Here is a 57,022-nt window from a genome sequence, read left to right as displayed (position 1 = left end):
TTGTTCCGTATAAAATAGGACGCCCTGGACCTTCTGCTCTTCCCATTTCTTTTATAAGTAAATGTGAAACCAACGTTTGTAACGCCTTATCGGTTTTAACTCCTCTAATCTCTTCCATTTCAGTCCTTGTGATTGGTTGACGATATGCAACAATCGCTAACGTTTCAAGGGCAGCTTGTGAGAGTGAAGCAGCTGTTGGTGTATCTATTAATTTTTGATAATATGAAGCATGTTCTTTCTTTGTAGCAAAACGATATACTTTTGCATACTGTACAATTTGCAAACCACGGTTTGCACCTTCACATTCTTGTTGCATTTCTTCTAAAATATTAATTACTTCATTCATTTCAATTTCAAGAACTTTCGCTATTTGTTCTGGATAAATCCCTTCATCACCAGAAACAAATAAAAGGCCTTCAATAATTGACTTTTGTTCTTTCCTATCCATTTCACGAGCTCCTTCCTTCTATTTTCCCATAAAAATACACATCAAAAAACCGAATCACAATCAATGCGTTCGGTTCAATATTTCTTCTCTTGTTCCAAACGATACATTAAAACATAGCATGAGATAAAGTGTTTCTATCCCAATTTCATATACTTGCTCTATGCAGATTTATTAGAGCTTGATACGAAAATTTCATCAAAATTATGTTCTTGCTCAATTATGATTTGTTGATTTTTCATAAGTTCCAGAACTGCTAAAAATGTTACAACCATTATTTCACGTTCATCATCAACAAACAAATCATGAAAACTTTGGCGACCACCCTTTATTTTTAACTGCTTTAAAATATCAGTCATTCGCTGTTCAATTGGTATTTCTTGACGAGTAATACGTGTTGTTACAGGTTTTTTTGCCTTTTTACGGCGCATTAATTTTTGAAATGCCGCTAGCATATCATATAACGTAACATCAAGAGGCAAGCTTGTCTCTTCTTCTTGTTGCAACGATGTAAAGTCAATTGGTGGACGTGTATATAGCTGTGCTCTTTCTTGTTCTCTTTCTTTTAACTCAGTAGCAACTTGCTTATATTTCTTATATTCAATTAACCTCTCCATCAATTCTTGACGAGGATCATCTATAAAATCATCACCGTTATCAAGTACATCTTCTTCATGTTTCGGCAACAACATTTTACTTTTAATTTGTAATAACGTTGCGGCCATTACTAAATACTCACTTGCAACATCTAATTGCAGTTCTTTCATCGTATGCACATAAGATAAATATTGCTCTGTAATATCTGCTACAGGAATATTATATATATCAATTTCATAACGATGTATTAAATGTAACAATAGATCTAAAGGCCCTTCAAAAGCCTCTACTTTAAAATTATATTGCACAAAGCATCCCACCACATTTTTTCTATAACAACATAAGTATAGAGCATACTCATGTTCTATCCAACCTTTTTAAGAAATTTAATTAAAAATAGACCGATGCCTATGTCATCATGCCCACCACTTCATATGATAACAGTGTAGTAAGAACAATGTAGGAGGTCAAAAAACTATGGGTCACGTTGATTGTGGTTTTAGCGGTGGGTTCGCATTACTTGTTGTACTGTTTATTTTGCTAATTATTGTAGGAGCAGCTTGCTTCTGCTAATATGAACAATAACGGCTAGGGGGAAATCTCCTAGTCGTTTATTGTTCATATTTCTATGATACACTTATATGTATAACCGTTAGATAGGGGCGAGAAAACATGTATCCTACCGAATACATACAATTTTTAATTCATTTCCAAGGAGATTACGACTATTTTGAATGCCACGAAATACTAGAAGAGTACTGGAAGACAAAACCAAGAGGAAATCGTGATCATTACTTAGTTGGTCTCATTCAAATTGCAGTTTCTTTATACCACCAAAGACGTGCTAACTGGAATGGTTCCACAAAAATGATGAAAAGCGCAATCACAATTTTAGAAAAAAGCGGTGTGTCTTTACAACGTTTAGGAATTAATCAAGTACAACTTCTTTCCTTGCTCAATGAAAGATTGCAATCTATCCATAAAAAAGAACGTTTTGTACCTTTATTTTTACCCTTATCAGATCCATTGTTAGAGAAGCAGTGCATAGAGTTATGCAAAAAACAAAACCTCTCTTGGAAAGACTTGAATGCTATTCCAAGTGAATATATTATACACAAGCACACTTTGCGTGATCGCACAGAGGTCATTACTGAACGAAACGAACAATTACAAAAAAGAAAGCAGAGATAATAAACTACTTATCCCTGCTTTCACGAATGTATATTTTGTTCTAGCCCTTTACATTTTTCACAAAAACTTGCTGTTTGCTCATTTCCGCAAATTGTAAACTCAAGAAATTTACTCTTTAACTCTTGAACCATCTTCGTTCCAATCCCCACATGACGGTGAGACGGATTTACACTTAAATGCTGAATTTCTAATACTTGATTCTCTTTTTTTATAATCCCCATTATTCCAACAAAATCTTCATTTTCTTTCCACAAGTACAATTGCCAATCATCTTTTGCTTCATATTCTTTCATTGTCAATTGTAATGTTTTCAAATCTTTTTCAGTTGGCATAAACGAAAGAAGCCCCATTGCGATTTTTTCATAACTTTTTTTAAAACGAATTAACATAACCCTTATCCCTTCTCACAAAAGTTACAAACTAGTAATCCCCTCAATCACTCTTTTCATATCACATTCATTTTACAATATTTTCAACAGAGTGAGAAGAGTCTAAAACAACTTGATAATCATACAAAGCGAAAAGAAGAAAGTCAAATCTATGTTTCAGCACTATTCCTTTAATAAATAGAGTAAAAAAAAGAAAATTTTATATAGAATGAAAAGAAACATATCATTCAACATCACTTCATTCATAGTTACCCTAAAGCAGCACAATTCTAGCAAAATTAATATAACAAAAAATATTTGTTGAAACATATAATGTAATGTATTCTATGTAATTTGTTAAAGGTTTGTTCTCACAAGCAATATATTTTAGCAACAATACTACTTGTATGATGCTGTAGAAGAAGTACTCAATCTCATTAAAAATAAAAAAGAGAGCAAAAGCTCTCTTTTCCCTTACCTTATTCTTCCCAAACTTTAACTTCTTTCATTACATCGCCTTGACGCATTTTTAATACTGTTTCAATACCGCTTGTTACTTTACCAAATACAGTATGAACGCCATCTAAATGTGGCTGTGGCTCATGAACAACAAAGAATTGGCTACCGCCTGTGTTACGGCCAGCGTGAGCCATAGAAAGTGATCCTACAAGGTGTCTATGAGGGTTTCCATCAGTTTCACATGGAATAGAGTAACCTGGACCACCAGCACCTGTACCTGTTGGGTCTCCACCTTGGCTTACGAAGCCAGGAATAACACGGTGGAATGTAACACCGTCATAAAATCCTTGCTCTGCTAATTTTTTAAAGTTTTCTACTGTTTTTGGCGCTTCTTCTGGGAAAAATTCCAATTCGATTTTTTCACCGTTTTCCATTAATATGTATCCTAAAGTTTTCATATGTATATGTCTCCTTTCAACTATCTCAGCACTATATTACCACATTCATGACTAGAAACAAAAAGAATCCGACAATCTAGATACTTCTTTTTTGAAATGCGGAAAAAGCTAGGTGACAAATAAGAAATATATACTATAATAACTTTGTTGCCCGAAAATTTTAGAAAGAGAAAGGGAGCGGTTTTTCGTGAAAACGAAATTATTAGCTCTGCTATTAGCTGTAACGGTATTTATGATGCCAACAGCTTCATTTGCAGACATCATCGAGGGAGAATCAATTGTTACACTAGGAGAGAACTTATCCGAACAACAAAAACAAGATCTGTTAAAAGAAATGAAAGCACCGAAAGATGCTACAATTATCACTGTATCTAATGCGGAAGAACATAAATTTCTAGAAGGCATTGTTCCAAAAGCACAAATTGGTACGAGAGCAATTTCTTCTTCTATGATTACATACACAAAACCAGGATCTGGTCTTATTGTACGATCAAAGAACATTAACTGGGTAACAGATGCAATGTACACTAACGCTTTGATTACAGCAGGTGTAAAAGATGCAGAAATTCAAATTACTGCACCTTTTAAAGTTTCAGGAACTGCAGCTTTAACTGGATTAATGAAAGCATATGAAACTGCGTCTAATAAACCAATTCCGGAAGAAGTTAAAAAAGTAGCGAATGAAGAAATGGTACAAACAGCCCAGCTTGGTGATAAAATTGGTGAAGAAAAAGCAGTTCAACTTGTTGCAAAAATTAAAGAAGAAATTGCAAAAGAACAGCCAAAAACAACAGAAGATTTACGTTCATTAATTAAAAAAATTGCTGATCAACTCGGCATTACATTAACAGATGAACAGTTAGATAACCTAGTAGCGTTATTTGATAAAATGAAGAATCTTAATATCGATTGGAATCAAGTTGGTAGTCAATTAAACAAAGCAAAAGAACACGTTTCTGCCTTTTTAGGATCTGAAGAAGGACAAAGTTTTCTAGATAAAGTGAAAGATTTCTTCTCAAGTATCATTGATTTTGTTAAATCTTTATTCAAGTAAAAAAGAAGCCCGCCAGTGACGGGCTTCTTTTTTATACAAGTAACGGTAATTTCATAACAGCCTCTTCAACCGAACGCACTATATGATTTGCTTTCTCCTTTACATATGGATGGGCATGATGAAGAGTAAATGAATGCGGGGTTACTTCAAACATAGAAATATCATTGAAGGAATCTCCAATACAAGCAACTTCATTTGCTTCAATTTGCAAATGGTCCATTAGTCGCTTTAGAGCACTCCCCTTACTCACGCCTCTTGGCATAATATCAACATAGCGTTTACCTGATATAAAAACTTCCGCTTCGCCTTGAAACATATCTCGTAGCTCTTGATCTAACGTCACAATTTTCTCTTCTTCTCCAAAAACAAACAATTTTGCAGGGTGTACAGTCTTACCAAACTCTTCTTCTAACGCTTCAATTTCAGCGATATGCACGCCCATATACGCTTCAAAATTATGGTGATGTTCATTTTTCCTTTTAGTATATCGTTGCTCATTTGCACAAACAATATCCGCTAGTCCTTTTTTATGTATATATCGATATATTTCCTGGGCAACCGTATTTTCAAAACTCGATTCATGAAATAAATTCCCATCTGGAAGTAACATTGTCGCTCCATTTAAGCCAGTTGTGTAATATGGGAATGAAAACCTTTTTACAACTTCATCAATTCTGTGTGTAAAGCGGCCAGAGGCAAAACAAATATTTGTCCCTTTCTCAGCTAACCAACACAGCGCACGTTCATCTTCTTTTTGCATATGATTCACATCGTAAACGAGCGTGTCATCTAAATCACTTACAAATAATTTAATCATGTCCTCTTCCCCTTCCATACACAATATCTACTCTAAGTGTACACAAAAAATGTTTGATTTTTGTTAAAAAACAATAAATTTTTACTAAAAAAAATAAACGGGTGTATAATCCCGTTTATTTTTGTCTTTTTACATTTTGAGGTCTTACAATACTTGGTCGTACTTTTAAACTAGACATCGTTGGACGGAGTAAAATTTTTGTTAACGCGCCCCAATCAAATGGTAAAAACGGCCATAAATAAGGTGTTTGTAAACTTTTTATAGACGTTAAAAATAAAATTAATATCGTCATACCAATTACAAATCCCATCTCATGGAAGAGACCTGTTAAAATAATAACAAACAATTTCCCAACCTTATTCCCTAATCCTAATTCATAACTCGGTGTTGCATATGCACCAATCATCGAAACCGCTACATACAAAATTACTTCTGGCACAAACAAACCTACATCAATTGCAATTTGACCAATTAATATGGCGGAAATCAACCCTGCTGCAGACGATAATGGGGTTGGAGTATGAATAGCAGCCATCCTTAAAAACTCAAGTCCGACCTCTGCCATTAACACCTGTAATAGGATTGGTAAATGCGTCATCTTAGTCGGTCCAATAAAAGCGAGATTTGCTGGTAAAAGAGTTGGATCAAATACAAACACTAACCAAAATGGTAATAAAAATAACGAGAATATAACACCTAAAAAGCGCACCCAGCGTAAAAATGTACCGACAGCTGGATTTTGTCTAAACTCTTCTGCGTGCTGTAAATGATGAAAATATGTTGTCGGTGTAATCATAGCACTTGGCGATGTGTCAACAAGTACTAACACATGTCCTTCTAGTAGATGATTTGCTGCTACATCTGGCCTTTCTGTATATCGAATAAGCGGGAATGGGTTATAGCTTTGCTTTACAACAAACTCTTCTACTGTTTTATCCGCCATCGTAATTCCATCTACATCAATGTTATTTAATTCTTGTTTTATAATCTTTACTAAATCTGGATTTGCAACATCTTGAACGTATGTAATACAAATATCCGTTTGTGATCTATCTCCTACTCGAACCATTTCATTTCGAAGTCGTGGATCTCGAATTCTCCTACGAATTAACGCTGTATTTACAACGATATTTTCAACAAATCCATCCCTCGCACCGCGTACTACCTTTTCGGTATCTGGTTCTGTCGGTGTTCGCCCTGGATAACTACGAACATCAATCGCGAACGCTTCCGTTTCACCTTCCACAAATATCACAATGAGCCCTGATAATACTTGGAGCATTACCTCATCCATCGTTTTCACTTTGCTTACTTGTTGATGGATTAAGCGATTCTCTAAAAGCTTCACTGTATCTTCTTCTACATCCCTTATCTCATTTGTATCCACCGCTTCTTCTAAAATAGGGATAATATAATTTGTATCACAAAGTCCGTTTACAAATAACACACCGATTTCTTTATTCAAAATTTGAAATTTACGAATGCCAACATCGTATGTAACGCCTAGTCCAACTGTCTGCTTTAAATAATTTTCATTATCACTTATGAAAGTTGATATAGGGATATCCACTTTTTTAGGCTTCGTCATAAAAACCACTCCTTTCCAAAATTAATTGAATCGCTTTTCTAGTAATAGGTGATCCCCTCTCCCATTCATCATTCCCGCACATCTTACCAATGTCACCGACTCCAACGATGACCGGAACATTCAAGTCATCTAAACAATAAATTGTATCTCCGCTAATTCTGCCAATTTCACCATCTGGAAGTCCAAATTTATCAACACCGTATTCGGTTAAATTTCCGTTCCGATCTACACTTACATCTACACGTGCCCATTCCCAATGATGCGTATTAGACGCTACCGCTAAAATACCGAGCACATCAATTTGTTTATGGGTAGCTACATATTTTAAAGCCTTTTCACCAGATCCTTCTCCAATAAATCCACTGTCATCAAACATGACAAATACAGGGTCATATGGCGTTTGCATAATAAGCTCAACAACTTTTTTCCCTGTCAATTTGGTTGGATTACTTTGTGATGCTGAAATACACCTTCCCCCAAATTCCTTTGTTAAAAGCTCAATTGTCCGCTTTGCATATTCATCTCCATCTGTGACCAAAACAACCCTTCGTCTCATTTGATTTATCCTTTCGGTTTACATATAAGTGCTATAAAAAACGAAAACAATATCGCTGCGGAAATGCCCGCAGACGTTAAACTAAACATGCCAATACCAATTCCTAAATATCCATGTTTTTCTGCTGCATGCATTGCTCCGTGCAATAGTGAATGTCCAAAACTTGTAATAGGGACTGTTGCTCCAGCACCTGCAAACTTTATTAGTTTATCGTACAATCCAAATCCATCTAAAATTGCTCCGATGACTACAAAAGTTGCCATTAAATGAGCTGGTGTTAACTTTGCGAAATCTAACAATAGTTGCCCAATTACACAAATAGCTCCACCTACAAGAAATGCATATATAAAATCCACAATTCACTCTCCTTTAACTCTCTCAAATACGACACCATGTGCAATTGTTGGAATCGTTTCTTTCTGTTGCATCATTATCGGGCTTAATAATGCGCCAGTGGCAACGACAAAAATTCGTTGTAAATTCCCTTTTTGCATCTCGTGTAATAAATGGCCATATGTGACAACTGCTGAACAAGCACAACCACTACCACCTGCAAACACTTCTTCTTGACTTGATTCATAAATCATTAATCCGCAATCATTGTATATATGTCCAAGATCGTAACCTTCCTCAAGTAAAAGTTGTTTTGCAATCGGTGTCCCAACAGCTGATAAATCACCCGTAACAATCAAATCATAGTCATCGGCACTTCTTCTTAAATCTTCAAAATGCTGTTGAATTGTATGAGCTGCTGCTGGAGCCATCGCTGCCCCCATATCCAAAGGATTTGTGATTCCTAAATCTTGCACTTTTCCGATTGTAGCCGCCGTAATTTTAATTGCACTTTTTTCATTGCTAATTAATATAGATCCTGCACCAGTCACAGTTGAATTTGCTGTCCCTGGTTTTTGCCCACCGTACTCTGTTGGATAGCGAAATTGTCTTTCAGCCGTTGCATTATGACTACTTACTGTAGCTAAGACACGATTTGCAAATCCACCGTCTATAAAAGCTGATCCAACTGCTAAAGTCTCCATAGACGTCGCACAGGCGCTAAACATTCCTAAAAAAGGAATGCCCCACTTACGCGCAACATAATTTGCTGTCACTGTTTGATTTAATAAATCTCCCGCTAAAAAGAAATCAATTTGCGATGTTTTTATATTCCCTTTTTGCACTGCTTGTTGAATTGAGTCTGACATTAATCTTCGTTCGGCGAGCTCCCAATTTTCCTCTCCACAATGCAAGTCATCATATGAAATATCAAAATCTTTTCCAAGAGGGCCCTCAGCTTCTTTCGGACCGACAGCAGTACCCGTTGCATTCACATATATATCGTTTTGAAATACCCACGTTTGTTTTCCGGTCAACCTCATACTAGCCCCTCCTTTAAGACATAAAAATTTTAAAGGTATACCTTATTAACCCAATGATATATGCACCAACAACCCCAAATACAATCACACTTCCTGCAAGTTTAAACATATTTGTCGCAATCCCTAGAACAATCCCTTCACTCTTATGTTCTAAGGCAGCGCTCGCCATAGAATTTGCAAATCCTGTTACCGGTACCGCTGATCCTGCTCCAGCAAATTGACCGATTTTATCATATACACCACATCCTGTTAAAATCGCGGATAATAAAACAAGCGTTGCAACAGTTGGGTTTCCTGCCTCTTGTTCACTGAAGTGAAAATAATGTATATAAAATTTCATCAATACTTCTCCAACTGTACAAATGAGTCCACCTACAAGAAATGCTTTGATACAATTTAGTAAATAGTTTGGCTTTGGATGATACTCCTTCACTTTATTTATGTAATCATCCTTCAACTTCTGACTTGTCATTTATATACTGCCTCCTACTTTACGAAATAAATCCAGTGAAACAACGATCCTATTACTTTCCCAAGCACAAGAGCAACGAGTAAAACAATAATCTTCCCCTCTACCCCTACTCGTTTAGCTAAAATAGGTAGAACATTTAACACCTCTGTTAATGCCGCAGCGAGCATTCCAATGAACGTACCACAAAATAGCCCTAATATAACGAGCCAATATTGCGACGTTTGAAGTGTAATGTTTTTCAAACTGCACCAAGCCCCTGTTAAAGTACCTGCAATGACTGCCCACTCAAAATATTGAATATGCTTTCCACTTCTCGTTAATTGAGCTAAACGAGGGATTATACCAAGTACAGCTAAAAATGCGACATATCCGCTACCTACCGCTATCCCTCCAGCTAAACCAATTAAAATAACAAACCCAGACTCAATCATCGGCAAGTTGTTTCATATTATCCTTGTTTTCATTAACGATTACATACTGATCAAGTGACTGTTGGTATTGAAACATCTCAACTTCTAACGGACTCGGCTCTTCATTAATTCGTTTTTGAAATACATGATTAAAGAATAGAACCATCCCTAAACCAAGACCTAAAGAATAAGGAATTTGAAATAAAAGTGGTTGTGCATTAAATTCTCCAGTAATCATGTAATATAACCGTTGATGTACTTGTTGCATACTTACATCCTCATGGAAATAAATGATTGCAAGAGCTGCTCCAATGAAAAGTAAAAGCCATACAAGCCCGAAAAAAATTGGGTGTGCCTTCTTTTTTTCGTATATAATTTCAACAAGAGTTTGTCCGGAACCGAGTAAATTAATTTGTACGTGAGATGCTTTCTGTTGAATAATCTCAATTACTTTCATAACATCAATTACAACATGCGTCTTATCATGCGCTGTTATTTTGTAAACTATCTCATTTTGTAACAACTCAACTACGGAAGAATCTCCGGCAAGTTGAGCAACATCGCCCAGCTTTACTTCATAAGTAGGAGAAACTTTTAAACGATTGCGCATTTTAATATAAATCGTTTGTTCCAACTTTCATTCACCCCTTCACTCTTCCTCGTAGTTGTAGTATGGTTATTGAATTTTTTTCTAATACAATTTTTTCATAAAAAAACATCTGCACCATTTTGGTACAGATGTTTTTTACTTATGCCTTTTTCTTAAATAAGTTTGCAATACTTAATGCAAGCCCTCCCCAAATGACTACTATTCCAATAACCATCATCATAATCGCTGATCCACTCATTATGAAACACCTCGATCTTTCCATTCTTTTTCAAGCTTGGCAGAATCCGAATGAATTTGTGCATCCCATTTTTTCAGGCCAATGATTATTGCAACTATGAGAAATGCTGCTGCTATCGACCAACCATACGTTACAACAAACTCAGTCGGATAATCTCCGTAGTTCTTTTTAATATTTTGGATTGTACCATCAATTAGCATATACCCTAACATAAGCGGAGTAATAACGAGTAAACTCACTCTCCAAAACGTTCCTAATTTAATATCAGATACAAAGTTTGCATGATTTTGATAAACTGGTAAACGGCGTAAAATGAGCCCTATCGTAACTACTTCCGCAAGTGCAATTGTAATTAATCCGAAATTATTAGCGAAATAGTCGACAACATCTAAGAACATAAGTCCACCACGTGTTGCAAAAACAAGAGAAACTAACACGAGAAGGGTTCCCATAATTCCAATAGTTTTTTCCCGACTTAAACTGAATTTTTCAGATACAGCGGCAAAGCATACTTCCGCGAGTGAAATAAGTGATGTAATTCCAGCAACCGTTAACGATAAGAAAAATAAAACACCAAACAACGGTGACATCGGCAATTCATTAATAATTTGGGGAAATACTACGAACGCAAGCCCAACGCCAGCACTTGCTACTTTATCAACCGGTACTCCCATATTATTTGCCATAAATCCAAGAGCTGCAAAGACCCCAATACCTGCTAATAATTCAAATCCTGAGTTTGCAAATCCAGTAATAAAGGCATTATTTGTTGTATCCGAGTTTTTCGGTAAATAACTAGAATACGTAATCATAATTCCAAATGCTAAAGATAAACTAAAGAATATTTGACCGTAAGCAGCAAGCCATACTTTCCCATCAAAAATACGACTCCAATCTGGTTTAAAGAATGCATCTAGTCCTTGCATAGCACCTTCCATCGTCACTGCACGAACAACGATAATAAGGAACATAACAACTAATAAAGGAATAAATATACGGTTAACAACTTCGATTCCTTTTTTAACTCCTTTAAATGCAACGCCAAGCACAATAATCCAAACGAGAGCTAACGGAATTAATACTTCTGGTACAAGTCCTCCAAATTGTCCTGGCTTATCTGCAACATGTAAGTACTCTTTAAATAAAAATGATTGCGTGTCTTTTCCCCATGCTCCAGTAATTGCAAAGTATGTATACGATATAGACCAAGCAATAATCACTGCATAATATGTTGAAACAATAAATGTTACGCACATTTGCCACCATCCAATAAATTCTGCACGCGGGCTAATACGGAAAAATGTAAGTGGTGCTGAGCCACGATGACGATGACCAAGGGCAAACTCAAACGCTAACAATGAAATACCAGTCGTTAATAATGCAAATAAATACGGTAAAAAGAATGCTCCTCCTCCATTTTCATACGCTGTATAAGGAAAACGCCATATGTTTCCTAATCCAACGGCAGATCCGACCGCTGCGAAAATAAATCCAGCTCTCGTTCCCCATTGTTGCCTCGTTTCCATGTTTCCTTCCCCCTTTATGACAAGTTCATACTTGGATTATATTTTAAATTGACTAAATTATCAATAAATTCTGTTAATTTTTGCGAAAATTAACATCTCTCTCCTATTAACGGCATAAAAAAATCGAATAGACAATTATTCGTCTATTCGATCTTTCATCTGTTTTAATATTTTCTTTTCAAGTCTTGAAACTTGTACTTGCGAAATGCCTATGCGCTCGGCTACTTCTGACTGTGTTTGATCTTTATAGTAACGCAAGTATACAATTAAGCGCTCTCGTTCATCTAGTTCTCTAATCGCTTCTTTTAAAGCAATTTTATCAAACCATTTCGTTTCAGATTGATCTGCAATTTGATCTAAAATAGTGATTGGATCTCCATCGTTTTCATATACAGTTTCATGTATAGATGAAGGCGCCCGGCTCGCTTCTTGTGCTAGAACAACTTCCTCTGGCGTTAGTTCTAGTGCCTCTGCCACTTCATTAATCGTTGGAGCCCTTCCGAATTCTTTCGAAAGCTCATCTCTCATCTTTCGAATTTTGTTTCCTGTTTCTTTTAAAGACCTACTAACTTTCACTGATCCATCATCGCGTAAGAAACGTTGTATTTCACCAATAATCATTGGAACTGCATATGTTGAAAATTTCACGTCGAAAGATAAATCAAATTTATCTACCGATTTCAAGAGCCCAATACATCCAATTTGAAATAGGTCGTCTGGTTCGTATCCTCGATTAAGAAACCGCTGTACAACCGACCAAACGAGGCGCATATTACTTTGAACGATTGTATCTCTCGCTTGTTGATCTCCATCTTGACTTTTTTGAATTAACGCTTTTAGCTCGTGGTCCTTTAACTGAGGTTTCTTCTTCTCATTTTTGACCTCTATGTCCATAGGCTATTCTCCTTAATTGCATAGAGCGTTACTATTTGATAAGTATTTTGTCAAATGGATTGTTGTCCCGAAAGATTCGTTTGAAATAACTTCTACTTCATCCATAAAATTTTCCATGATAGTAAATCCCATTCCGGAACGCTCTAATTCAGGTTTAGTTGTAAAAAGGGGTTGTCTCGCTTCATCTAAGTTAAAGATTCCAATCCCTTCATCTCGAATCGTGAGTTTCACCATTGCTTCTTCCAAAATTACAGAAATATAAACAATACCTTCTGCATTTCCTTCGTATCCATGAATAATTGCATTTGTAACCGCTTCTGACACAACTGTTTTAATCTCCGTTAATTCTTCCATCGTTGGATCTAGTTGTGCAATGAAAGCCGCCACTGTAACGCGAGCGAATGATTCATTTTGACTTAATGCTGAAAATTGAAGGTTCATTTCATTTCTCATCTATGCCACCCCCAACGTCGCGAGCGCGTGCGCTTCACTTTCTTCTAAGCGAACGATTTTGAATAAGCCCGACATTTCAAATAAACGCTTAACAGGCGGTGAAATTGCACAAACAACCATTTCTCCACCTAATCCCTTTACGTGTTTATATCGGCCTAATATAACACCTAGACCAGAACTATCCATAAACGATAAGTTCTCTAGGCTCAAAACAATATGATGAACACCATGTGTCTCAATCATATCTGTTACTTTCGTTCGCAACTCTTCAGCCGTATGATGATCTAATTCACCCTCTAGTCTCACACATAGGACGTCACGTTTTACTTCTAATTGCATGGAAAGACTCACACGATTTCCTCCTTATGCTCAAACTTTACTTATTCACATACATAAAGATTTTCGTGATATAAAATAAGAATCCTTCCTGCTGACAAAAGAAGAACTATTTCGTCATAAAGTGAAACCTTTCAGCATTATTCACTTACATACGAATAGAAAAGCGGCAAAATATTTGCCGCTATTTTGATGTTGAAAACATCCCAAAACTTCTTTTAAATAACTCCCACCAGCTCGCTGCAGCAACATCTTCTTTTGCTATAATTGTTTGTTTTAATAAAACATCTTTATCTTTTTTTATAACAAGGGTGCCAAGCGCGTCACCTTTTTTAATCGGTGCTTTTACTTTCTTTTCAGCAATTACTTCTTGTTTTACCTTGTCCATATTCTCGCCCTTCTTCATAAGAAGAGAAACATTATCTGACGCAACTAAATCTACTTTTTCTTTTTTCCCTTTTCCTACTTGAACTGTCTTAATTTTTTCGCCGCGCGTATACAATTTCTTTGTCATATATTGTCCAAATGCATAGTCAAGAAGCTTTGTCACTTGGTTGTTCCGTTCTTTTGATGTTGGTGCTCCCATGACAACTGAAATGACACGCATACCATTTTTTTCAGCCGATGCTGTTAAACAATATTTCGCTTCTGTCGTAAAACCTGTTTTTACTCCATCTACGCCAGGATAAAAACGTACTAGTTTATTCGTATTAACGAGCCAAAACTTTTTATCCGTATCTTCACGTAAATAATCTTCGTACTTACCTGTGTATTTACGAATAAGTGGATACTTCATCAATTCTCTCGCCATTATAGCCATATCATTTGCTGTCGAATAATGGTCTTTGGCCGGAAGACCTGTTGGATTTTGAAAATGTGTATTTTTCAGCCCTAAATCTTTCGCCTTTTTGTTCATCATATTTACAAATCCTTCTTCTGAACCTGCGATGTGCTCGGCTACTGCAACAGATGCGTCATTTCCAGATGCAATTGCAATACCCTTTAACATCTCATTTACAGTCATCTCTTCCCCAGGTTCTAAAAAGATTTGCGATCCACCCATTGAAGCTGCATGTTCGCTTGCTCTAACTTTATCGGTCAGTTTTAGTTTTCCTTTTTCAACTTGTTCCATAATTAAAAGCATTGTCATAATCTTTGTCATACTAGCAGGTGGTAATTTTTCATTTGGGTTTTTATCAAATAAAACTTTACCTGTATCTTGCTCAATTACGATTGCTGACGACGCTTGTTCCGCTAACTTCGGCGTTGTTTCTTCTGTTTTCTCCTGCTTCGTTTTTTCAGATTGCGCAAAACTCACTGAAGTTCCAGAAAGCAATAACATGAAACAAACAAGTATTCCAAAAACTCGCTTCATGACTAACCCTCCATTCTATATCAGACCTATTTTTTCCAATTCTCCTTTTTTTAATACCAATTTTTTCTATTATTTTCAGTTGACAAATACATTCGTCCCCTATATTGTATTAAGTGTATTACACGCAGTAGTACACTTAATACATATGAGGAAGGAGACATTGCTCTTGCATATTCAACTTGACCCAAGAAGCAACACTCCGATATGGGAACAAATTGTTCAAAATATAAAAGAACTCGTATTGAAAAACATGTTGGCTCCAAGTGATAAACTTCCTTCTGTACGCGAACTCGCTTCTTTACTCGTTATAAATCCAAATACAGTGAGTAAAGCGTATCAAGAGTTAGAGCGACAAGGAATTATTGAAACGTTACGAGGAAAAGGAACATTTGTATCCCAATCGATTACCCCAACATTAGACGAAAGGAAAATCGCTATGGTTGAAAAGCAATTTCATCAATTACTATTAGAAGCCTCTTATCTTGGTATTACGAAAGATAAAATTCATGATTGGATAGATTCATACTATAAAGAGATTGGAGGGAATACGGATGTTGAAAGTGACAAGCTTGAAGAAAACAATTGATAATCAAACAATTTTAGACGATGTTTCTTTCACATTACAAAGAGGTAGTATCATCGGATTACTTGGAAGAAATGGTGCGGGGAAAACAACTTTATTACGAACGATAGTCGGCATTTTAGACCCAGATGAGGGAACTGTTACATATGAGGATATCGACATTCATAAGAATCCTGAAACGAAACAAAAAATCGTATATGTCCCGGATTCTACTAACATACTGAACGGTTATACAGTAAAAGAAATCGTGAAGTTTTATAAAGCAGTTTATACAGCATTTGATGAACCATATTTCTACGAACTACTAGAACGTTTCAACTTACCAAACAAACGAATTCGAAGTTATTCAAAAGGAATGAAGGCACTGCTTGCCATCATTTTAGCTGTTGCTGCACAGGCAGAATATATTATTTTAGATGAACCAACAAACGGACTTGATCCTATCGTTAAAAGACAGATTTTACAGTTTCTCGTTGGAGAAGTTGCAGAAAAAGAGATTACCATTTTCATATCTACCCATCATTTAGATGAAGTTGAACAAATTGCAGATACAATCATCATATTAAAAGGACATACCGTATCTTCTATTACATCGCTAGACGATGCAAAATCACAATTTGCTAAAATCCAAGTAGCTTATGAACGTTCACTACCTCAAAAACTAGAAAACTTAAGCAATATTAAAATATTAAATCAAACGGGAAAAGTATATACGATTTTAATTGAAGGAAATGTAGCTGTAACGCTTGAGAAGTTTTATAAAGAGCAACCTATACTCATTGAAGAATTAACAATGTCACTTGAAGATGTCTTCGTTACGACACTGGAGGAGGATGGGTATGTTTCATAAGGCGTTGTGGATGTGGAATTGGAAGCGCGGGAAATATGCTGTGTTACTTTTTCTCTTCAGTTCACTTTATTTTTTATCTTTCGAATACTATCAAGCAGCAGAAACTCAACAGTCTCTCTTTCTCCATCCAGAAAAAATAGGTGAAGAAAAGTTCTACTATCATTATTCTTTTCATTCTTCTAATAGCTTTTGGTTAGGTATTATTACAATTATCCTATCCTGTATATTAATTGGCTGGGAGCGAAGTAATCAAAATGGAGATTCACTTATGACATTTCCATTTAAAAGACGTGATATGTTCTTATCGAAGTGGGTTTTTGGTGGATTTTTCATTGTACTATCATTTCTAATCAATTGGGGTCTTATGTATTTTATTTATAAATCTACGATTCACTTTGAATATCAATCTTTCGAACCGTTTCATCGATATTTCTTGTATGCAATTTTCACATATATCGCTATCTATACTGTCTCTTTATGTATAGGTACATTTACTGGCAGTATTATTTCACAAAGCATCTTCAGCATTACTTTTTGCATAATGGGAATGGGAATCTTTTCACTCTTACTCCTTTTCTTTACAGCTCATGCTGAAGCAATACACGAAAATAAAAGTTATACAAGTTTCGAAAACGTTTATAAATTCAATAAAAAAACCAACATTTCAAGCGCTATATTAGACTTTTCAATTAGTTATAATTACCACCCTACTGCCCAATCAGATGAAGATCATGGAAAAGTAATACAAAGGGGACCTACTTTTCATAGTTATTACTCTGCAAAAATAATACTTGTTCCTATCTTCTATACAATTTTCAGTTTGCTTATTGGGATGTTTCTCTATGCAAGGTCACCTAATGAACATAATAAGAAAATTTTCCTTTTTCCAAAATACAACTCACTCTGGATGTGGTGTACTACCTTTTATTTTGCATTAATAGGTGGGCAAATGTTAAAACGTTTTGATTTATTATTTAGTTACTATGTTGGATTCTTTTTATTTGGAATCGTCACTTATTTTATATTATCACGTCTTACAAACTATAAAGTTTTTTAAAGGAGAGATCCTATGTTTCAAAAAGCATTATGGGTGCATACCTACAAACAAAGTAAATATATTGTTTGGCTACTTTGGTTAGTAAGTTTTTATGTACTATCATATAAATACTATTTAGCAGCTGCCGAGCAATTAAAATATTTTCATGAACATAATGAATGGAAATATATATACCGATACTATTATCAACTTTCACTTCCCGATGCTATCATGGTTCAAGGAGGACTCCTTATTATATTAGCCTGCATTCTTATTGGATGGGAACGTCAAAATCAATCAAGTGACATTTTATGGTCTATGCCATTTAAACGAAAACATCTCTTCATAACGAAATGGCTTTTTGGTGTGTGTAATATTGTAGCTATCGTTATACTAAATTGGGGACTTTTTGCTATTATGAAAAAGACAACCTTTCATAATAAGTATCAAATATTTTCACCATTTCATACTTACTTCTTGTACATGGTTATCATCTTAATTGCTATCTATACACTTGCATTATGCATAGGAACAATTGCTGGTAATATGATTTCACAAGGATTCTTCAGTGTTGCTATACTTGGATTCCCTTTTATTTTGCCGACTCTAATTGCCGGAGCTATTTCTATTCATACGGTTGGACTTACTTCCAATCATACCGTCTATACGGAGGAAAATGTAGATCGTTACGGTTCAGTAATAGAAAAAATGAGTATTTTAGCGCCCGTTCGTGGATTCAATATTAATTTTAATTACGATCCTCAACGTGCTTATACTGATCAACAAGGCGTACGTCATGATGAACCTAATTTTACGTATATTCCTTCAGCAACAAAACTTACCGGTCCAATTGCAAATATACTTATTCTATTCCCTTTAGGAATGTACTTATATACAAGATCACCTAATGAACAAAACGGAAACTTTCTATTATATCCGAAGCTTAAAACACTATGTATGATATGTTGTGTAATCTTTATTGGAATGTTTGGAGGAATGGCAGCGGGCGGAAGTCGTTCTATCTTAAATTATTATATTGGTTTTATAGGGACCAGTACGATAGTCTACCTACTATTATCTCGCTTATTAAAATTTAAATTTTCTTGGCGTGTGAAATAACCTCCTCTTAAAGAGGAGGTTATTTTACATTCTCTCTCCTATCCCCATACACCATCTCTTCTTTCATCCCAAATCCATCACCATTTTGCACAATTTGCTCTGTCGGTGCAACTACACTTTCGGCAATTTTCCATTCCCCACGCTCTTTTACGAATACTTGTAGAAAATAGTTCATGCCATCTAATTGATATGCATTTTCTTTTTTCACATTATAGTGAATCGCAATGTAGTACACTTGAATGTTTTCTTTCCCTATTTTTGATACGTATTGCGATAGTCTCGGTATATAAAGTGCTGCTTTCTGAAAAGATAGTTGCTTCGCTTTAACAAGCGATGAACTTGTTACATTACGTAATGTGTCCCGATTACGAATATTATCGCTATGGTGGAATAATACTGCGTTTTGCATAGAACGAACCCATAATTTCGAATATAAGACTGTATTATCGTTTTCGATGTACTTCACTTCTTTTCGCACCACTTGGATAGGCGTATCTGCGTACGTGAATGTTTGAAAACAGAAAAAACTACCAAATAAAATGGTAAGTGCAGCAATATATTTCATAATCTTTCCTCCGATCTTTTAATTAAAGTATCGGAGTTTCAAAATATTTTTATTCAAAAGAAAAAGGATAGGAGTGCTTTCGCTTCCTATCCTCATTTATTATAATACGCGGCCAAATAGTTCTAAGACCATTTCTATTTCTTGGTCGCTCCAACCTTTAAATCTCTCTTTATAATATTCTTTACGCACAGCTTCAAGTTTTTCAGTTACTTCTCTTCCGTGCTCTGTAATTTCTAAGTACACGATTCGACGATCTGAATTAGAACGTTTTCTTTCTACTAATCCTTTTCGTACGAGACGATCTGTAACAGCTGTAATATGACTGGAGGTTACGTTTACTTCACTCGCAATTTGCGAAGCCATCTGTGGACTGTTTAAAAATAACGCACGTAATACAGAAAATTCATTATATGGCATATGTTCTGCAAAACGTGTATTAATATCATTTTGTAATAAACGTATCATTTTTCGAAATGATGCAGATAAATCTAAAATCAGCGTTTCTCTTTTTTCGTTCAATAGCCTCGTCCCTTTTTTATCATATTTACACATATTATAATCTATAAATACCTATGTTGTATATGCTTTCTTTCCTCAACATTCTCATTTATGTAACTTTTTTCATATAAATTTCTTTTTTGTTCACACATATACATATAAAAAGGATGGTGATGGAAAATGCAGGGTGGAATGAATCCTTATTTACACAACGTACGCACTGCTAATACTGGTAAAGAAGCTACTATTACTGTACAAGGAGAAGGTGTTGTAAAAGCAAAACCGAATGTTGTTATATTAACACTCGGCATTCGAACAGATGATAAAAATGTAAAACAGGCTCAAGAAGAAAATGCAGTGCAATCCAAACAATTGCTGGATGCACTTAAACAGCTTGGTATTGCCGATAAAGATATAGAGACGATTTCTTATACAATTACTCCTCAATACGAATATGTAAATGATAAAGCATTGCTACAAGGATACCGTGTAGAGCATTTGTATGAAATTACCGTTTTAAATGTACAAAAAGCTGGGGAAGTATATGATATAGCCGTTTCAAATGGCGTAAATGTAGCAAAAGGGTTACGTTTCCGAGTATCTCATCCAAATAAATATTATGAGCAAGCTCTCATTCAAGCTCTGCACCAGGCAGTAGAAAAAGCTCGTGCTATTGCGAGTACATATAATTTAAATATTAATCCCGTTCCCCTCTCATTCGTTGAAGAATCTGCCCAATTACCAAGGGAGGTTACGTCTTATGCTACTTTACATGCGCAAGCAGCTCCACCCATTCAATCGGGAGAGTTAGAAATTATTTCAACAATACGGGCAATTTTTACGTATTTATAAATAATTTCATTTATAAGTAAACGTTATCATTTTCCTTGTTGTAAAAACATGATGTTCTGATATAATAAAGGACGGTGAGCTCTTACGAAAGAGATATCACGGGTGGGAGAGGGATATGAAAAAGAAGGTTTAACATGAAAGGAATACTTGAAAGAACATTTAAATTAGGTTTACACGAAACATCACCAAAACAAGAAGTTTTAGCTGGAGTTACGTCATTTTTCACGATCGTATATATTATGATTGTAAATGCGTCAATTTTATCCGATGCTGGCATTCCTCTTGAAGCTGGAATTTTAGCAACTGTTTTCAGTTCATTTGTCGGATGTCTACTCATGGCATTTTGGGCAAATGCACCTGCTATTCTTGTCCCTGGTATGGGTGTAAATGCATTCTTCACGTACACAGCTGTGCATACGCTTGGACTAACTTGGCAAGAAGCATTGGCTGCTGTCTTTATCTCTGGTATTATTTTTGCAATTGCCGCTTTTACACCAATCGCTCGCGTGCTATCAGTATCAATTCCAAAGTCATTAAAGGAAGCAATTACTGTCGGCATCGGATTATTTTTAGCGTTTATCGGATTGCAAAAAGGTGGTTTAGTCGTTTCGAACCCAAATACTGCTGTTGCAATGGGTAAATTAAGTAACCCTGTCGTTCTTGCGACCGTGCTTACTCTTATCGTTGCACTTGTACTATTTATTCGTAACGTACGTGGAAACTTTTTATGGACGATTGCAATAGGAACTGGTATTGCATGGCTATTTGGCCTTGTTGATACAAGTCAAATCGGAAATAGTTCATTCTCATTCGCTAATTACGGCGATGTGTTTGGAGCTATGTCATTTGGCAAACTTTCTTCCTTACCGTTTTGGATTGCAACATTCTCCTTAAGCATGGTGCTTATTTTTGAGAACATGGGACTTCTGCACGGTTTATTAGAAGATGACCGTAAATTCCCACGTGCTTACCAAGCCAATGCAATTTCAGCAATGACATGTGGTCTATTTGGCACAAGCCCTACCGTATCAACAGTAGAGAGTGCCGCAGGTATTACTGCAGGTGGAAAGACAGGTCTGACGTCTATCGTTACGGGGTTGTTATTCTTTGCATCATTGTTTGCACTTCCGTTTGTCAAACTAATTCCTGATAGTGCCATTGCACCAATCTTAATTATTATTGGCGGCCTGATGATTACAAGCATTCAACAAATTCCTCTGAACGATTTTTCAGAAGGATTTCCAGCGTTCTTAATTATCGTCATGATTCCGCTCACATATAGTATCGCTGATGGCATTGCGTTCGGATTTATTGCTTACCCTATCTTAAAAGTTGCTCTTGGAAAGCGTAAAGAAGTCGCACCATCTATGTATATCATTACATGCTTATTCTTAGCTATGTTTGTATTACATGCTATTGGTTAAGAAAAAACACCGGGGAAATCCTCGGTGTTTTTTACTTAAACCATCCTTTTTTATAAAACCAGGCCATCATTCCGCCACCAATTAATGCCATTAGAAGAAGACAAATAAAATAACTATATTGTCCACCAAGCTCTGGCATATGCGTAAAGTTCATTCCATATACTCCCGCAATAAATGTTAATGGCATGAAAATAGTCGAGAATACAGTTAATGTTTTCATAATGTTATTCATATGATGTGAGTTTAATGAAAAATAACTATCCCGAATATCCGCCGTTAACTCTCGACTTGCCTCAATCATTTCCGTAAGTTTAAGTAAATGATCATGTATATCTTTAAAATAAATCTCATGATCACTTATACCGTAAAAACGAGTGGAATTCAAAATACGATACAATAAATCACGCATTGGAATAATTGTACGTCTTAACTTAGATAAATCTGCCCTAATATCAAATACTTCTTCTAGCACGGCTCCTGCTGTCTCACCTGTTAAATTATCATCAATCGCATTTAAATGATCTTCAATGTAATATACAGGTGCGAAATAATCATCTACAATTTGATCAGTGATCGTATGTGCTACATGTAAAGGCCCTTTCTTAATCCGCCTCTTCTCACCAAGTGTTTTCCATACTCTTTCAATTGCATTATTATGAGAAAAATGGAAAGAAACAATATAGCGATCACTAACAAACAAATCAATTTCATGTGGTTCTAGCCCATCTTCTCCAAACGCGTGAAGAACTAAAAAGTTATATCCATCATAAAAATCAACTTTTGGCCTCTGTACATATTCTAGACAGTCTTCAATTGCAAGGGGATGGAACTTAAAATGGTCTTGCAGAATATATGTATACTCTTCTTTCGTTGGCTTATATAAATCTAGCCAATACCATACAATATGGTCTTTCTTTGTTTCTTCTAGAGAAACATCATATAATACTTCATCTGTTTTTGTTACTGCACAAATTCTAATCATAATTTCACCCATTATTATTATAAACAAAAAATAGTAAAAAAAGCCAAGGAGAAATCTCCTCAGCTTTTTTTTATTACTTCGTTACGATACCGTGTACTAAAGTTGGTGCATCTACGTGTTCTTTAGAGATCTTCATGTTCTCATAAATTTTCGCTTTTACATCTTCAACATTTTCGCGGTTTGCGTGAATTGTAACAAGGGATTCACCTTGCTTCACGCTATCGCCTACTTTTTTGCGCAGCATTAGACCAACTGCTAAATCAATTTCAGACTCTTTCGTTGCACGTCCTGCTCCTAAAAGCATTGCTGCTGTTCCGATTTCGTCTGCAACGATTTCTGATACATATCCGTCTTCTTTCGCTTCCACTTCAATTTTAAATTGTGCTTGTGGCAATTTAGAAGGGTCATCAACAACAGATGCGTCGCCGCCTTGCGCTGATAAGAACGTTTTAAATGATTCTAGCGCTTTTCCGTTGTTCATTACTTCAATTAGCTTTTCACGTGCATCTTCTAAAGATGAAGCTTGTCCAGCAAGGTACACCATTTGACTTCCAAGTGTTAAACATAGCTCTTCTAAATCCTTCGGCCCTTTACCTTGTAATGTATCAATTGCTTCTTGTACTTCTAATGCGTTACCGATAGCTTCACCGAGTGGTTGACTCATATCAGAAATAACTGCCATCGTATTACGACCAACGTTATTACCGATGCGTACCATTGCTTCTGCTAAACGTTTTGCATCTTCATCCGTTTTCATAAATGCACCTGCTCCAGTTTTTACATCAAGAACAATTGCATCTGCACCAGCAGCAATTTTTTTACTCATAATCGAACTTGCAATAAGCGGAATTGAGTTTACTGTTGCTGTTACATCACGAAGTGCATATAGCTTTTTATCAGCAGGTGTTAAGTTACCACTTTGGCCGATAACAGCGATTTTATTTTCATTTACAAGACGCATGAATTCATCGTTTTCAATTTCCACATGGAATCCTGGAACTGCTTCTAATTTATCAATTGTACCACCAGTATGTCCTAAACCGCGTCCAGACATTTTCGCTACTGGTACATCTAAAGCAGCTACTAATGGACCTAATACAAGTGTCGTTGTATCACCAACACCACCTGTTGAATGCTTATCTACTTTTACACCTTCAATAGCTGATAAGTCGATTGTATCACCGCTATTTACCATTGCCATTGTTAAATCAGCACGCTCTTGATCGTTCATATCTTGGAAGAAAATTGCCATTGCAAGTGAACTTACTTGATAATCAGGAATATCACCATTCGTATATCCTTCAACAATAAAGTTAATTTCTTCTGTCGTTAATGCATGTCCGTCACGTTTTTTTGCAATTAGGTCCACCATTCTCATTGTGAAGTCACCCCTTCATTTGTTTTACGATTGCTTTTACTAATGCTAAGAAGTTAGCTTTAACACGTTCTGTCGTTTCAATTACTTCATCGTGGTGAAGTGGTTGATCTAAAATACCAGCTGCCATATTTGAAATACAAGAAATACCTAATACTTTCATACCAGCATGACGCGCTACAATTACTTCAGGTACTGTTGACATACCAACTGCATCTCCGCCAAGTGTACGAAGCATACGAATTTCAGCAGGTGTTTCATATACAGGACCTGTCATTCCTACGTATACACCTTCTTGTACTTTAATATTTAATTCTGCTGCAACTTGTTTCGCCATTTCGCGAAGTTCTACTGTATATGATGTAGACATATCAGGGAAACGTACGCCCATTTCAGAATCATTCGGTCCGATTAATGGATTCGTACCCATGAAGTTAATGTGGTCTGAAATTAACATAAGATCGCCTGGCTCAAATGATGTATTTACACCACCAGCTGCGTTTGTTACAACTACTGTTTCTACACCTAGTTCTTTCATCACACGAACTGGGAATGTTACTTTTTGCATGTCGTATCCTTCATAGAAGTGGAAACGTCCTTGCATTGCTACTACTGTTACACCTTGAAGTGTACCAAATACTAGTTGACCTGCATGGCCTTCTACAGTTGATACTGGGAATTCAGGTATTTCACTGTAAGGTACTGTTACTGCGTTCTCAATTTCGTCTGCTAATACACCTAGTCCTGATCCAAGGATTAGTCCTACTTGTGGTGTCTCTTGAAATTTCTCTTTTAAGTATGAAGCTGATTTTGTAATAAGTTCACGATTCATTTGTTTATCCCCCTATTTCTTTAGCTCATTTAAGAAGCTTGTTCCGTATTCTGGCATTTTCACACCGAAGTTTTCTGCTACTGTTGCACCAATATCAGCAAATGTTTGACGAAGTGGTAACTCTTGTCCGCCTTCTTTCATGCTTGGGCTATATGCTAATAATGGTACATATTCACGTGTATGGTCAGTACCAGGGTGAATTGGATCATTACCGTGGTCTGCTGTAATTAATAATAGATCATCTTCTTTTAGTTTTGCGAATACTTCTGGAAGACGTGCATCATATTCTTGCAGAGCTTCTCCGTATCCTTGTGGATCACGGCGGTGGCCGAATAATGCATCAAAGTCAACTAAGTTTAAAAAGCTAAGACCTGTAAAGTCCATATTTAATGTATCTACAAGCTTATCCATTCCATCCATGTTAGACTTCGTACGAAGTGATTCAGTTACCCCTTCGCCATCATAAATATCAGAGATTTTACCGATAGCAATTACATCGTAGTCACTATCTTTTAATTCATTCATTACTGTACGACCGAATGGTTTTAATGCATAGTCATGACGGTTTGGTGTACGTGTAAAGTTTCCAGGTTCACCAACGAATGGACGAGCAATAACACGACCTACCATGTATTTCTCATCTAATGTTAATTCACGTGCAATTTTACAGATTTTATATAATTCATCAAGTGGCACTACTTCTTCGTGTGCTGCAATTTGCAATACGCTATCAGCAGAAGTATAAACGATTAAAGAGCCTGTTTCCATTTGCTCTTGACCAAGTTCATCAAGAATCTCAGTTCCAGAAGCTGGCTTATTACCGATAATTTTACGGCCCGTTTTTTCTTCTAATTCATCAAGTAATTCTTTCGGGAATCCTTCTGGGAACACTTGGAATGGTGTATCAATGTAAAGGCCCATGATTTCCCAGTGACCTGTCATTGTATCTTTACCAGTAGATTTCTCTTGCATTTTTGTGTAATATCCAAGTGGTTTCTCTACTTTAGAGATACCTTTCATTTCTCGAATGTTACCAAGACCTAATTTCACCATGTTAGGCATTTGTAACCCATTCATATGTTCAGCAATGTGACCAATTGTGTCAGATCCTAGATCACCAAATTGCTCAGCATCTGGTGCTTCACCGATTCCCACAGAGTCCATTACGACTAGGAATATACGTTTATATTTATTCATAACTGCGACCTCCTATAAGTTCAGTTCTACTTCTTGTAGTATGTTCAAAACGCTATAAAGTGAAACTGTTATCCAAAAGAATTCTCATTGTCAAACAGTACTTCTTTAAATCATTTTCTAACCTATTTCGTTTACTTGAAACGATTCAAAAACATTTCTAGTTTTTTCTAAGTCAGATGTCAGACATCTGATACTGATATCATAACATGTTTACGCTTTCTTTTTAATACATTTTCGTAGAATTTCTCATTTTCTTCACACTTCTATTGTAATCCATTCTGCAACGAAGTGCTAATTTTTTTATGATTTATTTCTTCATATTAAAAATAAAAAGTAGCTCTAAAGAGCTACTTTTTATTTTACTTCTATTGTTTCTTCTTTATGTTCATGCAATTCGCCTTTTCTTACATGTACTTTCACTTTGTAAGCACCGTTCTCTTTGAAAGTATGTTTCGTTTCATACTCTCCTTTATTCCCTTCTTTCGCTGGAATAAATTCGTGTTTTTCAACACCATCTTTCCAAATCTCTAGTTGTACTTCAGCACCAGTTAATGCTTCTTCTTTTTGCTTTAAATGAACTTTCATTTTAGATTCAGCATTTGCCTTTATGTCTCCAGCCATAAGATGGATCATTGTGTCACTTTTATGATCTCCATGTCCTGCACTGTGATCACTATTTTCTTTTTTCGCATCTTCTACTTTCGTATTTCCTACAGCAACTTTCACTTCTGGCATAACGTGCATTTCACGTGCATTTGTGTGAGCAATAATATGGTATACTCCATCCGTTTCGAATGTTTTCTCTACTGCATAAACACCTTTTCCTTTATGCTTACCATCTAACATCTCATGCTTTTCGTCGCCATCTTTCCAAATTTCAAACTTTACATCATCGGCATCCGTTACTTTTTCTTTCCCTTGTGTAACAAGTGCTTGTACTTCTGTTTTTTCACCTGGTTTAATTTCTTTCGGATTTGTTTGGACTGCTACTTTTACAGCTTCAAGTTTCTGTTCTTTTTTCGGTTCTTCTTTGTTTGTATTACAGCCAGCCAACGCTAGCATCGCGATAAATAAAGTTATAATCAGTTTTTTCATCATCATTTCCTCCTTTATACTTTATTTAGTATAGAGGAAATACATTGTAATATTCCAGTCTTCTGCTGAAAACAATATACGAAATGTTTGTGAAGTTTCTGTGAAACGGTCTTCCCCTCTTAATCTATGAAAAAAAGAGCATAGTAACTATGCTCTCGGATGAAACTGTTTATATACATCTTTTAATCTAGTTTTTGAAACGTGCGTATAGATTTGCGTAGTTGAAATATCTGCATGTCCAAGCATTTCTTGTACAGCACGTAAATCTGCTCCATTTTCTAATAAGTGCGTAGCAAACGAGTGACGCAACGTATGAGGTGTAAGTTCTTTTTCAATATTTGCCTCTTTCGCTAATCGTTTTAATATTTTCCAAAATCCTTGTCTTGATAATCGATTACCATGATGGTTTAAAAAGAGTGCATCTACTACTTTTTTCCCCATTAATTCTCTTCTTCCTTTTTCAATATACTTTTGAATCGCTTCCGTTGCTAAACTTCCTAGTGGAATAATTCTTTCTTTATTCCCTTTCCCTATGCAACGAACAAATCCCATCGTTAAATGTACATCTTCTAAATTGAGTGCAATCAATTCTGAAACACGAAGTCCTGTCGCATACAGTAACTCTAGCATCGCCTTATCACGAATCCCAAAAGCACTTGTCATTTTTGGTGTTTGAAGTAACGCCTCTACTTCATCAACTGATAATACCTTTGGTAATTTCCGTTCCCCTTGTGGCGTTTCAATATGTACGGATGGATCGTGTTCTACCGCTCGTTCACGAAGTAAAAATTGGTGGAACGAACGAATTGATGCGATATGACGCGCCAATGTTTTCGAAGATTTTCCGTTCTCTTTTAAATACTGCAAAAAGTTAACAATGTGTAAACGGGTCACTTCATGAAAAGTTTTCGTCTGTTCCACATTTTGCAAATACTTTACGTAGCTTTTTAAATCCCGTTCATAAGATACTACTGTATTCTTTGCTAATCCTTTTTCGACAACCATATAATGAATAAAATCTTTTAATTGATCTTCCACTCTACACTACTCCCCATTTTCATAGAAAAACATCATTCTATTTACGAAAGCATCCTTTGCCGGTTCTTCATTCCCTGATACTTTTTCTACAGTCTCTTCTTTAGGTTTTTCATAACGATGATAGCTTTCATATTCTTCATTTATCCATAGTATAGCGAAATAAAACAAAATCGTACAACTTGTAAATAATAAAAATACTTTTATTCCATCAAAAGTTAATTTTAAAGCTCGGCGCATTGTAAATTCCTCCAAAATATAAGTTATTACAACATATGCCAAGCTTTCACCAATTTATACCTTATTCAAATAAAAAACCTCTTCCTAGATAAATAGGAAAAGGTTATTTTTCATCCGTTTCATTTTCTTGACAATTTTTACAAATCCCATGGAATGTTAAACGATGATCTTTCACCTTAAAGCTCCAGTCTCGTTCTACTTTCCTTTCCACTTCACCAAGTAAATCTTCTTGTATTTCTTGTACAGCACCACATTGTGTACAAATCAAATGATGGTGGAAACGCTGCGCACCTTCTTGGCGTAAGTCATAGCGTGAAACACCGTCTCCGAAGTTAATCTTATCGACAACTTTTAACTCAGATAATAGTTCTAAAGTTCGATAGACGGTTGCTAATCCGATCTCTGGCGACTTTTCTTTTACAAGGAGGTAAACATCTTCTGCGCTTAAATGATCTTCTTCATTTTCTAGCAGCACACGAACTGTTGCTTCACGTTGCGGTGTTAATTTGTAGCTCGCTGCATGTAATTGCTTCTTAATTCGTTCAATTCTTTCTTCCATTCGGTACTACTCCCTCCTCGCCACTCTTACACCATTATATCAGAAGAAGGGCTTCTGTCAAAAGAAAAAACAATAAAAACAAATTGATAATTATTCTCAAAAAGTATTTATTTTTTATTAATAGCCTCAACGACTTCTTTCATTAAAACTGGTGATGCGTAAGCCTCCACACTAGAAGCAAGTGCTAACACCACTCCAATTACGAGAAAGAAGCATGTATAACGGATTAATAATGGTAATAGTGGCTCGGTTATTTTTCTAATAAATTGATGCCTAATCATCCGTAAAGAAAAACTTGCAGCAATAGTTGTCATAACGAGAAAGACTGGAATGATAATTAAATTTTGTGGCAAAACAGATACAAAAGCTAATAATAGTCCATTCCATCCATGCTGACTTACTAAAAAACCAACTGTAAATCCAACGACAACTCCTTTTACAAATAATAAAATAAAAATAAGTGGTAATCCAATAATTGAAATCCCTAAAATCCAAATAAATCCGATGTATTTTAATTGCGAAAAGTAACTTTCTCGAAACATTTCGCCTGCAATGGCAAATTCTCCTTTAGAGACTTGTCCAAAAAAACGTTGTAAATAAAATGATAAATCTTGTTTTTGATTGATTTGTAAACTATTCACCAGAATGGCTCCGAATATTACTCCCATCAATAATAAAACGGCGTTAAATATATATAATGAAGAGTTTTCCTGTATGTGAGACATTACACGGTCTTGCCAATTTTTTCGCCACATTTTTCTTCCCTCCGTTCACACTCTTATTAAAAATGTATGAAAGAAAGAAAAAAGTATGACGAATTAACATTGAAATTCCGCTCTACTTTGCTAAACTAAAAAGTAGAGAATAGGAGGGATTTCTCTTGAAACCATTATTATTAGATTTTCCAACATTATTTCAAACTGAACGCTTGCAAGTTCGTAAACCATTTCCAGGTGATGGTGCAGAAGTATATGAAGCAATCCAAGCTTCTCTAGAAGACTTAGTACCGTGGATACCAATTAACGCTGAAACAGAAGAGAGTGCTGAAGAAATTGTTCGCGAAGCTCACGGACAGTTTTTACTTCGTGAAACACTTGATTTTCACTTATACGATAAAGTATCTGGTACATTCATCGGAGCAATTACACTAAAGCCTGAAAACTGGGATATTCCAAAGTTTTCACTTCACTTCTGGCTACATAGTGGCTATACAAAACAAGGCTATATGACCGAAGCTGTTAAAGGTGCAATTCAGTTCGCCTTTGATAAACTAGGCGCTAGAAGAATTGAAATTCGTACTGATGCAACAAATATAAATGCATGTAGCTTAGCAGAACGTCTAGAATTCATTCTAGAAGGGACAATGGAAAATGATTTCCTAGCACCAGATGGTAGCTTACGTGATGCACGTGTATATGCAAAAATCAATTAAAAAACACTCGCCTTTGGCGAGTGTTTATTTTTGTAGTTGTAAATATTGTACTGCAAACATCGTCTTCGCATCATGAATACGAAGATCTTTCATAAGAGTAATCGCTTCTTCTAACGATACTTCCATTAATTCCACAAACTCATCTTCATCTAACTCAGCTTTATTTTCTTTTCTTGTCAAACCTGTCGCTTTATATACATATAAAATTTCATCTGCGAATCCTGGAGATGTATAGAAAGAAGTAATGAGCTCCATATTTTCACATACATATCCTGTTTCCTCTTCTAATTCACGAACTGCTGTTACCTCAGGTTTTTCACCAGGTTCTAACTTGCCAGCCGGAATTTCTATAATCGCCTTTTCAAGTGCTTTACGATACTGCTCAACAAGCACAATTTTCCCCTCATCAGTAATAGCAATAATAGCAACTGCACCAGGGTGATTTACAATTTCACGTTTACTCATTGCTCCATTTGGTAATACTACATCATCAACACGAACTTTTATAACTCTACCATCAAAAATTGGCTCAGTTTTTACTGTTCTCTCTGCAAGATTGCTCATACTACTTCATCTCCCTGTTCTATTTCCTATTCTTTCCTCATACATTTTACCACATTGAAAGGAGCGTGATAGAAATGAAAGTTTATATTTTACCAAATCGCGTCACTTTAGTCGGAAAAGCATGGCAAATTCGCCATAAGCTAAAGCAATATAGCAAAGAGTATACAACTGTACAAGAGTGGATTACAGCAAATAAAGTGAAACATTAATCATGCTTTTACGGGCAGTTAATGCGAAGCGGAAAGTAAACGTTTGTCAACCTCTTTTCCCTCTCGTACAATAAAGGTAAGGAGGTTGACCTATGAAAAAACGTCAATTAGGAAACTCAGATTTGTTTATTACAGAAATGGGCCTTGGCTGTATGTCTCTCGGTACATCTGAAACAGAAGCTATGCATATTATCGATGAAGCTATCGATTTAGGAATTAATTTTTTTGATACAGCAGATTTATATGATTACGGATTAAATGAAGAATTTGTTGGAAAAGCCTTGAAGGGAAGAAGAGACCAAATTGTACTTACAACAAAGGTTGGAAATCGTTGGACAGAAGAAAAAAATGGCTGGTCTTGGGATCCTTCTAAAGCTTACATAAAGACTGAAGTAAAGGAAAGTTTACGTAGACTTCAAACTGATTATATTGACCTTTACCAACTTCATGGCGGAACAATTGAAGATCCAATAGATGAAACAATTGAAGCTTTTGAAGAATTGAAAAAGGAAGGTATTATTCGCCATTACGGTATTTCTTCTATACGCCCAAATGTCGTTCGTGAATATGCAAAACGCTCAAACATCGTTAGTGTACTAATGGAATATAACCTTTTAAATCGTCGTCCAGAAGAATGGTTCCCCCTTCTAAATGAACACCAAATTAGCGTCATTGCCCGCGGGCCACTTGCAAAAGGAATTTTAACTGACAATAATGCAAGAAAGATAGAAAGAGTAAAGGAAAAGGATTATCTCTCTTATTCTTACGATGAATTACATGCAACTCTAGCAAGTGTAAAAGAAATGATTGGAGAACGCTCTTTAACAGGAACAGCTATTCAATATTGCTTACATAATAAGACTGTTGCAGCTGTTATACCTGGTGCAAGCTCTCTTCAACAATTACAGGAAAATATACGAGCTAGCCAACAGTTACCTTTAACAAAAGAAGAATATATACAACTTCAAAAGATTGTTAAATATGACACATATGCTTTGCATCGTTAAAAATATCGAATTACCGATAAAACAGAAGACTGCCTCCAGTATTAGGAGACAGTCTTTTTTATAACGTATCATATTTATCAGGATTCGTTCCTACATGTAAATCACGATTCAACGTGTTAATTTGACGTATCTCTTCTTCATTTAGTGCAAAATCAAAAATAGTAAAGTTTTCTTTAATGCGAGATGGTGTAACAGATTTAGGAATCGTCACAATCCCGCTTTGAATATCCCACCTTAATATAACTTGCGCAGGTGTTTTTTCATATTTAGTAGCAATAGCCTGAATAATCGGGTGCTGAAATACTTCTCCGCCTCTCATTAATGGACTCCATGCTTCCATTTGAATCTGCTCACCTTGACAGAAATTACGCAACTCAAATTGCGTCAACATCGGATGAAGTTCCACTTGGTTTACCATCGGCTTCACTTTGCAATTTGGTAATAATAGTTCTAAATGATGTTTATGAAAATTAGAAACACCAATCGCACGCACTTTACCTTCTTCATACAATTTCTCTAAAGCTCGGTACGTATCAACATACTTCCCTCTTACCGGCCAATGTATTAAATATAAATCTACATAGTCCATTTGTAATTTTTTCAAACTCTTTTCAAACGCCTCGAGTGTCTCCTCATATCCTTGATCGTCGTTCCATACTTTTGTTGTAATAAATATATCTTCTCTTGGAATTCCTGATTCACGTATCGCCTCTCCGACACCGCTTTCATTTTCATATACAGTTGCTGTATCAATCGAACGGTATCCAACTTCTAACGCTGTTTTTACTGCTTGCTTTACTTCGTCTCCTTCTTTCGCTTTATATACGCCTAGACCAATCATCGGCATTTTCACGCCATTATGAAGTGTAGTTGTTGGAATATGCACAGTCGTCTCCCTTTCATTGTTACATTTTTTATAAGCCACAATTTTATTTCAACAAGATTCATCCCAAAAGTCAAAACATACGTACAGTTTACATAACACTTTTATATAGCTAAAAAATAGCGTGAACTCATTCATTCACGTTATTTTTTCTCCATTCTTTCGCTTTTTCATCCACATTGCGCACAAACTCATTTTTTCCTTCCGTATATAACGCGCCATCATATGTATACTTTTCGGCTAATTCTTTCTTTAAGGTTGCATATGCCTCTGCTTCTTCACAATGAGCCATCATATAATCACGAAACGCTAAATGCCTTACTATCTCTGGATTTCCTTTTTCAAACACGTGTAAATGATACGAGCGTTTTTCTTCAGTTCCATGAATAAAATATCGGCGTCTTGAAATACCATTTTCCCCTTTTACGATGTAACCAAGCTCTATAAATCGTTCATTCCACCCATCTACTCTTTCGATATTTTCTACTTCCATGATCATATCAATAATAGGTTTAGCTGCCAGTCCGGGAACTGACGTACTTCCAATATGATGAATTTTTACCGTTTCTGGCATCGCTGATTTTAATCTTTTAGCCTCCATTTGAAATTTTTCACTCCAATGGTTTTCATGTGGAACAACGACAATTTTTCTCATTCTAACTCCCCTTTTCTTACAAGCTCGTCAAAAAATGACCAGTGGTATTTCACTGATCATTTTTTTATTATTTAAAGTCTTTCCAAGTAAGGTTACTTTCACTTAGCAGTTCTTCAAATGATTTATTCTTTTCACGTTCTTTTTGTTCTTGGCGCTTTCTTTCCAGTTCAGCTGCCTCTTTTTCCTCTTCCCTCACTTGCAACTCTTTCTTCTTACTCTTTAATTGTTGCATGAGTGAATCATTTAATTGATCGCCTAATGTAAGTGTTTCTTTCTTTGGTTGATTCACTTGCGATTGTCTTTGCATTTGTCTTTGTTTCTTTTTCTTCATGCTACTCACCTTTTACTTTTTTCTCCATTATAGTAGATACACGATGAAATCGACAATAAAAAAGGGTCTTTACTCTATTATTCACTTTTTGTAAATATGTTAATTTTTCGAAAAGACTAAATTTTTATGTAGCTATAATCCTATGAATCTATTAAAATTATGTCGTATGATGTCAGATTATAAAAAGAGGAGAATTATATTATGTGGAAAAAAATTATTCCTGCCGTTGCTGTTTTAAGCACTATTACTTTTTCAAGCGTATTTGCCGCTCCCCCATCTCAGAATCCAGCTGAACAAAACCGCTACATAGACGTACAAATGCTTGGTATTAATGATCTCCATGGACAACTAGATACTGTTAAAAAAATCAATAATAAAGAAGCTGGTGGCGCTGATTACTTAGCTACTTATTTAAAAGAACGTAAAAAACAAAACCCTAATACACTTCTCGTACATGCTGGTGATATCGTCGGAGCTAGTCCACCAGTTTCAGCATTATTACAAGATGAACCGACGATTGAATTTTTAAATGATTTAAAATTTGATGTTGGTACAATCGGAAACCATGAATTTGATGAAGGCATTGATGAAATGAAACGCCTCATTTACGGTGGATATCATGAAAAAACAGGGAATTTCAAAGGGGCTAACTTCCCCTATGTAGCTGCTAACTTCTATAACAAATCAACTGGCCGCTTATTTTTACCACCATTTACTGTAAAAATGGTAGATGGTGTTCCTGTTGGATTCATTGGTGTTGTTACAACTGATACACCAAATGTTGTTATGCCTACGATGCTTAAAAATGTACAAATTACTGATGAAGTAGAAGCAATTAATAAATCAACACAACAATTAAAACGCCTCGGCGTTAAATCGATCGTCGTTCTTGCTCATGTCGGTGGAACAACCGATGAGTCTGGGGTAACAAATGGCGATCTTACTCGAATTGCAAATGAAACAGACCCAGAAGTTGATGTTATTTTCGGTGGACATAGTCATACGTATGTAAATGGTACAGTAAATAATAAACTAATTGTCCAAGCAAATTCATACGGAACGGCTTTCTCAGACGTGGATGTAACAATTGATCGTAAAACAAAGGATATTGTAAAGAAAAAAGCTGAAGTTGTTACAACGTATCATGAAGGTGTAGAACCTGATAAACAAGTAAAGAAAAAACTAGATCAATATAAAGAAAAAATCGCACCACTTGTAAATGAAGTGGTCGGAAAATCTACAGCACCTATCGACCGTAAACAAAATGATGCTGGTGAGTCCACTCTTGGAAATTTAGTTGCCGATGCTCAGCGTCAAACGATGCAAACTCAAATCGCCCTCATGAATCCTGGTGGCATTCGTAATGACTTAGATGCTGGTGATATTACGTGGGGTGAGTTATACGGCATTCAACCTTTTGGAAATCAATTGATTAAAGTAGATTTAACAGGTCAAGACATTCGCGATATTTTAAATCAGCAATGGCAAAAAGGAACAACAAGAATGCTTCAAATTTCAGGTATTCAATATACGTGGGATGCAAATAAAACAAACGGTGAAAAAGTTACAAATATACGTTTAACAAACGGAGAAGAATTATCTCCATCTAAAACGTATAGCGTAGTTGCAAATGCCTTCTTAGCTTCTGGCGGTGACGGATTCGTATCATTTAAAAATGGTAAAAATGCAGAAACTGGTCCAAACGACTTTGAAGCGTTAGTCGATTACGTAAAACAATTAAAAGAACCAATTCAGCCAGTTATTGATGGAAGAATTCAAAAAGTAAATTAAGTGTTTCTCTAATAATAAATTTCATTTTTCACGCCATAAAGGATTTGTACTAATCCTCTATTTTATACGTAATATACATCATAAAAAGGATACTCGTTCTTCCAATGAACATAGTATCCTTTTTTTTAGTTATCAAAATGTGATGTTTTGTCAACTTCATATTGCTGTAAAAATTGGTGCAACGCCTCTTCTACAAGTTTAGACTTTTGAATTCCTTTCGATTCTGATATAAGGTCCAATCTTGCTAATATTTCTGTATTAATAGAAAAGGTTCGTCTCTTTTTCTCTGTACTCTTACTCATAATTGGTGCAATTACTTCGCCTCTTTTTCTTAGTAACTCATAAATGCTTTGTAATTGCTCGTAAATTAATAATTGATAATCTGTTTTCTCATATTGAAGGGCGGTCGCTTCTTGGAGTTGTAAGTGACGTGGTTCTTCTCCATCTCCTACAAAAATACGTTTCTTCTGCTCTCCATCATATTCGTATCCAATCAATCTTAATTTCTTCGATAATGTATACGGGCTTATTTCAAGACGTTTTGCTATAATAGCGATGGATTCACGTCTATTTAAACCATCTATAATTTCTCCAATCGTCACAATTTCCCTCCTCCCGTGTTGAAATGACACTAGTATGGTATGTTACAATGATTTTCTAACAGTATATGCAAAATGAATAGCCTGTGCGATTCATACGATTTCACAAAAGGAGGTTTTCAATATGCTTTTTCGTAGCTACACCCCTCAGTTCTATAACGAAAACAAACAACTCATTCCTAATAGTATCGCTACGATAGAAAGCGTTATGATTAATAATCGAAAACAAACTCTCCTTATGCGTGGACAAAACGTAGAGCAACCTATTTTATTATGCTGTCACGGCGGACCTGGGATGGCACAAATCGGATTTATTCGCCATTTTCAAAAAGAATTAGAGAAGCAATTTATTGTTATTAATTGGGATCAGCGCGGGGCTGGTAAATCCTTTTCAATGAAAGATTTCGGAGCAAATTTCACAATCGAACAATTCGTTTCCGATGCAAAAGAAGTGATTCAATATGTACTTAAAAGGTTCAACAAACAAAAACTATTTCTCGCTGGTCATTCTTGGGGAAGTATTATTGGGCTTAACATAGCACATCAATATCCAAAGTATATCGAGGCTTACATCGGTATTGGGCAAATTGTACATATGAAACAAAATGAAGAATTGCTATATCAACATTTAATTCATTCTGCAAAAAAACATGATCATAAAAAAGCATTAGCTTCCCTTTTAAAATTAGGCAAACCACCATTTTTAGATACGAGACGTCTCATTATTCAAAGAAAGTGGCTTGGCACATTTGGAGGCGCAATCCAAAACGGATCTTCCTTTTCTTTCATACGAAAAGGTTTCTTTTCTCCTGAGTATACGCTATTAGATTGGTTCAAGTTTCTCGCAGGAAATTTAAAATCTGGCGTTTTATGGGAAGAAATGCTGACAATCGATTTCTTTTCTTCTATCTCAAGTTTATCTATTCCAGTTTATTTTTGTTCTGGTCGCTATGATTATCAAACTCCTTATGCACTCGTTCAGGAATATTGCGATATTATTGAAGCGCCTATAAAAAAGATGATTTGGTTCCCAAATTCAGCACATTCTCCTGATTTAGAAGAACCAGAATTATTCGCTAATTCTTTGCAATCAATTAAACAAGAGCTAGCTTTTCAGCATTAGTAACAAAAGGCTCTTTTACATTTCATAGAAAACATTTTATAATAATATGTCGCAAGTATGTATAAACATAGCAAAATGTTTCATATTTACTTGTCTTAACAGAATAAAAATTTAGGGAGATTACATTTATTATGAACGCTGTACTCGTCGCAGTAGCAATTATGCTATTGCTTAGTTTGTTACGTGTCCAGGTCATTGTCGCCATCATTGTTGGAGCTTTAACAGGCGGAATTATCGGCGGACTCGGTATTTCAGAAACGATTAACACTTTTACAACTGGTCTTGGAAACAGTGCTCCAATCGCTTTAAGTTATGCAATGCTTGGTGGTTTCGCTATTTCCCTTTCCAAAACAGGACTTCCAGATGCTATGATTCAAACTGCATTAAATTGGATTGGCAATGAACAAGACACGAAAAAACAAGTTTATTCTAAAATACTTATTTTATTCATTATTTTAACGATGGCTTGTTTCTCACAAAATGTGATTCCTGTTCACATTGCTTTCATCCCCATCTTAATTCCAGCACTTTTAAAAGTCTTAAATGAGCTGAAAGTGGATCGCAGACTTGTCACATGTATTATTACATTTGGATTGATTACTCCTTATATGTGGATCCCTGCAGGATTCGGAAAAATTTATCATGACGTATTACAAACCAACGCTGCGCAAAGCGGCCTTACATTTGATGTCACACTTATTCCAAAAGCAATGACTATTCCAGCAATTGGTATGATTATTGGATTATGTGTAGCAGTATTCATTACGTACCGAAAACCTCGTACGTATGAAACAGAACAAATTCATACTACCGAAAATGAAATCGTTCCCTATACAAAACGTAGCATTACTTTCGGGTTATTATCTATCATTGCTACATTAACTGTTCAATTAACAACAGAATCAATGATTTTCGGTGCTTTAGCAGGTATTATCGTCTTATCGGTTAGTGGCAGTCTACCACTTAAAGAAGCAGATGCGATATTAACAAGCGGAATGCGTATGATGTCCTTTATTGGCTTTGTTATGATTGCTGCCGCTGGATTCGGCGCTGTTCTTCGAAAAACAGGACATGTTGAATCTCTGGTGCAAACGAGTGCACATATAATCGGAAATAACAAACCACTCGCTGCATTTCTTATGCTCGTTATTGGACTTCTCGTTACAATGGGAATTGGTTCATCCTTTTCAACCATCCCTATCTTAACAACCATTTTTGTACCTCTTTGCATTCAGCTTGGATTTAGTCCAATGGCCACAATTGCAATTATCGGTACAGCCGGAGCACTAGGTGACGCAGGATCTCCAGCATCGGATAGTACCCTTGGACCAACATCCGGTTTAAATGCTGATGGTCAGCACCATCATATATGGGATACATGTGTACCCACTTTTCTACATTACAATATACCGTTACTTATATTTGGTTTTATTGCCGCAATTACATTATAAAAAGGTGCGTATAAAACGCACCTTTTACTTTTTTATTTTTCCTTTTAATTGTTGAAAAGCTAATTTTCCATTATCTTTGACATAGCTTTCAATTGCCGGTAGTGATGAACCTATCCATTCACACTCTATGCTCCCATTAGGTCCAACAATTTTTAATTTATCTGGTATATGTATATTTAGAAATCTCGCTGACCGAATTAACTCAATAGCAATCTGATCACTTGAGGTTACAATTCCATCTATATACGGATTGTTTTGCAATAATGTAATAAATTGTTTATTTGTATACCCTTGTACACATTCTTCTCGATAAGAGATTCCTTCATCCCAAACAGCGTCTAAAAACCCTGCTATATAATCTTCCATTTCTTCACTTTCTTCTCCCTCACCGAAATATGCAAGAAAGTGACACCCTTTCTCTTTTAATAAAGAAACAGCTCTCTGTCCACTTTCATAATAATTTCCATGTGATTGTTGCTCATCGATCACAACAAACGGAAATGGAATTTCTCCTACACTTTTAAAAACTGCTCTCGTCAAAATAACACCTGCAATGTTATTTTGCTTCAGCATATGTATGTATCTATCTTTATTCTCTATATTACAAATAATGATTTGATAGCCTTCTTTATATGCTATTTCCTCAATACAATGTAGCAAAGTGATGTTTGATTGGTTACATAAATTATCTACAAGTAATGCAATTATCGTTGAATTCTCTTTAAATAGTGGCTTCGCTGCACTGTTTGGCCTATAACGTAATTCTTCAATTGCTTCCTTTACTTGTTTTACTGTGTCCTCATGAACGTATCCTTTTTCATTAATAACTCGTGAAACGGTTGCGACTGAAACACCTGCCAATTTTGCAACATCACGTATAGTTGCCACATCGTCACCCCTTAATATGGTAATAGATTACAATTTTACGGTAACCTAAATTACACTATCCGTCAAGATTAATAACTCATATTTCTGAAAATTGTTACATCATTTAACTAAATGATACTCCAACTGAATTTCATGTAAAATTGGGATATTATCATATCCAATACGTGGAATTTCTTTCTTTATTTTTCGTGCCTCCTCTACCGCATTCACATATAAATTAGTCATTACAAAATTACGTTTTTGGTAAAATCGTAACGCATTCATATTATCATTTGTTGTAATAAGCCAAACCTGTCTGCACCGCTCTTCTTCTGCAACTTGTAATACACAATCCACAAGTTTCGTCCCTATTCCTTTTCTTTCTTCAAAGCTATCTAGCGATACAATTTCACACATATTTCCGGTCACTTCATACGTTATAATTCCGATTATTCTGTCATCTGAGAGCGCAACAAATCCTGGCAACTCTTCTAACCGATGTCCCTTACCACGTGAAACCATCAATGAACTTCCCCAGTTCTTACACATGAACATTCGGATTGTTTCTTTCATCGCTGGCGTAATTTTTTGTATATGCAGCATTTCCTATTTCTCCCCTTTTATATCATTGTGATACAATATAAGTGTATCACATGTAACGGTATTTGGAGGATGAGGTAAAGTATGAAACGTTTTTTTGCAGCATTGTTTACTATACTAGGTGCAATAACTGCCCTTGGGATTTTCTTTACAAATAAAGTGATGTACTTAAAGAAAAAAACAGAGGAAGAAGTACTCGAAAGAGAAACGAAAAAACATTTTCGTATAGAGGATTTTGATGCTCTTCATAAAGAAGAAATTCATATCCCTTCACAATTCGGATACGACCTTCACGGATATTACATTCCTGCTGGTCATTCCAATAAGTTTATGGTTTTTTGCCACGGTGTAACTGTAAATAAAATAAACTCTGTAAAATATGCAAACTTATTCTTAAAAAGGGGATATAATGTCCTCATTTACGATCATCGTCGTCATGGTAAAACTGGCGGAAAAACAACAAGCTATGGATACTATGAAAAGCATGATTTGAAATCCGTAGTTGACTGGCTAAAAAACCGTTTTGGAACCAATATTACACTTGGTATTCATGGTGAATCTATGGGAGCCGCAACAATTCTTCAATACGCAGGACTTGTAGAAGATGGCGCTGATTTCTATATTGCAGATTGTCCTTTCTCTGATTTTCACGGACAATTACAGCACCGTTTAAAGGTTGAATTCCATTTACCAAAATGGCCTTTATTACCTTTAGCAAACGCATTTTTAAAAGTTCGTGACGGTTATACAATTCGTGAAGTTTCACCAATCGACTGTATAAAAAACATTAACAATCCCGTTCTCTTTATTCATAGTAAAGATGACGACTATATTTTAGCTGATATGACAAAAGCGTTATATGAAGCGAAAGAAAATAATAAGCAACTTTATATTGCAGAACACGGTGCACACGCTTGCTCTTATAACGAAAATAAAGAAGAGTACGAAGCAGCCATCGATCAATTTTTAAACACATATGTGAAAGAAACAAAAAACAGGCTTGCATAAGCCTGTTTTTTTATTGCGCTAAAACGTCTGTAACTTGTTCCATATTTTCAGAAATCCATTGCATTGCATCATCTAACGTTGGAAATTCTGTCGTTTGAAATGTTACTTCATCTTGAAGTAACCAAACATCCTTTACCTCTTGCCCTACACCTGCAATGGACCAATGTAACAAACTATATGGATGATTATCATTCAAAAATGATGCCCACGTGCGCTCATTTGCAATGTTTCGTAATGTATGTAATTGTTTATCCATCTCTCGTCACCTTACTCTAGTCAGTTATGAAAACTATTATAACACTCTCTTCTTTCTCAAACAAAGTGCTCTTTTTTCCCCGCTATTTGTGGGCAGTAAAACTCCCACCTCAAAATTCGACTGAAACAAAGAAGTTAGGCGGGAGATTAACTGCCCCTAAAAGCCCGATTGGTTCAAATAATAATTAGTGGGGGATGCCTCCCCCACTAATTAAAGTTTCACTTTATATTGCCAAGCACTTCCCTTGATTATATGATGAAATTAAGCGTTTGGGAAGGAGGGATAACGTTGGCAAAAGTACAAATTAAAGTAAATGATAATGGCTCTTTTCGCGTTACAGGGGACGTGGAATTAATCGACTCACAAGGGAATGTATTCCCAGCAAAACCGGCATTTTCTTTATGCCGTTGTGGTTTATCAAAAAATATGCCTTATTGCGACGCTTCGCATAAAGGTAAATTCGAGTCTGTTGTTAGAGCACCAGAGGCAGAATAATTTTACATGTGACATGCACATTTTTTTGTGCATGTTTTTTCTTTTTAGCAACTCCGTTATATCCCTTCTCCTTACAACATTTCTAATACTTTTATTTCCATTCCAGCCTGCATATATTTTCACACAATTCTTCACATTCGAATATTTTTTACTAGCCTTTTATTTTTTTTGTGCTATAATTTGAGCAAACAGCATCCTTCGGGGTCGGGTGAAATTCCCAACCGGCGGTGATGAAGTGAAAACTTCTAAGTCCGTGACCCGTTTTCAACTCGAAAACGGTGGATCTAGTGAAACTCTAGGGCCGACAGTATAGTCTGGATGGGAGAAGGATATGTTTCTAGTTTTTTATATAGTGAATACACTTTTATTTCAGTATGCATATTTTTAAAGATTCATTTTGATTCTTTATATATGTTTAATTTCCTATACTTATTTTTTATACTGAAATAAAAAGAGACAACTAGCGTTTAAAAATTCGATATTTTGCTAGGTTTTTTCCTTATGCAGAAATATCAATTATCGTTAGGTTTCTTTCCTATGCTTTCGTATTCAAACTATATTTCTAGAAATCACGTCTCCCAAACCCCAAGGATATTAAATCCTTGGGGTTTTTTGATTTTTTTAGGAGAGGTGAAGAAAATGACAGATCAAGAATATATGAGGATTGCCCTGCTGTTAGCAGAAGGAACATCAGGACAAACAAGTCCAAATCCTATGGTTGGTGCTGTTGTTGTAAAAGATGGAAACATCGTTGGTATGGGGGCTCATTTACGAGCTGGTGAAGAACACGCAGAAGTTCATGCCCTTCAAATGGCTGGTCAGAACGCCAAAGACGCTACCGTTTATGTAACACTGGAACCGTGTAGCCACTTTGGAAAAACACCACCTTGTTGTGAATTGCTCATCGAAAAAGGAGTTAAGCGTGTTGTAATTGCTACTCTCGATTGTAATCCGCTCGTTTCTGGTAACGGAAAAAGAAGATTAGAGGAAGCTAGAATTGAAGTAACTACCGGTGTTCTTGAAGCAGAAGCAGTTTTATTAAATCGCTACTTTTTTCACTACATGAAAACGAAACGCCCTTTTGTAACAATCAAAACAGCGATGAGCTTAGATGGAAAAACAGCAACTGTAACTGGTGAAAGTAAGTGGATTACAGGTGAAGAAGCACGTGCTGATGTTCACCAATATCGCCATATACATGATGCAATTCTTGTTGGAGTGAATACAGTTATAGCTGATAATCCTCATTTAACAACAAGAATTCCAAATGGTGGGAAACATCCTATTCGCGTTGTTTTAGATACCCATTTACGAACACCACCATCTTCTCATGTTATAACAGATGGTTTAGCACCGACATGGATTATTGTCGGTAAGGATGTAAAGAAAGAGAAGATATCTTCTTATGAATCTAAAAATATAGCTATATTCCAAATGGAAACGAAGCATATAGAAATCGAGGACCTTCTTTCCTTTCTTGGAGAAAAACAAATTCTTTCTCTATTCGTTGAAGGTGGCCAATCGATTCATGCAAGTTTCTTAAAAACAAACAATTTTAATGAAATTGTAACCTATATAAGCCCGAAATTAATTGGTGGGAAAGATGCTCCTACTTTATTTGGAGGAAATGGTTTTTCAAAATTACAAGATGCGCTTACCTTGAAAATTCAAGAGATGAAACAAATTGGTGATGATATAAAAATCGTTGCGAATGCCCGAAACGAGGTGACAAAATGTTTACAGGAATTGTAGAAGAATTAGGAACGATAGCAAACATGCAACAAAGTGGAGAAGCGATGAAATTAACGATTCATGCAAAGAAAATTTTATCAGATGTTCACTTAGGTGATAGTATCGCGGTTAACGGTATTTGCTTAACTGTAACAAGCTTTACAACTACTTCATTTACAGTTGATGCAATGCCTGAAACGATGCAGTCGACATCACTTCTCATGCTTAAACCGCACTCTAAAGTAAATTTAGAGCGAGCAATGGCTGCAAACGGACGATTCGGTGGACATTTCGTTTCAGGACATATTGATGGCATCGGAACGATTTTAAATAAAAAACAACATTACAATGCCGTCTATTACAAAATAGCAATTTCTGATGAACTGCTGCGCTATTGTTTGCATAAAGGATCCATTGCTGTTGATGGAACGAGTTTAACGATATTTGATATAGACGAATCTTCCATAACGATTTCACTCATCCCGCACACAGTAAGCGAATCTGTCATTGGAGAAAAAAATGCGGGAGATATCGTAAACATTGAGTGTGACATGATTGGTAAATATATCGAACGCTTTATTACTAAACCTACAAAACGAGTAGGTTCAATGACTGAAAGCTTTTTACAAGAAAACGGATTTCTATAAGGGGGAAGCACAATGTTTCATCGTATTGAAGAAGCTCTAGAAGATTTAAAACAAGGTAAAGTCGTTATCGTATGTGATGATGAAAACCGAGAAAATGAAGGCGATTTTATTGCTTTAGCAGAGTACATTACACCAGAAACAATTAATTTTATGATTACACATGGCCGTGGTCTCGTTTGTGTACCGATTACAGCAGGGTACGCAGAACGTCTACAATTAGAACCAATGGTATCTCATAATACAGATTCACATCATACTGCGTTTACAGTGAGCATTGACCATGTTTCTACAACAACAGGGATTAGCGCTCACGAACGTGCAACTACGATACAAGAATTGTTAAACCCCGCATCAAAAGGCGCTGATTTCAATCGACCTGGACATATCTTTCCATTAATTGCGAAAGAAGGCGGTGTCCTGCGTCGTGCAGGTCATACAGAAGCTGCTGTTGATTTAGCGAAGCTATGCGGTGCCGAACCAGCTGGAGTTATTTGCGAGATTATAAATGAGGACGGCACGATGGCACGTGTACCTGATTTAATAGAATGCGCAAAACAATTTGATATAAAAATGATTACAATAGAAGATTTAATTGCTTACCGCCGCCATCATGAAACACTTGTGACGAGAGAGGTGGAAATTACATTACCTACAGATTTCGGTACTTTCCACGCAATTGGCTATTCTAACTCATTAGATACGAAAGAACATATCGCACTTGTAAAAGGTGATATTTCAATAGGTGAACCGGTACTTGTGCGTGTTCATTCTGAATGCTTAACAGGAGATGTATTCGGTTCACATCGCTGCGATTGCGGACCACAACTCCATGCAGCACTTGCTCAAATTGAGCGTGAAGAAAAAGGTGTTCTTCTTTATATGAGACAAGAAGGAAGAGGCATTGGGCTTCTTAATAAGCTTCGTGCTTATAAATTACAAGAAGAAGGATTCGATACTGTAGAAGCAAATGAAAAACTCGGCTTCCCTGCTGATCTTCGTGATTACGGTATCGGAGCACAAATATTAAAAGATTTAGGTTTACAAAGTTTACGATTATTAACGAATAACCCAAGAAAAATTGCTGGCTTACAAGGTTACGATTTAGAAGTAGTCGAGCGTGTACCGTTGCAAATGCCAGCAAAAGAAGAGAATAAATCGTATTTACAAACGAAAGTAAACAAATTAGGACACTTACTAAACTTTTAATTAAAGGAGAGATTTATTATGGTATTCGAAGGTCATTTAGTTGGTACAGGATTAAAAGTTGGAGTTGTTGTTGGACGTTTTAACGAATTTATTACAAGTAAGTTACTTGGCGGCGCTTTAGACGGATTAAAGCGTCACGGTGTAGAAGAAAATGATATTGATGTTGCTTGGGTTCCTGGTGCATTTGAAATTCCTTTAATCGCTAAAAAGATGGCTAGTAGCGGAAAGTATGATGCTGTTATTACATTAGGTACTGTAATCCGAGGTGCTACAACTCACTACGATTACGTTTGTAATGAAGTAGCAAAAGGTGTTGCGTCTTTATCACTACAAATGGACATCCCAGTTATTTTCGGCGTATTAACGACAGAAACAATTGAACAAGCGATTGAACGCGCAGGTACGAAAGCTGGTAATAAAGGATATGAATCAGCTGTTGCTGCAATTGAAATGGCTCACTTATCAAAACAATGGACATAAAAAAAGAGGCTGCGGCCTCTTTTTATTTTTTCACCTTTTTTTGTACATCTTTTATTAATTCATTCATCGTTTTTCCTTCTGTTTTTATATGAAGAGCTTGTGCTGTTCTCCATACATTCTCTCTTTTTTTCGCTTCTTCTATAATAGTAATTTCTTTTCTAACTTCCTTTAAATCTTTTCCTTCCGTTTTCAATCCAAAATGTTCAGCTTTCGTTCGAAAGTGTTGTTCGATTCTTTGTTGCATCTCTTTTTGTTCAGGATTTTCAGCAGCCTTAACTGGATCAGAACTTATTGCTTTTATTAAAATTAAACAAGTCATAATCGCTAATATGTATTTGTACATGTAAAATCCTCCAACCCAATATAAATTACATATTTACTATGTACAACTAGGGCTTGGAAAATTCGTCCACAAAAATTCTTTTTTTCGCTCAAAAACCAATAATATCAAGCGTTCACAACTATTTATTACATTTTATTTACAAAAAAAGCAAACCCTTTTACAAGTTTGCTTTTTCATCTATCTTATAATGCACATTCTTCAATCTCAAATCCTAAATCTGCAATCATACCCCAGTCCGCAGTCGGCTCTTGTCCAGCTGTCGTTAAGTAGTCCCCGACAAAAATAGAATTTGCTGCAAATAAACCGATTGGCTGTACAGAACGTAAATTGATTTCACGTCCTCCAGAAATACGAATTTCTTTTGTTGGGTTTACAAAACGCATCATTGCCAGTACTTTTAAACATTCTACTGGCGTTAACTCTTTTTGCCCTTCAAGAGGTGTCCCCTTTACAGCAACAAGGAAATTACAAGGGATAGAATCTGCATCTATACGTTGTAATTCAAATGCAATTTCAGCACGCTCTTCAATTGTTTCTCCCATGCCAAAAATCGCTCCAGAGCATGGAGAAATACCAGCTTGTTTTGCTTTTTGAACTGTATCAACACGATCATCATACGTATGAGTTGAACAAATACTATCGTAATTATTTTCATGTGTATTTAAGTTGTGGTTATAACGGTGCACGCCTGCTTCCGCTAAACGTCCTGCTTGATCTTCATTTAAGAAACCTAAACAACAACAAATCTTCAAGTCTGTCGTTTCACGAATTTCCTTAACTGCTCCAATTACGTGATTTACCTCTTTATCCGTCGGACGACGACCAGACGCTACAATACAATATGTACCTGCTTTACGGCGTATTGCTTCATGTGCCCCTTCTACAATCTTTTCCTGCGTTAACCATGCATATTTATCAATCGGTGCTTCTGAAATAATAGACTGTGAGCAATATCCACAATCTTCAGGACATAATCCAGATTTCGTATTAATAATCATATTCAATTTTACTTTCTTACCAAAGTGATGATGACGAATGATGTAAGCTGCATTCATAATTTCTAGAACTTCTGTATCATCAGCTTCTAATATCGCTATTGCATCTTCTTTCGTAATCATCTTCTCTTCCACTACGTCGTATGCAAGTTTTTTCCAATCCCTTTTTGTTTGTACTTGTTTCATTTCATCTCTTCCCCTCTTTTGTTATATGCATAAATAAAGCATGATACGTTGCCATTATCCCTTCATTTCCCGTGAAGTCTCTTTCGTATATGCGTAGCATCGCACGAAAGAGTGAGGGACTTTGACAATATGATCCTTCATTGCTATTAGTCGCTCCTACTTTTCGAATAGAATGTAGAAATTCCTTAACTTCTGTAAAACTCTCTATGTAACATGTTTCAGAAACATGCACATCCCCTGTTTCTATCTTGCATATATGAAGCAACTGATCTTTCGAATAAAAACGTTGACCAATCGATGTTTCATTTTTTATATTTCTTTCTTCTTTCGCACGTTGGAACGAAGCATGCAATTCTTGAAATGTTTCATGTCCAAACGTTGAAAAGAGTAATATCCCATCTATAGACAAATGTTGAAATAAATTTCTTAATACTTGTTGTAAATTATTTAACCATTGAAATGTAGCATTTGAAATAATGACATCATATGATTCTTCTAATCGTAATCGCTCAATATCTTCACAGTGAAACGTTACATTTTTTACATTTTGTCTAGTTTGCGCAATTGCAATCATACTTTCAGCAAAATCAACTGCTGTAATATGTGCTTTCGGAAATAACTTTGATAATTGCTCTGTTACATACCCCGTCCCGCACCCCAGTTCTAAAATACGTATTGATGCCGTTTCACTATATCGTTCCTTTAAGATTGAAAGTAATGAATGTGCCATCTTTTTTTGTACATTTGCATATCGATCGTAAGATACGGCTGCCCCATTAAACCGTTTTTGTAGTAACGTTTTGTTGATCATGTCGTATCCCCTCTATAAATTGAATTATCTCATTTGCGCAATATTCAAAATTCGTCACACATAACGCATGCCCTGCATCACTTACTACTTTCAGCTCGCTGCTGCTATTCTCCGTCATACTACGTGCCGCAGACAATGGGCATATTACATCCTGTTCTCCGTGAATAAGTAGTATAGGTACTTTAATTTCTTTTAGTTCTTCTCTCATATCTGTTTCTATTAAATAATCCAAACCTAGTTGTAAAGACTGAATAGAATCACCTTTAAAACGGTCTACAATGTCTTCAAAGTTTTTATTCTCTTTTAGCTCATCTTTCGTAAACATATTTTCATAAAACCGCTTGAGCGTATCTTCTTTCCTTCTCGCCAAATTCCTTTTCAGCCGTTCTACATGCAAAGCATTCCATCCGTTACTGTAGTCGCTCGTATTTGTAAATTTAGCAGTACCACCAATTAATACGATGCCTTTTGCCTGAATCTTTTTATAAGCTTCAACTGCTGCTAACGCTCCTAGTGACCATCCAACTAAAATTACGTTGTCATTATGCGCTACATCTACAATTCGTTCCGCAAATTCACTTCGTTCTTTCACATTACGCCAATCTATGCTTTGAACAGGGTATCCTTTAAAATACGGAAATACTAAATCCCAAATATTCTCTTCCATTCCCCATCCTGGGATAAAAATAATCTTTAGCTCGTTCATACGAAAATCTCCTCTTCTTTCGCAATGTGAATAATTCGATCAATAGCCCATTTTAAATCATCTATTGTATGTTGCGATGTAACTGCAAAGCGAATTCGAGAGCTATGAACCGGCACAGTTGGCGGACGAATTGCAATAGCCGCAATCCCTGCCTCTTGCAACCTTTTACTAAATCGTAAAGCATGTTCATTTGAACCGACTACAATCGGTACAATATGAGTTGAACTATTCCCAATATCAAAACCAGCATCCCTTAATTTAGTTCTGAAGTATTCTCCGTTTGCTATAAGGTTCTCTCTTCTTTCGTTATCTTCTTTTACAATTTCAATTGCTTTTTGCACTGCTCCTAACGTACTTGGTGGTAAAGCTGTAGTAAAAATAAAGCTTCTCATCATATTTTGTAAATACTCTATATAAATTTCATCACCTGTCAAATACGCACCATAACACCCTAAAGCCTTGCTAAACGTCCCCATATGTATATCAATTTTTTGAGCAAGATTTTTTTCTATATGAGATAACCCAGCTCCGCCGATTCCATATATTCCACTCGCATGTGCTTCATCGACTATAATGATTGCCCCGTATTTCTCTTTCAGCTGTACTAAATCTCTCAAATAAGCAGTATCACCATCCATACTAAAAATGGTATCAGTTACGATTAATTTCCGCTTTTCAGGTGACGCTGTTTTCAACAGCTTCTCTAAATGATCCAAATCATTATGACGATACCTTTTATGCTCTGCCCCGCTTAATATGATTCCATCAACAATACTTGCGTGATTTAACTTATCACTAAAAACAATATCGTGCCGAGAGGCTAAAGAAGATATGGCACCTATATTTGCCGTATACCCACTATTTACAATTAAAGCTCTTTCAGTACCTTTCCAGTCACATATGCTTCTCTCAACCTCTTCATATAATGGATGATTTCCTACAACGAGACGAGAGGCAGTCGCTCCAGTTCCACATCTTTTTGTACAGGCAATAGCAGCTTCTTTTAACCTTTCATCTCCAGCTAACCCTAAATAATTATTTGACGCTAAATTTAACATCCTTTTTTTATCTCGAATAAGCCAAGTCTCTTCTGCCTTCTCTGTTACATATAAATTTCGATACTGCCCTTGCTCATGTAATTGTTGTAATTTAGATTGAAGATGCGCCCGCCACGTTTGATTCATTTTGGATAAACTCCTCTAATTTTGAAATCATAATATATTCTTTTGCAGATTCCAATACTTCTTCTTTCGTAAACTCACCTTCAAAGAATGGTAATAATCCTAAAACTGGTACCCCGCTCAGCTCTTCAATCATCTCTTTATTTTCTTGCACTCTTTCCATTTCACATTCTTTGCAACCTGATAAAATGACACCCGCTACGGTTAAGCCATGCGCCTTTGCGTAAGCAATCGTTAACACTGTATGATTTACTGTTCCTAATGTAGGACGAGCTACTACAATAAGAGGCAACTGTAATTCTGTTGCAAAATCTATTACTAAAGCATCTTCTGTATATGGGACAGCAAGCCCACCTGCTCCTTCTACAAATAAGCTATTAAACTCTTTTAATAGTTCATTATAGTAATCAGTAATTTCTTTTAACTTTACTACTCTTCCAGCTCTTTTCATGGCAAGTCTCGGAGCAAGTGGTTCTTCAATAGAATAAGGGCAAATTTCATTTTCTTGTGTCGGTACACCTGATAGTACTTTTAACCTTGCCGCATCTCCCTCAGGGTTTGATGCAACATGCCCACTTTGTAACGGTTTATATACCCCTACGTTATATCCTAATTCTCTAAATACACCTGCTATAGCACCTGCAACTACTGTTTTTCCAACTTCAGTATCAGTTGCTGTTATGAAAAAACCACTCATTATTCTCCCTCCGTAACATCTGAGATTGCCTTATATAAAATGCGTAACATATCATCAATCTCTTCAAAAGTAGAAGCAAGTGGTGGCATAAATACAATCGTGTTACCTAGCGGTCGTAAAATCATACCCAGCTCTCTTGAGCGTTTACATACTTGAACACCAACTCTTTCTGTCCAGTCAAACGCTTCTTTCGTTTCCTTATTCTTCACAAGCTCAATACCAACCATTAATCCGCACTGACGAATATCACCTACATGTTTATACACAAAGAGCTTTTCTAATTGCGCTGTCACATAATCCGTTTTACGTGCCACTTCTTCTATTAAATTTGTTTTTTCATATAGTTCTAGATTCGCGATTGCTACGGCACACCCTAACGGATTACCTGTGTAGCTATGTCCATGGAAAAATGTTTTTTGTTCTTCATATTCTCCTAAGAAGGCATTATATATTTCATCTGTCGTTACCGTAACTGCAATTGGTAAATATCCACCTGTTAAACCTTTCCCAGCAGTTAAAATGTCTGGCGTCACATTTTCATGTTCACACGCAAACATTTTCCCTGTACGCCCAAATCCAGTCGCTACCTCATCTGTAATAAATAATACATTGTACTTTGTACATAAATCGCGCAGTCCTTTTAAATATCCTTTTGGCATTGTAATCATTCCGCCAGCACCTTGCATTAATGGCTCTACAATGATGGCAGCTACTTCTTCATGCTTTTCTTTCAACAATTCTTCCATTTCTTCTAAATGGCTTTTTACAATTTCCTCCTTATTATTTCCGTAAGGAGAACGATATGTATATGGATACGGCATTTTAATCGCATCAAATAAGAGCGAACTATACACTTGGTGAAACAAGTCTATTGCTCCTACTGAAACAGCTCCAATTGTATCACCGTGATATGCTTCTTTTAATGTAACGAATCTTTGTTTCTTTGTTTTCCCTTTATGCTGCCAATATTGGAAAGCCATCTTAATTGCAATTTCAACAGCGGTAGAACCTGAATCAGAATAGAATACCTTCTTCAATCCATCTGGTACAACCTCAATAATTTTTTCTGCTAATAAAATAGATGGAACGTTAGCAAGTCCTAACATAGTAGAATGAGCAATTTTATTTAATTGCTCACGAATTGCTTCATCTAATTCCGGTACTTGATGTCCGTGAACATTTAACCATATAGATGAAACACCATCCCAATATTCATTACCATTTACATCGTATAGTTTTCTTCCCTCTCCACGTTCAATAATGACAGGATCTTCTTCTAAATAATCTTTCATTTGTGTAAATGGGTGCCATACGTAAGCTTTATTTTTCTCTGCTAATTCTTCATATGTATAAGATGATTTTTCAATCGTTCTACTATTTATTGTCACAATTGTCACCCCTAATGTTAACTTGTTTATAAATATAGTTAACATTAAATCCGAATGACTGTCAATTATTTTAAAATCAAATAGTTCTTAAAAAAGAACAACTTATCATACGATAAGTTGTTCTACTTTCCATGCTGTATCTTTCCAATTTCTAAAATAATTTCTTCATCTTTTTTCCCCTCTGTATCAATTCCAAGTTGCTTAGCGTGCTCAATTAATAAATCATGACGCTTCTCAAATCTAGCGGTATTTACTTCTTTCGTAACCTCTTCTTTTGTTTTCCCCTCAGTAGAAACTCCTAGTTTTTCTGCTGCTTTTTCCATTGATTTCTTCTCTTCTATTTCTTTTACTTTCTTCACTTCTGACTGTTGTATTTGCTTTTGTTTCAACTGCTCTGATTCAGCCGCAAAAGCTGTGTAAATTCCAGCACTTCCTCCAATAACTAATAAAGTGGTAAAAAGAATTATTTTTTTCTTCACTCTTTCCTCCCCCTTTCAAATTCATTATAACGTACATTTTTACAGCGTTAAAAACAATTATCCTTTATTTCCCTAAAAAAAACATTTAATATTTTTATTGACATGTAAGATGAAAATATGATAAAAATTTAACTAACATCATATGAATCGGCGTTGATAGGATTTAGTAGTATTTCGATTTCTGATTTCAGAGAGCTGGTGGTCGGTGCGAACCAGTACAGAGCGAATTATGAATTACCCCCTGGAGCTTCTTTTACGAAACGTGAGGAGTAGTGAAAGACGGTTATAGACCGTTATGTCTAAAGAGTGGTGAAACGACACTGTTTCACAATTTAGGGTGGTACCGCGAATTTTTCGTCCCTGCATATATTGCAGGGGCGTTTTTTATTTTATAAGCGCATATCATATGACCCTTTATTTTGTGACGCATTCATTTCACAAGCTAGGGTGGTACCGCGATTTCTTCGTCCCTGCATAATTATATGCAGGGACGTTTTTTTTATCCAATCATTTCCGTATCATATAGAAGGACTAACAATTACCGGTAATTTGTCACAAAATTCTAAATTTTAGAAGGAAATATACAATATTGGCGAATTTTATATAAAAAAGAGCTATTTTACATTACTTAGGAGGGGAAAACAATGGTTTCAAAAATTGAGTCTGTTCTTTTAACAATTTTTATCTTTTTCTGTATTGGTTTTAGTGTTATTCAATTAGAAGTTTCACCACACATCCCAATTTTATTTGGTATCGTTCTTTTACTAGCATTTGGATTCCTGAAGAGAATCTCTTGGTCTACTATGGAGAAAGGGATGATTAGTAGTATTTCAGCTGGTATTCCATCTATATTTATTTTCTTACTTGTAGGCGTATTAATTAGCGTTTGGATCGCAGCTGGAACTATTCCGACTTTAATGGTATACGGCTTCCAGCTTGTATCTCCAAAAATTTTCGTTCCAACTGTTTTTGTTGTTTGTGCAATTGTTGGAACGAGTATCGGTAGTGCTTTTACAACTGCTGCAACTGTAGGACTTGCTTTTATGGGAATGGGTACTGCCCTTGGATACGATCCAGCTCTTATTGCTGGTGCAATTATTTCTGGTGCATTCTTCGGAGATAAAATGTCTCCTTTATCTGATACAACAAACTTAGCGCCTGCTGTAACGGGTGTAGATTTATTTGAACATATTCGTAACATGCTTTGGACAACAGTTCCAGCTTTCATTATTGCTTTTATCGCATTTTTCATTTTAGGAAGCGGATCTGGTGGAAACGTTGATTTCTCAGCATTTATTAACACACTAGAAAAAAATGCAACGATTTCTATCGTTACGCTGATTCCTATTTTATTACTGTTCCTATTCGCATTTAAAAAGGTACCCGCAGTTCCAACATTACTTGCAGGAATTGTGGTAGGGATTATTATTCTCTTTATTTTTAAACCGAGCACTTCTTTAGCTGATTTAATGAAAATTATGCAAGACGGTTACGTTTCTAAAACTGGTATCAAAGACATTGATAGCTTATTATCTCGCGGTGGCCTGCAAAGTATGATGATGTCAATCGCTCTTATTTTCCTAGCTCTTTGTATGGGAGGATTATTACAAGGAATGGGTATTATAGCGCAGCTGATGAATATTATCTCTAGCTTCGTAAAAACTAGCACACGCTTAATTATTTCTACTGCTTCAACTGCAATTGGTGTAAACTTCTTACTCGGTGAGCAGTACTTATCCATCGTTTTAACAGGACAAGCATTTGCTAATAAATACGATGAAGTCGGTTTAGAACGTCGTAATTTATCACGAGTATTAGAAGATGCTGGTACAGTAATTAATCCACTCGTACCATGGGGTGTAAGTGGCGTATTCTTAACAAACGTTCTTAGCGTTCCAACATTCGATTACCTGCCATACGCAATCTTCTGTTTAGCATGTCCAGTCGTAACCATTATCGTCGGCTTTACTGGATTCGGTCTTTCATGGAAAAAAGAAAAAGCAGTACCAGTTTCATAATATAACAAAAAGGATTACCAAATCGGTAATCCTTTTTATATTTCTCGACTATCTATTCGCTTTCTTTCTTCTAAATAACATAAGTAATCCCGCTCCAACAAACGCAAGACCAGCTCCAATTGTAGAAGCAATACTTGCACCTGTTTTCGGTAAATCACGTTCATCTTTTTCAGCTTCTTTATTTTCACTTACAGTTGTTGTTGTTTCTTTTGTATTTTGATCATCTGTTGTAGTTTGTCCAGATCCGGTATTATTTCCATCTTGCTTTGGTTCATTACCATTATTACCTTCTTCTGTTGGTGGTGTTGGGTTTTCTCCATTACCTGTTGGCGGTGTCGTCGGGTTCTCTCCATCACCTTTCGGTGGTGTCGTTGGGTTTTCTCCATCACCTTTTGGTGGTATTGTTGGGTTTCCTCCACCATCGTTCTTCTTCGTTATATCAATTGCATATTTAGCAAATTCATTTTCAGATGGTCCAACATATGATATGTTCCCATCTTTCTTTATATACTTTTGTGCATTTGGTGAAGAATCAAATGTTGTATTTAATTTATCTGCAACAATCGGTTTAAACGTCCAATTTTGATCAGCTACTGGATCAATATCTTTTATTTTTTGCATATACTTCACAATGATTTGACGTGTTTCATCTTGTGATTGGTATACAACTTCCCCTTTACTTACACCCGGGAACGTTTGACTACTTCCACGATAGTTATTTGTAGCGACGATGAACTCTTGATCATCAGCTACTGGCTTACCTTCATATGTCATATTTACAATACGATTCGTATTTGCATTTACAACTTTTCCATCTTTATCGTATTTCGCCGGTTGTGTTACATCAATTTCATATTTTAAACCATCTATAATATCAAAGTTATATGTAGGATAGCCTATATTTACTAACGGCTGTTCTTCTGTTTTCTTTGGATCAATTTTATTAAACTGACCTGCAGACATTTCAAGCCATTCTTTCACTTGTGCCCCATTTACTTTTACAGCATATAACGTATTTGGATATACGTATAAATCTGCAACGTTTTTAATCGCTAACGTTCCAGCTGGAATATCCGTATAATATGTTGCACCGTTTCGGCCACCTGCTTTAAATGGTGCACCTGCAGATAAAACCGGAATATCTTTAATCTTTTCGTATTCTGGTTTTTTAAGTTCTTGTTCTACATACCATTTTTGCGCATTTGTCACAATTTGTACAGAAGGATCATCTTGTACTAATGAAAAATAACTATTAATTGGTGCTTTCGTTGTACCTACAGGTGTATTTACATATTCGATTGTCTTTTCATGTTCATCTTTAATTTCATTAACTAATTTTTGATCCGACTGTACTAACGGATTACCTTTACTATCAGCAATCTTACGAAGTGCTGGCTTAGGTTGATCCTTTTTTTGTA

General features: G+C 35.9%; 68 protein-coding genes, 1 riboswitch and 1 other annotated feature (2 of these 70 running past the window's edge). Of the genes, 22 read left to right on the top strand and 46 right to left on the bottom strand.

What is annotated here, in order from left to right; genetic code table 11:
- Together scpB and scpA are read right to left on the bottom strand one after the other, a co-directional pair.
- A protein-coding gene (gene scpB, locus CQ064_RS14965; protein ID WP_000375171.1) for a segregation/condensation protein ScpB crosses the window boundary here: on the bottom strand, window positions 1-448 show its 5' portion. 125 nt of this gene lie to the left of the window's left edge; only the first 448 of its 573 coding nucleotides appear in the window; the start codon lies at window positions 446-448; the stop codon falls past the left edge of the window.
- A 158-nt stretch (window positions 449-606) separates the two neighbouring features.
- On the bottom strand, window positions 607-1,350 hold the full coding sequence (gene scpA / locus CQ064_RS14955; protein WP_001199751.1) for a segregation/condensation protein A: 744 nt from the start codon (window positions 1,348-1,350) through the stop codon (window positions 607-609).
- A gap of 169 nt (window positions 1,351-1,519) precedes the next feature.
- Between scpA and CQ064_RS14950 the strand changes: the two genes are divergently transcribed.
- Window positions 1,520-1,615 carry a YjcZ family sporulation protein gene (locus CQ064_RS14950; protein WP_000510194.1) on the top strand — a complete coding sequence of 32 codons (96 nt, stop codon included), beginning with the start codon at window positions 1,520-1,522 and terminating at the stop codon, window positions 1,613-1,615.
- A gap of 99 nt (window positions 1,616-1,714) precedes the next feature.
- The gene (locus tag CQ064_RS14945; RefSeq protein ID WP_000283610.1) at window positions 1,715-2,233 is read left to right on the top strand and encodes a DUF309 domain-containing protein; all 519 of its coding nucleotides are present in this window, start codon (window positions 1,715-1,717) and stop codon (window positions 2,231-2,233) included.
- A gap of 20 nt (window positions 2,234-2,253) precedes the next feature.
- On the opposite strand, the gene ribT is transcribed toward CQ064_RS14945, so the two are convergent.
- Window positions 2,254-2,622 carry a GNAT family N-acetyltransferase RibT gene (ribT, locus tag CQ064_RS14940; protein ID WP_000908395.1) on the bottom strand — a complete coding sequence of 123 codons (369 nt, stop codon included), beginning with the start codon at window positions 2,620-2,622 and terminating at the stop codon, window positions 2,254-2,256.
- 458 nt (window positions 2,623-3,080) lie between these two features.
- Complete coding sequence (locus CQ064_RS14935) at window positions 3,081-3,518, bottom strand: peptidylprolyl isomerase (protein WP_000853790.1); 438 nt, start codon at window positions 3,516-3,518, stop codon at window positions 3,081-3,083.
- Window positions 3,519-3,705: 187 nt separating this feature from the next.
- On the opposite strand from CQ064_RS14935, the gene CQ064_RS14930 reads away from it, so the two are divergent.
- Window positions 3,706-4,572: a DUF1002 domain-containing protein gene (locus tag CQ064_RS14930; RefSeq protein ID WP_000850513.1), complete on the top strand. Its 867-nt coding sequence runs from the start codon at window positions 3,706-3,708 to the stop codon at window positions 4,570-4,572.
- A gap of 31 nt (window positions 4,573-4,603) precedes the next feature.
- Here the strand turns inward: CQ064_RS14930 and CQ064_RS14925 are convergent, their stop codons facing one another.
- The 14 genes from CQ064_RS14925 to dacF form a co-directional block, all read right to left on the bottom strand.
- Window positions 4,604-5,407: a Cof-type HAD-IIB family hydrolase gene (locus CQ064_RS14925; protein WP_003271593.1), complete on the bottom strand. Its 804-nt coding sequence runs from the start codon at window positions 5,405-5,407 to the stop codon at window positions 4,604-4,606.
- A gap of 97 nt (window positions 5,408-5,504) precedes the next feature.
- On the bottom strand, window positions 5,505-6,977 hold the full coding sequence (spoVAF, locus tag CQ064_RS14920) for a spore germination protein SpoVAF (protein WP_000165595.1): 1,473 nt from the start codon (window positions 6,975-6,977) through the stop codon (window positions 5,505-5,507).
- Window positions 6,964-7,533, bottom strand: coding sequence for a stage V sporulation protein SpoVABEA (spoVAEA, locus tag CQ064_RS14915; protein ID WP_001254416.1), 570 nt, complete (start codon window positions 7,531-7,533; stop codon window positions 6,964-6,966). Before spoVAEA ends, spoVAF begins: the two co-directional genes overlap by 14 nt.
- Before the next feature lie 5 nt (window positions 7,534-7,538).
- Window positions 7,539-7,889: a stage V sporulation protein AE gene (spoVAE, locus tag CQ064_RS14910; RefSeq protein ID WP_000345907.1), complete on the bottom strand. Its 351-nt coding sequence runs from the start codon at window positions 7,887-7,889 to the stop codon at window positions 7,539-7,541.
- A 3-nt stretch (window positions 7,890-7,892) separates the two neighbouring features.
- Window positions 7,893-8,909 carry a stage V sporulation protein AD gene (gene spoVAD / locus CQ064_RS14905; RefSeq protein WP_001241138.1) on the bottom strand — a complete coding sequence of 339 codons (1,017 nt, stop codon included), beginning with the start codon at window positions 8,907-8,909 and terminating at the stop codon, window positions 7,893-7,895.
- Between the two features lie 13 nt (window positions 8,910-8,922).
- A complete protein-coding gene (gene spoVAC, locus CQ064_RS14900) occupies window positions 8,923-9,381 on the bottom strand; it encodes a stage V sporulation protein AC (RefSeq protein ID WP_000203808.1) in 459 nt (152 codons plus the stop codon).
- 14 nt (window positions 9,382-9,395) lie between these two features.
- Complete coding sequence (gene spoVAB / locus CQ064_RS14895) at window positions 9,396-9,812, bottom strand: stage V sporulation protein SpoVAB (RefSeq protein WP_000572941.1); 417 nt, start codon at window positions 9,810-9,812, stop codon at window positions 9,396-9,398.
- Window positions 9,805-10,425 carry a stage V sporulation protein AA gene (locus CQ064_RS14890; RefSeq protein ID WP_000438367.1) on the bottom strand — a complete coding sequence of 207 codons (621 nt, stop codon included), beginning with the start codon at window positions 10,423-10,425 and terminating at the stop codon, window positions 9,805-9,807. Before CQ064_RS14890 ends, spoVAB begins: the two co-directional genes overlap by 8 nt.
- Before the next feature lie 115 nt (window positions 10,426-10,540).
- A complete protein-coding gene (locus CQ064_RS14885) occupies window positions 10,541-10,639 on the bottom strand; it encodes a methionine/alanine import family NSS transporter small subunit (RefSeq protein WP_000016826.1) in 99 nt (32 codons plus the stop codon).
- Window positions 10,639-12,165 carry a sodium-dependent transporter gene (locus CQ064_RS14880; RefSeq protein ID WP_000450088.1) on the bottom strand — a complete coding sequence of 509 codons (1,527 nt, stop codon included), beginning with the start codon at window positions 12,163-12,165 and terminating at the stop codon, window positions 10,639-10,641. Before CQ064_RS14880 ends, CQ064_RS14885 begins: the two co-directional genes overlap by 1 nt.
- Before the next feature lie 135 nt (window positions 12,166-12,300).
- Window positions 12,301-13,059, bottom strand: coding sequence for an RNA polymerase sporulation sigma factor SigF (gene sigF / locus CQ064_RS14875; RefSeq protein ID WP_000350729.1), 759 nt, complete (start codon window positions 13,057-13,059; stop codon window positions 12,301-12,303).
- 12 nt (window positions 13,060-13,071) lie between these two features.
- Complete coding sequence (gene spoIIAB, locus CQ064_RS14870; protein WP_001243398.1) at window positions 13,072-13,512, bottom strand: anti-sigma F factor; 441 nt, start codon at window positions 13,510-13,512, stop codon at window positions 13,072-13,074.
- Window positions 13,513-13,863, bottom strand: coding sequence for an anti-sigma F factor antagonist (gene spoIIAA / locus CQ064_RS14865; protein WP_000059135.1), 351 nt, complete (start codon window positions 13,861-13,863; stop codon window positions 13,513-13,515).
- Between the two features lie 169 nt (window positions 13,864-14,032).
- On the bottom strand, window positions 14,033-15,223 hold the full coding sequence (gene dacF / locus CQ064_RS14860; protein WP_000831997.1) for a serine-type D-Ala-D-Ala carboxypeptidase DacF: 1,191 nt from the start codon (window positions 15,221-15,223) through the stop codon (window positions 14,033-14,035).
- Between the two features lie 166 nt (window positions 15,224-15,389).
- On the opposite strand from dacF, the gene CQ064_RS14850 reads away from it, so the two are divergent.
- Genes CQ064_RS14850 through CQ064_RS14835 form a run of 4 tightly spaced genes read left to right on the top strand, consistent with a single transcriptional unit; the run spans window position 15,390 to window position 18,811 of the window.
- Window positions 15,390-15,809, top strand: a complete 420-nt coding sequence (locus CQ064_RS14850; RefSeq protein ID WP_000548027.1) for a GntR family transcriptional regulator — start codon at window positions 15,390-15,392, stop codon at window positions 15,807-15,809.
- Window positions 15,775-16,656: an ABC transporter ATP-binding protein gene (locus tag CQ064_RS14845; RefSeq protein WP_000922138.1), complete on the top strand. Its 882-nt coding sequence runs from the start codon at window positions 15,775-15,777 to the stop codon at window positions 16,654-16,656. Before CQ064_RS14850 ends, CQ064_RS14845 begins: the two co-directional genes overlap by 35 nt.
- Window positions 16,646-17,713, top strand: a complete 1,068-nt coding sequence (locus CQ064_RS14840; RefSeq protein WP_000468556.1) for an ABC transporter permease — start codon at window positions 16,646-16,648, stop codon at window positions 17,711-17,713. The genes CQ064_RS14845 and CQ064_RS14840 overlap by 11 nt, the downstream gene beginning before the upstream one ends.
- A 12-nt stretch (window positions 17,714-17,725) precedes the next feature.
- Entirely contained in the window at window positions 17,726-18,811 is a 1,086-nt protein-coding gene (locus tag CQ064_RS14835; protein WP_000486564.1) for an ABC-2 transporter permease, read from the top strand.
- A 19-nt stretch (window positions 18,812-18,830) separates the two neighbouring features.
- On the opposite strand, the gene CQ064_RS14830 is transcribed toward CQ064_RS14835, so the two are convergent.
- Together CQ064_RS14830 and CQ064_RS14825 are read right to left on the bottom strand one after the other, a co-directional pair.
- Window positions 18,831-19,376, bottom strand: coding sequence for a hypothetical protein (locus CQ064_RS14830; RefSeq protein WP_000873787.1), 546 nt, complete (start codon window positions 19,374-19,376; stop codon window positions 18,831-18,833).
- Window positions 19,377-19,475: 99 nt separating this feature from the next.
- Window positions 19,476-19,895 (bottom strand): MarR family winged helix-turn-helix transcriptional regulator, encoded by a 420-nt coding sequence (locus CQ064_RS14825; RefSeq protein WP_001003307.1) that lies wholly within the window; start codon window positions 19,893-19,895, stop codon window positions 19,476-19,478.
- A 159-nt stretch (window positions 19,896-20,054) separates the two neighbouring features.
- On the opposite strand from CQ064_RS14825, the gene CQ064_RS14820 reads away from it, so the two are divergent.
- Window positions 20,055-20,726 carry an SIMPL domain-containing protein gene (locus CQ064_RS14820; RefSeq protein ID WP_001161450.1) on the top strand — a complete coding sequence of 224 codons (672 nt, stop codon included), beginning with the start codon at window positions 20,055-20,057 and terminating at the stop codon, window positions 20,724-20,726.
- A gap of 134 nt (window positions 20,727-20,860) precedes the next feature.
- Window positions 20,861-22,150 (top strand): NCS2 family permease, encoded by a 1,290-nt coding sequence (locus CQ064_RS14815; RefSeq protein ID WP_000676248.1) that lies wholly within the window; start codon window positions 20,861-20,863, stop codon window positions 22,148-22,150.
- 31 nt (window positions 22,151-22,181) lie between these two features.
- Here the strand turns inward: CQ064_RS14815 and corA are convergent, their stop codons facing one another.
- The 9 genes from corA to spoIIM form a co-directional block, all read right to left on the bottom strand.
- A complete protein-coding gene (gene corA, locus CQ064_RS14810) occupies window positions 22,182-23,144 on the bottom strand; it encodes a magnesium/cobalt transporter CorA (RefSeq protein WP_002026281.1) in 963 nt (320 codons plus the stop codon).
- 61 nt (window positions 23,145-23,205) lie between these two features.
- Window positions 23,206-24,510, bottom strand: a complete 1,305-nt coding sequence (locus tag CQ064_RS14805; protein WP_001243068.1) for a pyrimidine-nucleoside phosphorylase — start codon at window positions 24,508-24,510, stop codon at window positions 23,206-23,208.
- Window positions 24,511-24,517: 7 nt separating this feature from the next.
- A complete protein-coding gene (locus tag CQ064_RS14800; RefSeq protein WP_001078447.1) occupies window positions 24,518-25,339 on the bottom strand; it encodes a purine-nucleoside phosphorylase in 822 nt (273 codons plus the stop codon).
- A gap of 12 nt (window positions 25,340-25,351) precedes the next feature.
- Window positions 25,352-26,536, bottom strand: a complete 1,185-nt coding sequence (deoB, locus tag CQ064_RS14795) for a phosphopentomutase (protein WP_001046079.1) — start codon at window positions 26,534-26,536, stop codon at window positions 25,352-25,354.
- A gap of 354 nt (window positions 26,537-26,890) precedes the next feature.
- Window positions 26,891-27,631, bottom strand: a complete 741-nt coding sequence (locus CQ064_RS14790) for a FixH family protein (protein ID WP_000733459.1) — start codon at window positions 27,629-27,631, stop codon at window positions 26,891-26,893.
- A 147-nt stretch (window positions 27,632-27,778) separates the two neighbouring features.
- Window positions 27,779-28,669, bottom strand: coding sequence for a site-specific tyrosine recombinase XerD (gene xerD, locus CQ064_RS14785; RefSeq protein WP_000390088.1), 891 nt, complete (start codon window positions 28,667-28,669; stop codon window positions 27,779-27,781).
- A gap of 6 nt (window positions 28,670-28,675) precedes the next feature.
- On the bottom strand, window positions 28,676-28,906 hold the full coding sequence (locus CQ064_RS14780) for a YqzK family protein (RefSeq protein ID WP_001250432.1): 231 nt from the start codon (window positions 28,904-28,906) through the stop codon (window positions 28,676-28,678).
- A 103-nt stretch (window positions 28,907-29,009) separates the two neighbouring features.
- Entirely contained in the window at window positions 29,010-29,465 is a 456-nt protein-coding gene (gene fur, locus CQ064_RS14775; protein WP_000392657.1) for a ferric iron uptake transcriptional regulator, read from the bottom strand.
- A gap of 107 nt (window positions 29,466-29,572) precedes the next feature.
- Window positions 29,573-30,190 carry a stage II sporulation protein M gene (gene spoIIM, locus CQ064_RS14770; RefSeq protein ID WP_013142149.1) on the bottom strand — a complete coding sequence of 206 codons (618 nt, stop codon included), beginning with the start codon at window positions 30,188-30,190 and terminating at the stop codon, window positions 29,573-29,575.
- 155 nt (window positions 30,191-30,345) lie between these two features.
- On the opposite strand from spoIIM, the gene CQ064_RS14765 reads away from it, so the two are divergent.
- Window positions 30,346-30,897: a GNAT family N-acetyltransferase gene (locus CQ064_RS14765; RefSeq protein WP_000803482.1), complete on the top strand. Its 552-nt coding sequence runs from the start codon at window positions 30,346-30,348 to the stop codon at window positions 30,895-30,897.
- Between the two features lie 24 nt (window positions 30,898-30,921).
- Here CQ064_RS14765 and CQ064_RS14760 read toward each other — a convergent pair whose 3' ends face one another.
- Window positions 30,922-31,461, bottom strand: coding sequence for an NUDIX hydrolase (locus CQ064_RS14760; protein ID WP_000067042.1), 540 nt, complete (start codon window positions 31,459-31,461; stop codon window positions 30,922-30,924).
- 74 nt (window positions 31,462-31,535) lie between these two features.
- On the opposite strand from CQ064_RS14760, the gene mciZ reads away from it, so the two are divergent.
- Window positions 31,536-31,670, top strand: a complete 135-nt coding sequence (mciZ, locus tag CQ064_RS14755; RefSeq protein WP_000870302.1) for a Z-ring formation inhibitor MciZ — start codon at window positions 31,536-31,538, stop codon at window positions 31,668-31,670.
- Window positions 31,671-31,762: 92 nt separating this feature from the next.
- Window positions 31,763-32,677: an aldo/keto reductase gene (locus CQ064_RS14750; RefSeq protein WP_000747184.1), complete on the top strand. Its 915-nt coding sequence runs from the start codon at window positions 31,763-31,765 to the stop codon at window positions 32,675-32,677.
- Window positions 32,678-32,735: 58 nt separating this feature from the next.
- On the opposite strand, the gene CQ064_RS14745 is transcribed toward CQ064_RS14750, so the two are convergent.
- The 3 genes from CQ064_RS14745 to CQ064_RS14735 form a co-directional block, all read right to left on the bottom strand.
- On the bottom strand, window positions 32,736-33,563 hold the full coding sequence (locus tag CQ064_RS14745; protein WP_000547989.1) for an aldo/keto reductase: 828 nt from the start codon (window positions 33,561-33,563) through the stop codon (window positions 32,736-32,738).
- Window positions 33,564-33,690: 127 nt separating this feature from the next.
- The gene (locus CQ064_RS14740) at window positions 33,691-34,215 is read right to left on the bottom strand and encodes a GrpB family protein (RefSeq protein ID WP_001227186.1); all 525 of its coding nucleotides are present in this window, start codon (window positions 34,213-34,215) and stop codon (window positions 33,691-33,693) included.
- Between the two features lie 67 nt (window positions 34,216-34,282).
- Complete coding sequence (locus CQ064_RS14735; RefSeq protein ID WP_000727561.1) at window positions 34,283-34,546, bottom strand: YqkE family protein; 264 nt, start codon at window positions 34,544-34,546, stop codon at window positions 34,283-34,285.
- A gap of 201 nt (window positions 34,547-34,747) precedes the next feature.
- On the opposite strand from CQ064_RS14735, the gene CQ064_RS14730 reads away from it, so the two are divergent.
- On the top strand, window positions 34,748-36,337 hold the full coding sequence (locus CQ064_RS14730; RefSeq protein ID WP_000265556.1) for a bifunctional metallophosphatase/5'-nucleotidase: 1,590 nt from the start codon (window positions 34,748-34,750) through the stop codon (window positions 36,335-36,337).
- Window positions 36,338-36,462: 125 nt separating this feature from the next.
- Here the strand turns inward: CQ064_RS14730 and CQ064_RS14725 are convergent, their stop codons facing one another.
- The gene (locus CQ064_RS14725; RefSeq protein ID WP_000151932.1) at window positions 36,463-36,939 is read right to left on the bottom strand and encodes a ribbon-helix-helix domain-containing protein; all 477 of its coding nucleotides are present in this window, start codon (window positions 36,937-36,939) and stop codon (window positions 36,463-36,465) included.
- A gap of 121 nt (window positions 36,940-37,060) precedes the next feature.
- Between CQ064_RS14725 and CQ064_RS14720 the strand changes: the two genes are divergently transcribed.
- Both CQ064_RS14720 and CQ064_RS14715 read left to right on the top strand, forming a co-directional pair.
- Window positions 37,061-38,059, top strand: coding sequence for an alpha/beta fold hydrolase (locus CQ064_RS14720; protein ID WP_000898973.1), 999 nt, complete (start codon window positions 37,061-37,063; stop codon window positions 38,057-38,059).
- Window positions 38,060-38,190: 131 nt separating this feature from the next.
- Entirely contained in the window at window positions 38,191-39,510 is a 1,320-nt protein-coding gene (locus tag CQ064_RS14715) for a Na+/H+ antiporter family protein (RefSeq protein ID WP_000994815.1), read from the top strand.
- 24 nt (window positions 39,511-39,534) lie between these two features.
- Here the strand turns inward: CQ064_RS14715 and CQ064_RS14710 are convergent, their stop codons facing one another.
- Window positions 39,535-40,398 (bottom strand): LacI family DNA-binding transcriptional regulator, encoded by an 864-nt coding sequence (locus CQ064_RS14710; protein ID WP_000201347.1) that lies wholly within the window; start codon window positions 40,396-40,398, stop codon window positions 39,535-39,537.
- Between the two features lie 99 nt (window positions 40,399-40,497).
- Window positions 40,498-40,980, bottom strand: a complete 483-nt coding sequence (locus CQ064_RS14705) for a GNAT family N-acetyltransferase (protein WP_000902442.1) — start codon at window positions 40,978-40,980, stop codon at window positions 40,498-40,500.
- Between the two features lie 81 nt (window positions 40,981-41,061).
- Here CQ064_RS14705 and CQ064_RS14700 point away from each other — a divergent pair, with 81 nt between their 5' ends.
- The gene (locus CQ064_RS14700) at window positions 41,062-41,985 is read left to right on the top strand and encodes an alpha/beta hydrolase (RefSeq protein WP_000819228.1); all 924 of its coding nucleotides are present in this window, start codon (window positions 41,062-41,064) and stop codon (window positions 41,983-41,985) included.
- A 10-nt stretch (window positions 41,986-41,995) separates the two neighbouring features.
- Here the strand turns inward: CQ064_RS14700 and CQ064_RS14695 are convergent, their stop codons facing one another.
- Entirely contained in the window at window positions 41,996-42,241 is a 246-nt protein-coding gene (locus CQ064_RS14695) for a DUF2552 family protein (protein ID WP_000360796.1), read from the bottom strand.
- A 288-nt stretch (window positions 42,242-42,529) separates the two neighbouring features.
- Between CQ064_RS14695 and CQ064_RS14685 the strand changes: the two genes are divergently transcribed.
- From CQ064_RS14685 to ribH, 5 genes are all read left to right on the top strand, one after another.
- The gene (locus CQ064_RS14685) at window positions 42,530-42,736 is read left to right on the top strand and encodes a CDGSH iron-sulfur domain-containing protein (RefSeq protein ID WP_001151578.1); all 207 of its coding nucleotides are present in this window, start codon (window positions 42,530-42,532) and stop codon (window positions 42,734-42,736) included.
- A 190-nt stretch (window positions 42,737-42,926) separates the two neighbouring features.
- Window positions 42,927-43,070, top strand: a riboswitch (FMN riboswitch).
- A 305-nt stretch (window positions 43,071-43,375) separates the two neighbouring features.
- The gene (gene ribD / locus CQ064_RS14680) at window positions 43,376-44,488 is read left to right on the top strand and encodes a bifunctional diaminohydroxyphosphoribosylaminopyrimidine deaminase/5-amino-6-(5-phosphoribosylamino)uracil reductase RibD (protein WP_000131954.1); all 1,113 of its coding nucleotides are present in this window, start codon (window positions 43,376-43,378) and stop codon (window positions 44,486-44,488) included.
- Window positions 44,470-45,114, top strand: coding sequence for a riboflavin synthase subunit alpha (gene ribE / locus CQ064_RS14675; protein ID WP_000493904.1), 645 nt, complete (start codon window positions 44,470-44,472; stop codon window positions 45,112-45,114). The genes ribD and ribE overlap by 19 nt, the downstream gene beginning before the upstream one ends.
- Before the next feature lie 12 nt (window positions 45,115-45,126).
- Window positions 45,127-46,320, top strand: a complete 1,194-nt coding sequence (gene ribBA / locus CQ064_RS14670; protein ID WP_000468980.1) for a bifunctional 3,4-dihydroxy-2-butanone 4-phosphate synthase/GTP cyclohydrolase II — start codon at window positions 45,127-45,129, stop codon at window positions 46,318-46,320.
- Window positions 46,321-46,338: 18 nt separating this feature from the next.
- Entirely contained in the window at window positions 46,339-46,800 is a 462-nt protein-coding gene (ribH, locus tag CQ064_RS14665; protein WP_000230896.1) for a 6,7-dimethyl-8-ribityllumazine synthase, read from the top strand.
- A 22-nt stretch (window positions 46,801-46,822) separates the two neighbouring features.
- Here ribH and CQ064_RS14660 read toward each other — a convergent pair whose 3' ends face one another.
- From CQ064_RS14660 to CQ064_RS14625, 8 genes are all read right to left on the bottom strand, one after another.
- Complete coding sequence (locus CQ064_RS14660; protein WP_000280032.1) at window positions 46,823-47,143, bottom strand: hypothetical protein; 321 nt, start codon at window positions 47,141-47,143, stop codon at window positions 46,823-46,825.
- 182 nt (window positions 47,144-47,325) lie between these two features.
- On the bottom strand, window positions 47,326-48,324 hold the full coding sequence (gene bioB, locus CQ064_RS14655) for a biotin synthase (protein WP_000815858.1): 999 nt from the start codon (window positions 48,322-48,324) through the stop codon (window positions 47,326-47,328).
- Between the two features lies 1 nt (window position 48,325).
- Window positions 48,326-49,135, bottom strand: coding sequence for a malonyl-ACP O-methyltransferase BioC (bioC, locus tag CQ064_RS14650; protein ID WP_000608912.1), 810 nt, complete (start codon window positions 49,133-49,135; stop codon window positions 48,326-48,328).
- A complete protein-coding gene (locus CQ064_RS14645; protein ID WP_001004157.1) occupies window positions 49,101-49,841 on the bottom strand; it encodes an alpha/beta fold hydrolase in 741 nt (246 codons plus the stop codon). The genes bioC and CQ064_RS14645 overlap by 35 nt, the downstream gene beginning before the upstream one ends.
- Entirely contained in the window at window positions 49,838-51,025 is a 1,188-nt protein-coding gene (gene bioF / locus CQ064_RS14640; RefSeq protein WP_001077298.1) for an 8-amino-7-oxononanoate synthase, read from the bottom strand. Before bioF ends, CQ064_RS14645 begins: the two co-directional genes overlap by 4 nt.
- Window positions 50,991-51,719 (bottom strand): dethiobiotin synthase, encoded by a 729-nt coding sequence (gene bioD, locus CQ064_RS14635; protein WP_000012479.1) that lies wholly within the window; start codon window positions 51,717-51,719, stop codon window positions 50,991-50,993. The genes bioF and bioD overlap by 35 nt, the downstream gene beginning before the upstream one ends.
- Entirely contained in the window at window positions 51,719-53,152 is a 1,434-nt protein-coding gene (bioA, locus tag CQ064_RS14630) for an adenosylmethionine--8-amino-7-oxononanoate transaminase (RefSeq protein WP_003292002.1), read from the bottom strand. Before bioA ends, bioD begins: the two co-directional genes overlap by 1 nt.
- 77 nt (window positions 53,153-53,229) lie before the next feature.
- The gene (locus CQ064_RS14625) at window positions 53,230-53,586 is read right to left on the bottom strand and encodes a hypothetical protein (protein ID WP_000726902.1); all 357 of its coding nucleotides are present in this window, start codon (window positions 53,584-53,586) and stop codon (window positions 53,230-53,232) included.
- 144 nt (window positions 53,587-53,730) lie between these two features.
- Window positions 53,731-53,951, top strand: a binding site (T-box leader).
- A 279-nt stretch (window positions 53,952-54,230) separates the two neighbouring features.
- Between CQ064_RS14625 and nhaC the strand changes: the two genes are divergently transcribed.
- Window positions 54,231-55,604 carry a Na+/H+ antiporter NhaC gene (nhaC, locus tag CQ064_RS14615; RefSeq protein WP_000253737.1) on the top strand — a complete coding sequence of 458 codons (1,374 nt, stop codon included), beginning with the start codon at window positions 54,231-54,233 and terminating at the stop codon, window positions 55,602-55,604.
- Window positions 55,605-55,652: 48 nt separating this feature from the next.
- Here nhaC and cpdB read toward each other — a convergent pair whose 3' ends face one another.
- A protein-coding gene (gene cpdB, locus CQ064_RS14610; RefSeq protein ID WP_000748654.1) for a bifunctional 2',3'-cyclic-nucleotide 2'-phosphodiesterase/3'-nucleotidase crosses the window boundary here: on the bottom strand, window positions 55,653-57,022 show its 3' portion. The gene runs 976 nt beyond the window's last position; only the last 1,370 of its 2,346 coding nucleotides appear in the window; its start codon lies off the right edge, out of view; the stop codon is at window positions 55,653-55,655.

This window comes from Bacillus sp. MYb78 (assembly GCF_002975115.1).
Classification (GTDB): domain Bacteria; phylum Bacillota; class Bacilli; order Bacillales; family Bacillaceae_G; genus Bacillus_A; species Bacillus_A cereus.
The sequence above is the reverse complement of the archived record's forward strand: the minus strand, read 5'-3'. Positions and strand labels throughout refer to the sequence as shown.

Excerpts from the sequence above, each read along its gene's own strand:
- CQ064_RS14945 (WP_000283610.1), top strand. The coding sequence starts at position 1,715 with ATGTATCCTACCGAATACATACAATTTTTAATTCATTTCCAAGGAGAT.
- CQ064_RS14845 (WP_000922138.1), top strand. The coding sequence starts at position 15,775 with ATGTTGAAAGTGACAAGCTTGAAGAAAACAATTGATAATCAAACAATT.
- ribD (WP_000131954.1), top strand. The coding sequence starts at position 43,376 with ATGACAGATCAAGAATATATGAGGATTGCCCTGCTGTTAGCAGAAGGA.
- CQ064_RS14885 (WP_000016826.1), bottom strand. The coding sequence starts at position 10,639 with ATGAGTGGATCAGCGATTATGATGATGGTTATTGGAATAGTAGTCATT.
- CQ064_RS14740 (WP_001227186.1), bottom strand. The coding sequence starts at position 34,215 with ATGAGAAAAATTGTCGTTGTTCCACATGAAAACCATTGGAGTGAAAAA.
- CQ064_RS14935 (WP_000853790.1), bottom strand. The coding sequence starts at position 3,518 with ATGAAAACTTTAGGATACATATTAATGGAAAACGGTGAAAAAATCGAA.
- CQ064_RS14700 (WP_000819228.1), top strand. The coding sequence starts at position 41,062 with ATGAAACGTTTTTTTGCAGCATTGTTTACTATACTAGGTGCAATAACT.
- bioA (WP_003292002.1), bottom strand. The coding sequence starts at position 53,152 with ATGTTAACTATATTTATAAACAAGTTAACATTAGGGGTGACAATTGTG.
- CQ064_RS14840 (WP_000468556.1), top strand. The coding sequence starts at position 16,646 with ATGTTTCATAAGGCGTTGTGGATGTGGAATTGGAAGCGCGGGAAATAT.
- CQ064_RS14695 (WP_000360796.1), bottom strand. The coding sequence starts at position 42,241 with ATGGATAAACAATTACATACATTACGAAACATTGCAAATGAGCGCACG.
- CQ064_RS14705 (WP_000902442.1), bottom strand. The coding sequence starts at position 40,980 with ATGCTGCATATACAAAAAATTACGCCAGCGATGAAAGAAACAATCCGA.
- ribBA (WP_000468980.1), top strand. The coding sequence starts at position 45,127 with ATGTTTCATCGTATTGAAGAAGCTCTAGAAGATTTAAAACAAGGTAAA.
- CQ064_RS14820 (WP_001161450.1), top strand. The coding sequence starts at position 20,055 with ATGCAGGGTGGAATGAATCCTTATTTACACAACGTACGCACTGCTAAT.
- sigF (WP_000350729.1), bottom strand. The coding sequence starts at position 13,059 with ATGGACATAGAGGTCAAAAATGAGAAGAAGAAACCTCAGTTAAAGGAC.
- spoIIAB (WP_001243398.1), bottom strand. The coding sequence starts at position 13,512 with ATGAGAAATGAAATGAACCTTCAATTTTCAGCATTAAGTCAAAATGAA.
- CQ064_RS14750 (WP_000747184.1), top strand. The coding sequence starts at position 31,763 with ATGAAAAAACGTCAATTAGGAAACTCAGATTTGTTTATTACAGAAATG.
- spoIIM (WP_013142149.1), bottom strand. The coding sequence starts at position 30,190 with ATGTCTCACATACAGGAAAACTCTTCATTATATATATTTAACGCCGTT.
- CQ064_RS14835 (WP_000486564.1), top strand. The coding sequence starts at position 17,726 with ATGTTTCAAAAAGCATTATGGGTGCATACCTACAAACAAAGTAAATAT.
- CQ064_RS14645 (WP_001004157.1), bottom strand. The coding sequence starts at position 49,841 with ATGAACGAGCTAAAGATTATTTTTATCCCAGGATGGGGAATGGAAGAG.
- bioB (WP_000815858.1), bottom strand. The coding sequence starts at position 48,324 with ATGAAACAAGTACAAACAAAAAGGGATTGGAAAAAACTTGCATACGAC.
- CQ064_RS14805 (WP_001243068.1), bottom strand. The coding sequence starts at position 24,510 with ATGAGAATGGTGGACCTAATTGCAAAAAAACGTGACGGACATGCATTA.
- deoB (WP_001046079.1), bottom strand. The coding sequence starts at position 26,536 with ATGAATAAATATAAACGTATATTCCTAGTCGTAATGGACTCTGTGGGA.
- corA (WP_002026281.1), bottom strand. The coding sequence starts at position 23,144 with ATGGGTGAAATTATGATTAGAATTTGTGCAGTAACAAAAACAGATGAA.
- CQ064_RS14800 (WP_001078447.1), bottom strand. The coding sequence starts at position 25,339 with ATGAATCGTGAACTTATTACAAAATCAGCTTCATACTTAAAAGAGAAA.
- spoVAC (WP_000203808.1), bottom strand. The coding sequence starts at position 9,381 with ATGACAAGTCAGAAGTTGAAGGATGATTACATAAATAAAGTGAAGGAG.
- dacF (WP_000831997.1), bottom strand. The coding sequence starts at position 15,223 with ATGAAGCGAGTTTTTGGAATACTTGTTTGTTTCATGTTATTGCTTTCT.
- CQ064_RS14830 (WP_000873787.1), bottom strand. The coding sequence starts at position 19,376 with ATGAAATATATTGCTGCACTTACCATTTTATTTGGTAGTTTTTTCTGT.
- fur (WP_000392657.1), bottom strand. The coding sequence starts at position 29,465 with ATGGAAGAAAGAATTGAACGAATTAAGAAGCAATTACATGCAGCGAGC.
- ribE (WP_000493904.1), top strand. The coding sequence starts at position 44,470 with ATGTTTACAGGAATTGTAGAAGAATTAGGAACGATAGCAAACATGCAA.
- CQ064_RS14925 (WP_003271593.1), bottom strand. The coding sequence starts at position 5,407 with ATGGAAGGGGAAGAGGACATGATTAAATTATTTGTAAGTGATTTAGAT.
- nhaC (WP_000253737.1), top strand. The coding sequence starts at position 54,231 with ATGGTTTCAAAAATTGAGTCTGTTCTTTTAACAATTTTTATCTTTTTC.
- bioD (WP_000012479.1), bottom strand. The coding sequence starts at position 51,719 with ATGAGTGGTTTTTTCATAACAGCAACTGATACTGAAGTTGGAAAAACA.
- CQ064_RS14760 (WP_000067042.1), bottom strand. The coding sequence starts at position 31,461 with ATGAGCAATCTTGCAGAGAGAACAGTAAAAACTGAGCCAATTTTTGAT.
- CQ064_RS14715 (WP_000994815.1), top strand. The coding sequence starts at position 38,191 with ATGAACGCTGTACTCGTCGCAGTAGCAATTATGCTATTGCTTAGTTTG.
- ribH (WP_000230896.1), top strand. The coding sequence starts at position 46,339 with ATGGTATTCGAAGGTCATTTAGTTGGTACAGGATTAAAAGTTGGAGTT.
- bioF (WP_001077298.1), bottom strand. The coding sequence starts at position 51,025 with ATGAATCAAACGTGGCGGGCGCATCTTCAATCTAAATTACAACAATTA.
- CQ064_RS14720 (WP_000898973.1), top strand. The coding sequence starts at position 37,061 with ATGCTTTTTCGTAGCTACACCCCTCAGTTCTATAACGAAAACAAACAA.
- spoVAB (WP_000572941.1), bottom strand. The coding sequence starts at position 9,812 with ATGATTGAGTCTGGGTTTGTTATTTTAATTGGTTTAGCTGGAGGGATA.
- CQ064_RS14735 (WP_000727561.1), bottom strand. The coding sequence starts at position 34,546 with ATGAAGAAAAAGAAACAAAGACAAATGCAAAGACAATCGCAAGTGAAT.
- spoVAEA (WP_001254416.1), bottom strand. The coding sequence starts at position 7,533 with ATGAGACGAAGGGTTGTTTTGGTCACAGATGGAGATGAATATGCAAAG.
- CQ064_RS14660 (WP_000280032.1), bottom strand. The coding sequence starts at position 47,143 with ATGTACAAATACATATTAGCGATTATGACTTGTTTAATTTTAATAAAA.
- CQ064_RS14730 (WP_000265556.1), top strand. The coding sequence starts at position 34,748 with ATGTGGAAAAAAATTATTCCTGCCGTTGCTGTTTTAAGCACTATTACT.
- CQ064_RS14815 (WP_000676248.1), top strand. The coding sequence starts at position 20,861 with ATGAAAGGAATACTTGAAAGAACATTTAAATTAGGTTTACACGAAACA.
- CQ064_RS14790 (WP_000733459.1), bottom strand. The coding sequence starts at position 27,631 with ATGAAAAAACTGATTATAACTTTATTTATCGCGATGCTAGCGTTGGCT.
- mciZ (WP_000870302.1), top strand. The coding sequence starts at position 31,536 with ATGAAAGTTTATATTTTACCAAATCGCGTCACTTTAGTCGGAAAAGCA.
- bioC (WP_000608912.1), bottom strand. The coding sequence starts at position 49,135 with ATGATCAACAAAACGTTACTACAAAAACGGTTTAATGGGGCAGCCGTA.
- spoVAF (WP_000165595.1), bottom strand. The coding sequence starts at position 6,977 with ATGACGAAGCCTAAAAAAGTGGATATCCCTATATCAACTTTCATAAGT.
- ribT (WP_000908395.1), bottom strand. The coding sequence starts at position 2,622 with ATGTTAATTCGTTTTAAAAAAAGTTATGAAAAAATCGCAATGGGGCTT.
- CQ064_RS14780 (WP_001250432.1), bottom strand. The coding sequence starts at position 28,906 with ATGCGCCGAGCTTTAAAATTAACTTTTGATGGAATAAAAGTATTTTTA.
- CQ064_RS14880 (WP_000450088.1), bottom strand. The coding sequence starts at position 12,165 with ATGGAAACGAGGCAACAATGGGGAACGAGAGCTGGATTTATTTTCGCA.
- CQ064_RS14950 (WP_000510194.1), top strand. The coding sequence starts at position 1,520 with ATGGGTCACGTTGATTGTGGTTTTAGCGGTGGGTTCGCATTACTTGTT.
- spoVAD (WP_001241138.1), bottom strand. The coding sequence starts at position 8,909 with ATGAGGTTGACCGGAAAACAAACGTGGGTATTTCAAAACGATATATAT.